Raw genomic sequence first — 57,003 nt, forward strand, 5'->3', positions numbered from 1 at the left:
TATGTCGCAAGCGGTGTGCTGACCAGCATCGGCGCGCTGTTCTTCGCGTCCCGCCTCGGCACCGTCGGCGGCGACATCGGCGTTGGCCTCGAGGTCATCGTGCTGACCGCGACCGTGCTCGGCGGCATCACGCTTGGTGGCGGCAAGGGCTCGGTCGCCAAATCGGCCGTCGGCGTGCTGATCGTGCTCCTGATCACCAATGGTCTCACGACCATGAATGCGCGCGGTGGCGTTAACCGCATGGCGCTGGCTGGCATCCTGCTTGTCGCCGCGATGGTGGACATCCGCTGGCAGAAGAACCGGACCCGCATCATCAGCAAGGTCTATGTCGCGCCGACCTACCACGCGCTGCCGCCCCCGCCGCCGACCGAGATCGGACAAGGCGGGCCGTTCGAGCAGAACGACAAGCTGCGTCACGTCGAGTCGATCGGCCTCGGCCGCATCGAGGCGCCGGAGGACGTCATCCTCGATCGCCACGACAATCTCTATGCCGGCTCACGTCACGGCGACATCATGCGCTTTCTCGCGCCCGACTACCAGAAGATGGAGGTGTTCGCCCATATCGGCGGCCAGCCGCTCGGCATGGCGTTCGACCGGGAGGACAATCTCTACGCCTGCATCGGCGGCATGGGGCTCTATCGCATCAAGCCGGATGGCACGGTGGAGAAGGCGACCGACGAGACCAACCGCAGCCTGCGCTCGGTCAACGACGACAGCCGCCTGCGGCTCGCCGACGATCTCGACATCACCGACGACGGCCTGATCTTCTTCTCCGAGGCGACGGTGCGCTACGAGATGGACGAATGGCCGATCGACGGGCTGGAAGCGCGCGGCAACGGCCGCATCATCTCCTACGACACCAAGACCGGGACGACACGCACCGAGCTGCGCGGCCTCAAATTCCCCAACGGCATCTGCGTCGCCAGCGACGGCCAGTCGATCCTGTTCGCCGAGACGTTTGGCTGCTCGATCAAGCGCTATTGGTTCGCGGGGCCGAAGAAGGGCGCGGTCGAGGTGGTCATGGACAATCTGCCGGGCTACCCCGACAACATCAATCTCGCTTCCGACGGCAATTACTGGCTGGCGCTGGTCGGCATGCGCAGCCCCTCACTCGACCTCGCCTGGAAGATGCCAGGCTTCCGGCGCCGCATGGCCAAGCGCGTGCCGGTCGACGAATGGCTGTTCCCCAACATCAACACCGGCTGCGTGGTCAAGTTCAACGAGCAGGGCAGAATCGTCGAATCGTTCTGGGACCTGCACGGCGAGAACCACCCGATGATCACCTCGATGCGTGAGCATCGCGGCTATCTCTATCTCGGCGGCATCCTGAACAACCGGATCGGCCGCTACAAGCTCGACAACGCCGATCCGACCTTCGTCCAGTATGACAAGCGATGGGGGAAGCTGTCGTGATCGCTGCCGTCAGAGAGTTCGCCAACCGCTTTCTCGGACGCGGCGACGCCACCATCACCGTGCCGTCCTTCGACGGCGCGCTGAAGCCGAACCAGAAGCTCGAAGCTGCCGAGACCTTGCTCACCTGCGAGGCGCCGGAAGATCTCGCCACCGACGGCCACAACCTCTTTCTCGCCGACGGGCGGAGGCTGTTGTCCCTGAACGGCGGTTCGGCCTCGGACGTGCGCAGCTTCGAGCGGCAGATCTCGGCGCTATGCGTTCTTCCCGGCGGCGGTCTTGCCGTCGCGCTCGGCGGGCGCGAGGTGCGGCTCTATCCGAGTCCCACGGCCGTGCAGCCAAGCGTGACGTTTGCCGATGCAGCGTTCAATGCGATCAACGCGCTCGCGCTGGCGGAAGACAACACCCTGATCGCGACAGATGGGTCCGCCAATTGCGGCGTCGACGACTGGGCGCGCGATCTGCTGGAGCTCAACCGGAGCGGCCGCGTCTACCGGCTCGATCCCGCCGGCAAGACCGTCACACGATTGGCCCAGGGGCTCGGTTACGCCTTCGGCGCCTGCGCCCATGGCGAGGGCACGCTGGTCAGCGAGAGCTGGCGTCATCGCCTCGTGCTCTTAGCGCCTGGAGCAGCGCCGCGCGCGGTGCTCGCTCACCTCCCCGTCTATCCGTCGCGGCTATCCAAGGCTTCTGGCGGCGGCTACTGGCTCACCGCCTTCACCGCGCGCACCCAGCTCGTTGAGTTCGTGCTGCGCGAGCCCGGCTACCGGCGCCGCATGATGGCGGAGATCGCCCCGGAATATTGGGTTGCGCCGCGCTTGCGCTCCGGCTTGTCGTTCAAGGAGCCGATGCAGGGCGCCCACATCAAGACCATGGGCGTCATCAAGCCGTGGGCGCCGCCGCGCTCCTATGGCCTCATCATCCGCCTCGATGCCGACGGCCAGCCGCTCTATTCGCTACACAGCCGGGTCGACGGCATCAATCACGGCATCGTCGCGGCCATCGAGATGGGCGACGATCTCATCCTGATCGCCAAGGGACCGGGCCGTGTCCTGAGACTGCCGCTGAGCGGACTTGCCGAGGAGTTTCGCCCATGAGCGACGTCGTGCTCTCGCTGCGCAAGGCGACAAAACTCTATGCCGGCGTCCCCGCCATCGACGGCGTCGATTTCGAGCTCCGTCGCGGCGAGATCCATGCGCTGGTCGGCGAGAACGGCGCCGGCAAGTCGACCCTGACCAAGGTGATGGCGGGCGTGGTGACGCTGACCTCGGGCGCGATGACGATCGACGGCGCCGACGTCGCGCCGAAGACGCCGCTGGAGGCGCGCAATCTCGGCATCGCCATGGTTTTCCAGGAGAATAGCCTGGTGCCGACCATGACGGTGGCGCAGAACCTGTTCCTCGGGCAAGAGAAATTCTACAACCGCCTGCGCGGCATCTACATCGCCGCGCAGCAGTTTCTGCAATCGCTCAATTTCGACGTCACACCGACCGCGACCGTCAGCGGACTTGGCGCGGCCAAGAAGCAGATGGTCGAGATCGCCCGCGCGGTGCTGCACCGCGCCAAGGTCATCATCTTCGACGAGCCGACCGCGTCGCTGACGCCGGAGGAGAAGAAATATTTCTTCGATCTCGTTCGCGACCTCAAGAAGCGTGGCGTCTCGATCGTCTTCATCTCGCATGCGCTCGAGGAGGCGCTGCTGCTGGCCGACCGCATCACGGTGCTGCGCGACGGCAAGCATGTCGTCACCGACGATGCCGCCAAATTCGACCGTGCCGCGATCGTGCAGGCCATGGTGGGGCGCGACCTCTCCAACACGCTCTACGGCGCGCGCAAGAGCAGCGTGCGGCCGGCCGGCGCGCGCGTGCTCACGGTGCAGAACCTGAAGATGGCTCCGATGGTGAAGAACAATTCGCTGTCGGTGTTCGCGGGGCAGATCACCGGCGTGTTCGGCCTCGTCGGCGCCGGCCGCACCGAAACCTTCAAGATCGTCGCCGGTGTGCTGAAGCGCGACTTCTTCCATGGCGGCGAGATCTTGCTGCACGACAAGCCGGTGCGCTACCGGGTGCCGGCGCCGGCGGTCAAGGCCGGCATTGCCTATGTGACCGAAGACCGCAAAGTCGAGGGTTTCTTCGAGACCGCCTCGATCGGGCGCAACATCTATCTCGGCCTGCTGTCGAAATTTCCCAGCGGTCGGATGATGCTGTCGCGGCGGGAAACTGATGCCGTCGGCAAGAGCTGGATCGAGAAGCTCAGGGTTCGCGCCATCGGCGACCACGGCAAGGTGGTCGAGCTCTCCGGCGGCAACCAGCAGAAGGTCGTGATCGCGAAATCGCTGGTGCAGGAGCCCGACCTGATCATCTTCGACGAGCCGACCCGCGGCGTCGATGTCGGCGCCATCGTCGAGATCCACGAGCTGATCAACCGGCTCGCCGACGAGGGCAAGGCGGTCGTCGTCATCTCATCCTACCTGCCCGAGATCATGGCGCTCTCCGACCGGATCCTGGTCTCGCGCCAGGGCAAGGTCGTCGAGGAGTTTTCGGCGCTGGAGGCGACCGAAGAGAAGATCATGTACGCCGCGATCCACTGAAGGAGCACTTACATCTTGTGCCCCTTCTGGCGCAGCGCCTCGATCAGGCGGCGCTTCAGCTCGTCGGCGGCTTTCTGGCTGACGTCCTGGCCGATCTGCGCGCTCGCCTGCACCAGCCCGTCCGACTTCTCCAGAAACTTCTGTCCGGCCGGCAGCGCGTAGAACGCCTCGATCTGGCGCAGCTCGTCCGTCGTGAAGGCGGTCGCGTAGAGGGCGGCAATCTGGTCGATCATCGAGGTGAAGAACGGCGCATAGATGTCGGAGCCCGGCGCCGTCATCGCATCGTAGTCGCGCTCGATCTCCGGCCTGTCCTGCGCGACCACGGGCCGGAGCTTGAGCAGGAGCTGCGGGAGAGTTGCGCGGTATTGGTCGGAGATCTTCAAGGTGACGACGAGCTTGCGCGCCGCGTCCATCGCCTCCGGAGACGGCGCCTCTGCCGATGCGCCGCAGACCAGCAGCAGGAGGACGCCGGCGATCGTCAACAAACGTCTGGACATGGGCCTCTCCACGAAAGGGCGGGCTGCGCGATGATGTCAGTGGCTCGCCGGCAGGACTGTCACGGCCGGCGTCGCCGCAGCGCTCACCGTCGCCGGCTCGGCGTCGTCGACGTCGGTCACCTTCACGAACAGGTTCGGAACCTGCTCGGCGCGATCGAGCAGCCAGGCGGCGCCGATCATGATGAGGATGCCGACGAAGGAGACGGCGAGCTGCTCCCAGACCCCCTTGGTGTATTGCGTCAGGATCCAGTGCGCGGAGAACGACAGGAACACGCCGAGGCAGAAGATCGGCAGCGAATGCTGGCCGCACAGGATGATCGGACGCAGCCATGCCGTGTGCAGCGCCTTCCAATGGCGCGGCAGGAAATGGGTCGTCCAGATCGCCAGCGCCAGGAAATGCGTGAAGCGCAGCATGTCGAGATCGGTCTTGTCGATCGGGTAGATCGCCTTGATCATCCATTTCGGGATCAGGGCCTCGAGCGCGTGGACGTGCCAGGTCATCACGATCAGGAAGGCGAAGATGAGCCAGGCCGCGGCGATCGCCATCGCCGCCTTCGACCACACCAGGTTCGCGAACTTCTCGATCTCGCCGATGCCGCACCAGGCGGCGAACACGAACATCAGCTGCCAGCAGAACGGATTGAAGTACCAGGTCGTGCCGGGCGGATACGAGGCGACGTTCCAGTCGAACCAGCGCGACAGCACGTACAGCACCACGGATGCCGCAAGCGTCAGGTTCGGCCGGCGCACCAGGCACCACACCATGAACGGCGCGGCGAACACCAGCGTGATGTAGAGCGGCAGCACGTCGAGATTGACCGGCTTGTATTTCAACAGGATCGCCTGTCCGATCAGCTCGTCCGGATGCGCCAGGAAATTGAAGACGTTGAACTCGTTCTCGTACATCGGATTGTCGAAGCGGCGCGCGGTGCGCGCGATCTGCGCGGTGAACAGCAGGAACAGCATGATGTGGGCGACATACATTTCCACCGCTCGCCGCCACAGCCGCTTGAGCGCGGCGAGGAACCAGCCGCCCGCCACGATCGGCCCGTAAATCCAGCCGATCAGATAGCCGGAGATGAAGACGAAGAACTCGGCCGCGTCGCTGAAGCCGTAATTGCGTAGCGTCAGCCACGACACCACGTCGTGCGGGATGTGATCGAGGAAGACCATCCACAGCCCGATGCCGCGGAAGAGGTCGAGCCGCAAATCGCGCTCGACCGGAGCCAACAGAGCTGCCTGGTCCCGTATGATCATGGCCCCCGCCTCTTCCGCTGGGCGTCGCGCCCGTCGCGGCGCCGAGAAAATCGGATGCTAAGAAATCTGAATCAAATCGTCACCTAGCCCTGGGGCTAGCGCGCCAACGGTAGCTGACCGTGGCGCCGGCGCAAGGGACTTTGTCATCACAAGAGCCGATCAACCCGCCCGGCCGCCTCCTGCGCCGCACAGGCGGTGGCCGGCAGCCCGTGATGCCGAGCGCGCCAAAGCCCTCCAACAAAAACGTCGAAAACAACCCCATGCACAGTAGCCGTCAAGCCCGAACCGCGACCGCAAGCCCGTTTGACTTGTCGGGCAAAACACCGGCATGATGGTACGATCGCGAGCGTGGACGCGCCAAGCCAATGGTGCGGCGCCGTGCCGGTCGTTCTCCTCCCGTCATGGACCTGTCGCACGAAGATGATCCGCTGCGCGCAACTGCGTGCGCGCGTCGCCCTGTCGAAGCGGCCGCGTTGCTCATGGGGAGGAGCGGCCGATGCCGGTTGGATTGCTGGAGGTTGCAGGCACGATCGATGTCAGCCAGTTCTGGCCGGAGGGCCGCTCGGATGCGGACACCACGAAAGTCGTGGTGAACGTCGCGCCCGACGCGATCCGCTTCCGCAAGAACGACACCGCGCCGTTCCAGCCGACCCACGTGTTCGACAATGCCAAGGTCAAAGGCCGGACCGCGACGGCGCCGATCAAGAACGGCAAGCTCACCATTCGCCTCCAGGGCATCGACGCACCCGAGCTGCACTATATGCCGTCGCCGCTGTCGCCCGCCGAGAAGAAGGGGCTGACCGACGCCAAGCGGCAGGCCTATCACGAGGTCACGCATTCCTACCGGCAGTTCCTCGGCGCGACATCGACCAAGGCGCTGCATGATTTTCTCAGCGCGACCGGCGAAGCCACGCTGGCCTGCCGGGTGTTCACCCATGTCGATGCGCCGAACGAGGTGTTCGACACCTATGGACGGCTGGTCGGCGATATCGAGGTGACGGTCGCGAACCAGACGGTCGACATCAATCACTGGCTGGTCGAGCAAGGTTTTGCCTATCCGACGTTCTACTCCTCGATGAACGAAGACGAGATCAAGGCCTTCCTGGCGCTGACCAAGACCGCACGAACCAAGAAGCTGCCGGTGTGGAAGAACCTCGCCAAGACCATTCCCGCCTTCGACTTCGACCTGCGCGAGCCGAAGAAGGGCGAGACGGACGTGCTCGCAACCGACAAGGGCCCGGTGATCCTGCCAAAGCTCTACCGCCGCACCACCAACTGGTCGGCGCGCAAGAAGGCCAAGGTGACGAGCCAGAATTTCCAGACATTCTTGAGCGAAGGATCTAGCGGCAAGCCCGACACCTGTTACGAGATCGCAGATTTCCTGGCGAACGGCGTCCACTCGGCGACACCGCGCAATTTTGCCGACTTCGTGGTGGGCGGGAAGACGATCAAGTTTCAGCCGGACGGGCTGGTGTTCGGCGAGGCGCCGTCGACGCTGGTCGGGGCGGACGGGAAGCCGATTACGGGGTTTTGAGGGGACCGCGGCCGCCTCAGGCGACGTTACGACTTGCTCGCGAACATCGTGTCCTGAAGCTGCAACATACGCGTCTCCACGCGCGCCACAGAGCCTCCCAGAAGGCAGCCGACCGGCCTGCTGCCGGCGAAGCCGAGGCGCACCCCGATTTCCGACAAGGCCCCCATCGCCCGCCCCTGCATGATGGTGATCCGCTCGCTGTTGCGTTCGACAAGTTCGTTCTTGAGCAGTCCGAACGCGAGCGCCGCTGCGGCGATGCCGGTGGCGGCATCTTCGGGGTAGCCTGACGATTTCGGAAACTGCCGCGCCTCGAAACGCCGCTCGGCCTGATGGTCGACGGCGTAGGGGTAAAGGCCGGTGGACCCGATCCGTCCACAACACGCTTCGATCGGCGCCGAATCCGGCACCAGTTCGTTGAGCTCGCGGACACCCTTGATCGGGACGAGCGTCTTCACCCGTGACGTGACGGCGTTCTGGATCGGCAGGTCAAGCAGATCGCGGCGCGACAGCTTGAGCGTCGACAGAACATCTTCCTCTTCGGCGCGCGAGAGATCGACGACCTTGCCTGCCGGCTGGCTGATTTCGACAGATGGCTCACCCGAGCTGCCACGATCGACATAGCCTGTCACCGCTCCACTGCGCGTCTCGATGCGGACCTGCTCACCGGACAGGCGCCCCTTCATCGCGAGGACCCAAAGCGCGCCGATCGTCGCGTGTCCGCACATCTCCATCTCGTGCCGCGGCACCCAGAACCGGAAGACATAGTCGGAGTCCGGTCCCGACGCCGGCAGAACGAAGCCCGATTCGTGCCCGAAGTGCCGGGCCACCGATTGCATGCCCGCAGCGGGAAGGCTCGAGGCGTCGACGACGATGGGGCAAGGGTTGCCGCCACGCCCCATGTGGGTGAAGACGTTGACTAGGTCGATCTCGGTCATCGAATGGCTCATGTCATGGACGGCGCGACGGCGCTAACGATCACGTTGGTATAGCGACTTCGGCGACATTCACTCAACTGAGTGATGGTTGAAGGGATCGTAATCGGGCCGAGAGCAGGATGCCGCTCGCGGCGGGCGATGGTCTGCTTCAGAAGCCCCATCTGTGAGCGCGCGGCGGGGATTCCGACCCCTCAGATACGAATCCTGCCAGTGGGAGCGTCGTCCTCGAACCCGCATAGGCGGTCGGCACGGTTTTTGCTTTTTCCTGGCTCATCGGGCGGCCGGTCAGCCTGATCGGCAATGGAGCGCAAATGCCCACCAAACCGTTTCACCTCGCCTGGTTCCTTCAGGGATCGAGCGTGCAAGCTTGGGGCGAGGCATGGACCGGGCACATCGGTCAGACCTGGATGGAGCCCGAGTTGTTCCTGAACCTGGCGCGCACGCTCGAGCGTGCCTGCTTTGACTACATCCTGCTCGAAGATTCATCCTATGTCGGCGAGAGCTTCGGCGGCTCGACCGAGATCTACCTCAAGAACGGCATCGCGGTGCCGCGTCAGGATCCGTCGGTGGTGGCGGCGCTGATGACGCAGGTGACATCGCGCATCGGCATCGTACCTACTTTCGGAACATACGCCTATCACCCCTATTTGCTCGCCCGCCTGGTGGCGACGCTCGACCAGGTGTCGGGCGGACGCATCGGATGGAATGCCGTCACTGGAAGCTCGGACTTCGCGGCCATGAACTTCGGCATGCAGGGCATGCCGGATCACGATCTGCGCTACGACATGGCGGACGAATACATGGAGGTCTGCCGCGGGCTGTGGGGCTCGTGGGAGCCAGGCGCGATCGTCGCCGACCGCAAGAGCGGCGTGCTGGTCGATCCCGCCAAGGTCCACGCGGTCAACTACAGCGGCAAGTATTTCAGCACGCGCGGGCCGCTCAACTCCGGACCGCCGCCGCAGGGCCAGCCCGTGATCGCCCAGGCCGGCGGCTCGGCGCGCGGGCGCAAATTCGCGGCCGCCCATGCCGACACGATTGTGGTCCACGCCAAGGGCATCGAGGCCATGCGCGCCTACCGCGAGGACGTGCACAAGAACATGGTCGCGCAAGGCCGCAAGCCTTCCGACTGCAAGGTCCTCTATCTCATCAATCCGATCCTCGGCGAGACCATGGACGAGGCTGAGGAGCGCAAGAAGAAGCGGAGCGCCATCGCGATGGAACGTATCGACGAGCGGCTCGCGCATTTCGGCAAGGTGACCAATATCGACTTCGGCAAGTTCGATCTCGAGAAGCCGCTGCCTGACGAGGTAACCACCAATGGCCACCAGCAGAACCTCGAGCAGTTCCGCAAAACGGCGAACGGGCGCTCGATCCGGGAAACAATGGCGAGCTTCAATGCGGTCGACCTGTCGGTCGAACTCTGCGGTACGCCCGACGTCGTCGCCGCACGCATGGGCGAGGTGATGCAGGAGGTGGGCGGCGACGGATTCCTGTTCTCGATGCCCAACGTCAATCGGCGCACGCTCGCCGAGATCGAGGACGGGCTGGTGCCGGCGTTGCAGGATCGCGGCCTGATGCGCACGGCCTACGAGCACAAGCATTTCCGCGACAATCTTCTGGCGTACTAGTCAACCCGAGCAGGAAGGCAGCAAGCCGTCATGCGCGATCATCGTTCTCCGACCGACATCAGCCGCCGCACCGCAGTCGGCCTATTGGGCGCAGGCCTTGCGGCGCCGTTCATCCGCGCGAGCCATGCCGAGGCGGCATGGCCGGAGCAGACGACGTTTCCCGACATCCTGAAGGGCAGCGGCGAGGTTCGCATCGCCACCTTCGGCGGCACGATGCAGGAGACCCAGCAAAAGGCCTACTTCGAGCCGTTCGAGAAGATCTCGGGCATCAAGGTGCGTGCGTTTCCCGGCACGAACCCGACCAAGATCAAGGCCATGGTCGAAACCGGCAACGTCGAATGGGACATCGCCCAGCTCAGCCGCGGCTCGATCATGAACCTCCAGAGGTCCGGCGATTACTTCGAGAAGATCGACTACTCCCTGGTCGACGATGGGGTCGGCCCCGAGTACCGCTTCGAATACGGCCTCGAAATGCTGGTGTGGGCGCAGGTGATGGCCTATCGGACCGACGCCTACAAGGACGCCGCGCCCACGAGCTGGGCGGACTTCTGGAACACCACGAAGTTTCCCGGCGACCGGGCCATGATGGGCACCAGCGCCGGCGGCTGGCCCGAGCTGGAATTTACCCTGATGGCGGCCGGCGTGCCGGCCGACAAGCTCTATCCCCTCGATATCGAGAAGGCTTTCGCAAGCTACGATGCGATCAAGAAATCGGTCGTCAAATGGTGGGACACCGGTGCTGTGCCGATTCAGCTCCTGACTGACCGCGAAGTCACCATGACATCCGTGTGGAACGGCCGCATGGCGGCGCTGCAGGCGGCAGGCGTTCCGGCGGCCATAAGTTGGAATCAGGGGCTGATGAAGCGTGACGCCTGGGGTATCCCCAAGGGCGCCAAGAACGCCACCAATGCCATGAAGTTCGCGGCCTACTCGACCATGGCCATCCCGCAGGCACGCATCGCCTTCGGAATCCCGTACGGCTCGGTCAACGGCAAGTCGAACGCGTACATCCCGCCCGAACGGCTGGCCGTCCTGCCCAGCGCCCCCGCCATCAAATCGCAGCTCGTGAACTACAACTACGATTGGTGGATCGACAATCGCGACACGGTCGTCAGCCGCTTCAACAAATGGCTGCTGAGCTGATGGCGATGGACGGGGCTGGCCGCGGTGCGTCGGTATCGCTCAACGACCTGAAAAAGAGCTACGATCGCATGACCGCGGTGGCCGGAGTTTCGCTCGACATCCGCTCGGGCGAGTTCCTGACGCTGCTGGGACCGAGCGGGTCAGGCAAGACGACGACCTTGATGATGATCGCCGGCTTCGAGACGCCGACCAGCGGCGACATCGCCATCGACGGCAAGTCGGTCGTGGCGATGCCGCCCTATCGCCGCAACATCGGCATGGTATTCCAGAACTACGCCCTGTTTCCCCATCTCACCGCCGCCGACAATATCGGATTTCCGCTGAAGCAGCGTGGCTTCGGCAAGGCCGAGCGCGCAAAGCTGGTCGGGGAGGCGCTGGAACTCGTGCACTTGCCGGGCCATGGCGAGCGCTACCCGCGCCAACTTTCCGGTGGCCAGCAACAGCGGGTCGCGCTGGCGCGCGCCATCGTGTTCAAGCCGCGCCTTCTGCTGATGGACGAGCCGCTGGGCGCGCTCGACAAGCAGCTCCGCGAAAACCTGCAGCTGGAGATGCGCCGCCTTCATGCCGATCTCGGCATCACCTTTATCTACGTGACGCACGACCAGGAGGAAGCCCTCACCATGTCGGACCGCATCGCCGTCATGAACGCGGGGCTGGTGGCGCAGGTCGGACGACCCGAGGATCTCTACGACCGGCCCGGCAGTCGTTTCGTCGCCGGCTTCCTCGGCGAGTCGAATTTTCTGCCGGCCATCGTACGCGGCATCGAGGACGATGTCGTCGTGGCCGATTGCGAAGGGGCGATCATCCGCGCCCTGTGTCCCGGTCGGCCCGCGACCGGCGACAAGGTCATGCTCACGACGCGTCCGGAGCGTATCCGCTTCGCCGACGGCGGCTGGAATTCGACCGCGTCGCAGAACCGTCTCAGCGTTACCGTGACCGAGGCGGTCTTTGCCGGCGAACGCTGCCGCTACATACTCCAGGCAGGCGGCGGTAGCGCCATGGTGCTGAAGGAGCCGTCGAGTGCGGCGATCCGGCGCCGTGCGGTCGGCGAGCGGGCGGAGATCGCCTGGTCGGTCGCGGATACGATCCTTGTCTGAGGCGATCGAAATCCGTCTCGCCGGACCGGCCGCCACGCGGCAGGCCGGCATGCGGCCATCCGTACCACTGCTGCTGGCGGCGCCGCTGCTGCTCTTTATGCTCGTGTTCTATGCCGTACCGGTGCTATCGATGCTGATGCGCAGCGTCGACGATCCGGTCTGGACGCTGTCGCATTATGCGTCCCTGACAGGCGACACAGTCTTCCTGAAGGTGTTCTCGAACACGCTCTACACCTCATTGATCGTCACTGTGGGGACCCTGGTGCTGGGCTATCCCGTCGCCCTCTCGCTGGTGCGCGCGCCGCGATACGCGCCGGTGATCCTGATCCTGGTGCTGCTGCCGTTCTGGACCAGCGTGTTGGTCCGGAGCTACGCCTGGATGGTGCTGATGGGCCGGCATGGCCTCATCAATGAGGCGCTGCTCACGGTGGGCCTGATCGACCGGCCTTTGCGCATCCTCAATACGCCGCTGGCGACGCAGATAGCGATGATTCACATCCTGCTGCCCTACATGGTTCTGCCGATCGCCAATGCGCTCCGGCAAATCGATCCGTCGTTGGCGCGCGCGGCGTCCGGGCTTGGCGCCACGCCATCGGCGACCTTTCGGCAGATAACCCTGCCGCTCTCGATGCCGGGCGTCGGCGCCGGAGTGCTGCTGGTGTTCGTGCTGGCCCTCGGCTTCTACATCACGCCGGCCATGGTCGGCGGCCCGCGCGAGATCACGCTGTCGATGCTGATCGCCCAACAGGTCGATCAGCTCAACTGGTCCTATGCGGCGACCCTGTCGGCCGTGCTGCTGGCGACGGCGCTCGCCATCATCGCGGCTTTCTATCGGCTGCCTGGCGTCGGCAACGCGTTCCGAACGAGTGCACGATGACAGTCGCCCGCCTGCTGCCGGCGACGGTCGTAAGCTTGATCCTCGTGTTCCTCGCTTTGCCCATCGTCGTCGTGATGGTGGTCTCCTTCTCCTCGGCGACCTACCTTACCTTTCCGCCGCCGGCCTTCGGGTTGCGCTGGTACAGCGTCTATTTTGCCAGCGACGATTGGCTGCGGTCCACCTGGCTCAGCCTCTGGGTCGCGGCGTCGGTGGTCGTGCTGGCGACGTTGCTCGGCACGCTGGCGGCACTTGGCATGGTCCGGCTGCCCAAAGCGCTGCGCGTTCTGGCCTCTGCCCTGATCCTGTCGCCGTTGATCGTGCCGGCGATTGTCGTGGCGATCGGAATCTACTACGCCTTCGCCCGCTATGGCCTGGTCGGCACGCCGGCGGGCCTGATCGTGGCCCATACTTGCCTTGCGGTTCCCTTCGTCGTCACCAGCGTGAGCGCCAGCCTGGCGGGTATCGACCCCCGCCTGGAGCAGGCGGCGCTCAGCCTCGGCGCCACACCCGCCGGCACGTTTTTCCAGGTCACGCTGCCGCTGATCCAACCGGGCATCCTGGTCGGTGCCCTGTTCGCCTTCATCACGTCGTTCGATGAGCTGGTCGTTGCGCTGTTCATATCCGGCTCGGGCGCAGTCACGCTGCCGCGCCGCATGTGGGACGATTTGCTCTATCAGATCGAGCCGACCATTGCGGCGGTCTCAACCCTGACCACCGCGCTGACGGTTGTGTTGATGGGCTGTGCGCATCTGCTGCGAAAGCGCGCACCCGTCTGACCTTGGCGTAAGGCACGCCGAACGTAAGCGATTGAAATCAGTGGCGCCCCCGGAACGAGACGATGCGCCACCAAAAGTCTCTGGCTATAGACAGCCGTCACGCACCGAGGGTCGTCCGGACACCGTAGGGCGTGAGCGTCACGATCGGTGCATCAATCCATGAAAAAGCCCGCCAGAGGCGGGCTAATTCACTGACATCACTATCAAAGCTTGGTTGCGGGGATAGGATTTGAACCTATGACCTTCAGGTTATGAGCCTGACGAGCTACCGGGCTGCTCCACCCCGCGTTAAACCGTTGCGCGCCTTCGTGAAAACGCCGGGGACGGTTGATGGAGGCCGACGCTGTTCGCGTGGCTTGCTTCTCCCGTCCCAAAGGCTTCCTTGGAAGGCAACCCCGGGCAAAGCCCATCGGGTGCGGGCGGTATGTACCAACCCGGACTGCCTTTGGAAAGGGCTGGGGGTACGTTTTTTTCGACTTTGTGACAGCGGATTCCGGCCGATTTGCCACGCACTTGCCAGAAGTTCCACAAAGGGCCAGCTTGCGGCAACAAAACACGGGCCGAAACGCCAGCCCAGGGAGGACCGCCATGAATCTCGCCTTGGACGAATCCCTGACGGGCGGCCCGCTGCGAGCGCTCGAAAATGCCTTCCATGCCATGCTCGCGCGGTCGCGGGCCGAGCCGGCGCCTGACTGCGCCGAACGGCTCGACCGGCTGGCGCGCCTGCGGGCCGTGGTCGCCGACAATGAAGAACGTTTCCGGCAGGCGATCTCGGCCGATTTCGGCCACCGCTCGGCGGTCGAGACCACCATTGCCGAGACCATGCTGGTGTTCTCCGAGATCCGGCATGCGACCAAGCAGCTGAAGAGCTGGATGGCGCAGCAGCGTGTGGCAACCACGTTGCAATTCCTGCCCGCACGCAACCGGTTGATCCCGCAGCCGCTCGGTGTCGTCGGCATCATTGCGCCCTGGAATTATCCGCTCCAGCTGACGCTCGCGTCCGCGATCGGCGCGATCGCCGCCGGCAACCGAATCATCATCAAGCCGAGCGAGCTTGTGCCGCACTTTTCCGCGCTGCTGAGGGAGACGGTTGCGGAAAAATTCGATGCCACCGAGGTGCTCGTCACCGGCGTCGAGGACGAGATCGCAAAAGCCTTCGCACACCTGCCGTTCGATCATCTCGTCTTTACCGGCTCGACGCGCGTGGGGCGGCTGGTCGCGGAGGCCGCGGGGCGCAACCTGACGCCGGTCACGCTGGAACTCGGCGGCAAGTCGCCGGCCATCATCGACGCCTCCGCCGATCTCGAGGAGGCGGCCGAGCGCATCGCCTATGGAAAACTGCTCAATGCCGGGCAGACCTGCATCGCGCCCGACTACGTGCTGGTGCCGGAACATTCCGTGCAGGGCTTTGCCGAAAAGGTGCGCGCGCAGATGCGGCGCATGTTCGGCACCGATCCCGCCAACAGGGATTACACCTCGATCATTTCCGACCGGCATTACGCGCGGCTGGAAGGACTCGTGGCGGATGCCGCAAGCCGCGGCGCCAGGATTTTGCAGCCGGCGAAGGCGGACGATCCCAACTGGAAGGCACATCGCAAATTTCCGCCGACGCTGGTGGTCGGCGCGACCGAAGCGATGGCGGTGATGCAGGAGGAGATTTTTGGGCCCGTGCTGCCGGTGCTGGGCATGCGCGACACGACTGACGCGATCTCTTTCATCAACAAGCGCGACCGGCCGCTGGCGCTCTACTGGTTCGGCAAGGACCGCGCCGCGCGCGACGAGGTGCTGGCGCGCACCGTCTCCGGCGGCGTCACCATCAACGACTGCCTGTTTCATTTCGCACAAACCAATCAGCCGATGGGCGGCGTCGGCGCATCCGGCACCGGCGCCTATCACGGCGAATGGGGGTTTAAGACGTTCAGCAAGCTGAAGCCGGTGTTTTATCGCTCGAAGTTCAACCGGCTTGCCGACCTCTATCCGCCCTATGGCGGCAGAATAGCGCGGCTGGAGAAGATGTTGCGGTTCATGTCGTAAGTCTCAACGCCCGTCATTGCGGAGCGAAGCAATCCAGACTGTCGCCGCGGCGGGATTCTGGATTGCTTCGCTTCGCTCGCAATGACGGGACCAACAAAGAATCTTCGCGGGGGAAACATCAGTGACTGACACATTCGACTTCATCGTCGTGGGCGCGGGCTCGGGCGGCTGCGCGGTGGCGGGGCGGCTGTCGGAGGATGCGGCGACGTCGGTGGCGCTGCTCGATGCCGGCGGACGCAACGACAATTGGCGGATCACCACGCCATTCGGGCTCGCCTTGCCCTACAAGGCGGCCAACTGGGCCTTCGATACCGTGCCGCAGCAGGGATTGAACGGCCGCATCGGCTACCAGCCGCGCGGCAAGGGCCTCGGCGGCTCCTCGGCGATCAACGCCATGGTCTATATCCGCGGCCATCGCGCCGACTACGACCATTGGGCCTCGCTCGGCAATGCCGGCTGGTCCTACGCCGACGTGCTGCCCTATTTCAAGCGCTCGGAGAACAACAGCGATTTCGACGGCGCGTACCACGGCAAGGGCGGCCCGCTCCATGTCAACAGGCTGCGTTCTGACAATCCGATTCATGACGTCTTCCACCAGGCCGCGCGCGAGGCGCAGTTCCGCATCCGCGAGGATTTCAATGAAGAGGACCATGAAGGGCTCGGCAGCTACCAGGTGACGCAGCACAAGGGCGAGCGCTGGAGCGCGGCGCGCGCCTATCTCGAGCCCCACATGGACAAGCGCGCGAATCTGCGCGTCGAAACGGGGGCACAGGCCACGAAGATCCTGTTCGAAGGCGGGCGCGCGGTCGGCATCGACTATATGCAGGGCGGGCAGACAAAGCAGCTGCGCGCCCGCCGCGAGGTGATCCTTGCCGGCGGCGCGTTCCAGTCACCGCAATTGCTGATGCTGTCGGGCATCGGCGACGGCGATGCGCTTGGCGCGCACGGCATCGGCGTCGTGCACCATCTGCCGGGCGTCGGACGCAATCTCCAGGACCATCCGGATTTCGTGTTCGTCTACGCCTCCGACTATCCGCACTTCGTTCACGCGTCGCTCGGTCGGCTGCCGTCCCTGCTCCGCGCGATCCAGCGGTATCGACGCGAGCGACGCGGCCTGATGACCACCAATTTCGCCGAGTGCGGCGGCTTCCTGAAGACCCAGCCCGATCTCGTCGTGCCTGACATCCAGCTCCACTTCGTCATCGCGATGCTCGACGACCACGGCCGCAAGAAGCACAAGGAGGCAGGCTTCTCCTGCCATGTCTGCCTGCTGCGGCCGAAGAGCCGCGGCAGCGTCTGGCTGAAAAGCGCCGACCCGCTCGCCGCTCCCATGATTGATCCGAACTTCTTGGGCGAGACGGAGGATCTCGAGGCGATGGTCGCGGGCTTCAAGACCACGCGACGGCTGATGGAGGCGCCGGCGCTGCGTGCGTTGCAGAAGAAGGACATGTTCACGTCCGAGGTGAGAACGGACGACGACATCCGCGCCATCCTGCGCAATCGCGTCGACACCGTCTATCACCCCGTCGGCACCTGCAAGATGGGCACGGACGCGATGGCGGTGGTCGATCCGGCATTGAAGGTACGCGGCGTGGACGGCTTGCGTGTGGTCGACGCCTCGATCATGCCGACGCTGATCGGCGGCAACACCAATGCGCCGACGATCATGATCGGGGAAAAGGCCGCGGATATGATCCGGGGTGAGTTAACGCATCACTCTCTCCGGTGTCGTCCCGGCGAAAGCCGGGACCCATAGCCTCAGGGAGAAGTTTGGCGAAGATTGGCAGTTGCGCGGTACTGTCACCTGCGCTTCATCGGTAGATCACGCGGTATGGGTCCCGGCCTTCGCCGGGACGACGACTGAGGATGGTTTCTTTACTCACCTCGAATAGGTCTGATAGTCGCGCGGTCCCTGAGCTCTCGGAGCAACAAATACAGACGATTTTAGCGATCTGAAACCGGAACGACCGGTTCGGCGTTCATTCGTTCCAAGGCAGGGTTCGCTCATGAACAGCTTCGATCTTGTGGTTTATATCGCGCTCACCATCGCAATCGGCTTCGGTTTCAAGACCGGCCTGCTGCGCAGCGCGATGACCATCCTCGCTTATCTTCTCGCCGCCCCCATCGCGGTGTCGCTGATGCCGATGATCGCGCCACAGATCGCCGGCGATCCGAATGCGCCGCTCTTCCAGAACTGGATCTGGTTCTTCGGCATCTTTCTGGTGGTCGGCATGTTGCTCGGATATATCGGCCGCTTCGTGCTGGATGACACGATCCGCGAGACCGGCATCGGTGACCGCCTTGGCGGTGCCGCGCTCGGCGCCATCAGGGTCGGCCTAGTCGCGACCACGCTGGTGCTGGTGTTCGACCAGGTGGTGCCGGCCAACCGCCAGCCGCCCTTCCTGGCCGGCTCGCGCCTGCGGCCGCTGTTCTCCGCGGTCGGCCAGATGGGCTTCAAATCGCTGCCGCCGGAAGCGGCTGCCGCCATCGACCGCCTCAAGCAGGAGCGGCGCATCTAGTCTGCATTTGCATCGTCGCGCGGTCGCGCATGCATTTTGATGAGGGCCGGTCCCTTACCAGGGCCGCCGAGGTTGGCTAGAGTGCCGCCCGTCCAAAACCTGCCTGACATTACGGGAGTGAAATTGTGGATCTTGGGATCAAAGGTCGCCGCGCCATCGTCTGCGCATCCAGCAAGGGCTTGGGGCGCGCCTGCGCCTTCTCGCTGGCCGAAGCCGGCGTTGACGTCACGCTGACCGCGCGCGGCGCCGAGGCGCTGAAGAAGACGGCCGACGAAATCCGAAAGGCCTATCCGGGCGTCAAGGTCACCGAGATCGTCGGCGACATCACGACGCCTGCGGGGCGCGAAGCCGTGCTCAAGGCCTGCCCCGAGCCGGACATTCTGATCAACAATGCCGGCGGCCCGCCGCCCGGCGATTTCCGCAACTGGACCCGCGACGACTGGATCAAGGCAATCGACGCCAACATGCTCACGCCGATCGAGCTGATCAAGTCGACGGTGGACGGCATGATGGCGCGCAAGTTCGGCCGCATCGTCAACATCACCTCGGCCGCGGTGAAGGCGCCGATCGACATTCTCGGCCTCTCCAACGGCGCACGCGCCGGCCTCACCGGCTTCATCGCCGGCCTGTCGCGCAAGACCGTGATCAACAATGTCACCATCAACGGCCTGCTGCCGGGTCCGTTCGAGACGGATCGCCTGACCGGCACCGCGAAGGCCGAAGCCGACAAGCGCGGCACCACGCCCGAGCAGATTTTGGCGGAGCGCGCCAAGCTCAATCCGGCCGGCCGCTTCGGCCAGCCCGACGAGTTCGGCTATGCCTGCGCCTTCCTGTGCGGCGCCAAGGCCGGCTTCATCACCGGCCAGAACATCCTGCTCGACGGCGGTGCCTTCCCAGGGACGTTGTGAGGACAGCGTCATGGCCGGGACGAGCCCGGCCATGACGACCTGGTGTAAAATCTTGAGCTCTACGACACCGGCGTGGTCCGCTCGTCGGTCCAGTCGATGCCGAGCTCATCCATGCCGTCGGCGAGCAAATCGCCCAGCATCGGCTCGCCCAGGAGATATTGCACGGTCTCGCGCCGCGGCGCCTTGTACTCGCTGCGCACCTCGACGGCGCGCTCGCGCAGATCGTCCCATTCGTCCACATCGCCGTCGCCGCGGCCGATCCACATCAGCGTGACGAGGTCGAGCTGCTCGTCCTCGTTCAACGCCCGGATGAAGCCGGCAAGCTCGGCTGCGACCGGATCGGATGTCGTGTCCTCGAGCACGTCGATCTCGTCGTCATCGGACGGGTTCGAGCCGGAGTCAGGATCGGACGCCGCTTCCTTGACGTCGAATTCGCGGGCCTTCTCGATGATGAAGGCGACCTTGTCGGCGGAAATCGCAAGCTCTGGCATCAGCTCACCTTTGGATCTCGATGGGTTCCTTCGATAACGTAAAATCACGACAGATGATCCATTGCGCCGTGCAACGGAAAGTGCGCATGTTTCGGCGCCAAAATGAGAACATGGGGATACGCCCGATGCACTGGAAGGTCGGCCGAGTCAAAATCACAAAAGTCGTGGAATTGGAGACGGTCGGCTCGACCCGCTTCATCCTGCCGCTTGCCAGCAACGACGCAATCCGGAAGCTGCCCTGGCTGATCCCACATTTCGCGACTGAAGAAGGCCGGCTGAAAATGTCGATCCATTCGCTATTGGTGGAGACGCCGTCGCGGCGCATCGTCGTCGACACCGGCCTCGGCAACGACAAGCAGGGCCGCAACGTGCCGACCTGGAATAACCGCACCACGCCGTTCCTGGAGACGATGACGGAAGCGGGATTTCCGCCCGACAGCATCGACACCGTGCTGTGCACGCATCTTCACGTCGATCATGTCGGCTGGAATACGAAGCTCGACGGCGGCAAATGGGTGCCGACCTTTCCCAAGGCGCGCTACGTGTTCGGCAGGACCGAGTACGAGCATTGGCGCGATCACTCGACCGAGACGGACAAGCAGGCCGTGTTCGGCGACTCCGTGAAGCCGATCGTCGATGCCGATCGCGCCGAATTGATCCCGAGCGACCACCGGCTCTGTGACGAGATCAGAATGATCCCGACCCCGGGCCACAGCCCAGGCCATATGAGCATCTTGATCCAGTCCGACGGCGAACAGGGCCTGCTCACCGGCGACGTCGCCCACCATCCCTGCCAGATGTCGCATCTCAACTGGTCCTCGACCGCCGATTCCGACCAGGCGCAATCGGCCGCAACACGGGCAGCGCTGTTCGGCCGCTTTGCCGATACGCCGACGCTGGTGATCGGCGGGCATTTCTCGGCCGGGCATATCCGGCGGGAGGGGGATGCGTTCAAGTTTGTGGCGCTGGGGTGACGATACCCCTTATGGTGAGGAGCGCGTCTTCGCGCGTCTCGAACCATGAAGGCCCCACTGTTGCCCGCGGCCATCCTTCGAGACGCCCGCCTTCGGCGGACCCTCAGGATGAGGGGGTGTAATGCGGAAACGCCCGGCAGTGAGCGGTTGAATTTCCCGCCGCCCTGTTCCATGAAGCTATTCAACCGATCGGTCCATCTCCAGGGAGAAACGAAAAATGAAGCTTGTTCGTTATGGCGAAAAGGGTGCGGAAAAGCCCGGCCTGATCGACAAATCCGGCCAGTTGCGCGACCTGTCGGCGCATGTGAAGGACCTCACCGGCGAGGCCTATTCGCCGGATAGTCTGAAGAAGCTCGCCGCCCTCGATCCCGCCTCGCTGCCGGCCGTCTCCGGCAAGCCGCGGTTCGGCGCGCCGGTCACCGGCATCTCGAAATTCGTCGCGATCGGCCTCAACTACAGCGACCACGCCAAGGAAACCGGCGCCGCGATCCCGACCGAGCCGATCATCTTCATGAAGGCCAACACCTCGCTGTCCGGTCCGCACGATGCGGTCGAGAAGCCGCGCGGCTCGACCAAGCTCGACTGGGAGGTCGAGATCGCCGCCATCATCGGCACCCGCGCCAAATACATCTCGGAAGCCGACGCGCTGAACTACGTCGCCGGCTATTGCGTCTGCAACGACGTCTCCGAGCGCAACTTCCAGACCGAGCGCCTGGGGCAGTGGACCAAGGGCAAGTCGCACGATACCTTCGGCCCGGTCGGACCGTGGCTCGCGACCAAGGACGAGATCAAGGACGTGCAGAACCTGGCGATGTGGCTCGACGTCAACGGCCAGCGCCGCCAGACCGGCTCGACCAAGACCATGATCTTCTCGATGGCCAAGTGCATCTCCTATGTCTCGCAGTTCATGACGCTGTTGCCGGGCGACATCATCACCACCGGCACCCCGCCCGGCGTCGGCCTTGGCATGAAGCCGCCGACCTTCCTCAACGTCGGCGACGTCATCACGCTCGGCATCGAAGGCCTCGGCGAGCAGCGCCAGGAGATCGTGGCGGCGTAAGGCCTCCGGTCCTCATCCTGAGGAGCGCGCAACGCGCGCGTCTCGAAGGATGTGCCACAAGCACGCTCACCCGACATCTGCGCCGGGTGACGAGAAAACACCTCCCGTTGTCCATCCTTCGAGACGCGCGCCAAGGGGCGCGCTCCTCAGGATGAGGACCGTCTGTCTGGATAGAGGTTATTTCCCATGAAACTCTCCTTCTCCCAAGCCTCGCCCTTCGCCCGCAAGGTGCGCATCGCCGCGATCGAGCTCGGGCTGATCGACAAGATCGAATTCACGCCGGCGACCGTCGCGCCGGGCACGGCCAACGAGGATTATTCGCGCATCACGCCGCTGAAGAAGCTGCCGGTGCTGATCACCAATGACGGCGACGTGATTTTGGACTCCTACGTCATCGTCGAATATCTCAACGAGATGGCCGGCGGCAACCTGATCCCGGGTTACGGTCCACGGCGCTGGAAGGCCAAGACCAATCACTCGCTGATCAACGGCATGCTCGATTCCATGCTGCTGTGCCGCTACGAGAAGATGGTACGGCCGCAGGGCCTGCAATGGCAGGCCTGGTCGGACGATCACTGGAATCGGGCCTGGACCGGCATGGCGCGCTTCGAGAACATGCCCGATGTGCTGAACGGCCCGTTCGACATTTCGCAGATCGGCCTCGTTTGCGTGCTCGGCTATGCCGACTTCCGCTTCGCCGATTGCGGCTGGCGCAAGGCCTATCCAAAGCTCGACGCCTTTCACCAGAAGATGCTGGAGCGGCCGTCGGTCAAGATTTCGGTGCCACCGGCTGCGTAAAAAGTGGAGTTCTCATGAGCCTGAAATATTCGGTCGGCGATCTCACCATTCATCGCATCATCGAGCAGGAGATCTCGTTCTTTCCTGCGCTGGAGCTGATACCGGGACTGACGCCAGAGGTGCTCACGGAAAACCGCGCCTGGATGAAGCAGGCGAAGGCGCTGGACGATCAGGATGTCCTCATCCTGTGCTTCCAGTCCTATGTCATCAAGACACCGCATCACACCATTCTGGTCGACAGCTGCATTGGCAACGACAAGCCGCGGCCGCAGCGTCCGAACTGGAACATGAAGACCGACGACACCTATTTGCGCGGGCTCAACGCCGCCGGATTCTCGCCCGACGACATCGACTTCGTGATGTGCACGCATCTGCATGTCGATCACGTCGGCTGGAATACGCGGCTGGAGAACGGCCGCTGGGTACCGACCTTCCCCAAGGCGCGCTACGTGTTCGCCGAGCAGGAATTCGACTACTGGACCGAGCAGAACGCGAAGGCTCCCGTTCCGCCCTTCGTCGACAGCGTGCTGCCGGTGGTCGAGGCCAAGCGCCACGAGGTCGTGACCAACGATCACCAGATCGGCGACCACGTCCGCATCCTGCCGACGCCGGGCCACACGCCGGGCCACGTCGCCTTCACCTTCGGCCGCGGCAAGGACGATGCCGTCTTCTCCGGCGACCTCATGCATTCGCCGATCCAGACGCTCTATCCGGAAATGTCGGTGAAGTTCGACGTCGATCCGATCGCCTCTGCGAAGACGCGGCGCAGCTTCCTGGAGCGCTATTGCGACACCGACACGCTGTGCTGCACCGCGCATTTCCCCTCGCCGTCGGTGGGGAAGATCAAGCGCAAGGGCAATGGATTCGTCTGCGCGGCGGTGTAGCGAGATGCCGTAGGGTGGGTTAGCCGAAGGCGTAACCCACCTATTCAGTTTCCGCGGATACAGAAGTGGTGGGTTACGCCGTGCAGATGCGCTTCGCGCGTCTGCGGGGCTAACCCACCCTACGATTCCACCTAGACGGAGACAGCAATGACAACGCTCCCCGACATCCCTCTCCCCGCCGGCATCCGCTCGCGCTATGTCGACGGCATCAACGGCTTGCGCATGCATGTGCTCGAGGCCGGCTTCGAGACCAAGGGTCGCCCCTGCATCCTGCTGCTGCACGGTTTTCCCGAGCTGGCCTTCTCCTGGCGCAAGATCATGCCGGCGCTTGGCTCGGCCGGCTACCACGTGGTCGCGCCGGACCAGCGCGGCTACGGCCGCACCACGGGATGGACTGCCGATTACGACGGCGACCTCGCCCCGTTCCGGCTGTTCAATCTGGTGCGCGACGCGCTCGGGCTTGTCTCGGCATTCGGCTACAAGCAGGTCGATCTGGTCGGACATGATTTCGGCAGCCCGGTCGCATCCTGGTGCGCGCTGGTCCGGCCTGACGTGTTCCGCTCGGTGACGATGATGAGTGCGCCATTCGGCGGACCGCCGCCACTGCCGTTCAACACCGTCGATACGTCGGCGCAGGCTCCGGCCGAAGATCCGGTGCATCGCGAGCTCGCGGCCCTGCCGCGCCCGCGCATCCACTATCAATGGTACTACGCGACGCGCACGGCGAACGCGGACCTGCATCAGGCGCCGCAAGGCGTGCATGATTTCCTGCGCGCCTACTACCATCACAAGAGCGCGGACTGGACCGGCAACAAGCCGTACCCGCTGAAATCATGGTCGGCGGGCGAGCTGGCAAAACTGCCGACCTACTACGTGATGGACCTCGGCGAGACCATGGCGGAGACGGTCGCGAAGGAGATGCCCTCGCCGGCCGCCATCGCCGCCAATCGATGGCTGCCGGACAGCGACCTTGCCTTCTACAGCGCCGAATATGGCCGCACCGGATTCCAGGGGGGCTTGCAATGGTATCGCTGCGGCACGACGGGCGCCTTCAACAACGAGTTGCAGCTGTTCGCGGGCCGCACGATCGACGTGCCCTCCTGCTTCATCTCGGGCAAGCAGGACTGGGGCACCTATCAGCGCCCCGGCGTGTTCGAGGCCATGCAGGCGAGCGCGTGCACCAACATGCTCGGCTGCCATCTCGTCGATGGCGCGGGCCATTGGGTGCAGCAGGAGCAGCCGGCCGAGGTCAGCCGGCTGTTGCTGCAATTTCTCCACCGCACTGCGGTAGATCGGACACATTGAGGCGTTGCCACGATCCAGTCACACGGCGTTAATCCGTGGTTCAGGGAACAGTCGGCAATGTCTGACGTTGCGGGATACCGGACCTGCGTCCGGCGACCATGGAGAACGATGATGGACAAGAAGATCGCCGGACTGCTGGGAGCGGTGGCCACGCTCGGGACCCTCGGCGCGGTCGAAGCCGCGCCGGCGCCGGCCGACGTCTTGCAGGCGAATTCATACGCCGACCTGCTGAAGCCGATTGCGAACGCCAGTGCCCTGCTGCAAGCCATCGACGAAACGGCGCCGCCAAAGGCGGGCGAGAACGTTCAGGTCGCTCAGTACTATCACCACCATCATCATCACCACCACCATCACAGCTTCTATCCTCGCTATCGCTATTATGACGACGCGCCTGTTGTGGTGGTGCCGCGATATCGGCGGTACTATCACCATCATCATCATCACCACCACCATCATCACAGCTTCTATCGGCGCGACTATTGAGGTCGCCGGGACGGTGGAATGAGATGAACAGGACCTCCGGGTCCTGTTTGTTTTTGGTGGCGTCGAAATCGGGAAAAACAGGAAAGGTCACCCGTCGCGTGTGACCGCACTCGTGGCCGGTGCGGAAATCAAGCCAAAGGACTGAGGGACGGCAAGTCCGCGCGGTCATCCGCCCTTGTCATCACGGGCTTTCTCCTTCGCTGCGCGATGCAGGTGCCGGTAAGTGCCATCGAACACCGTATCGGATGACGACGTCCACTCGGTGCCGGCAGCCAGCTTGGGCCGACTGCTGTAGATCCGGCGAGCCTGAAGCTCACGCTCCGCCGCTTCCTCCTCGTCCATGGGCTCAAGCTCGAAATTGGCTTCCTCGGGAATGACGATGATTTGCGCGAAGGGCTCGTTGGGCCGGAAGATGTGGGTTCGTCCCTCGGCCGGCGCCTTGAAGACGCAGAAGAACATCATCGGCCACCAATTGCGGATCAGCGCAGGGACGGCAATCGGCACGGTGTCGGTATGATCCGTATAGAATCGCGGATGCGGCTCCGTGCGAATCGCCATGCCTTTGCGGACCTTGAGATCGAGCAGGATCTGATAGGTGTAGAAGACGTCGCCAAATTTGCGAAACGGCGGCCATTCGGCGCCGCCTTCGGGCGGCTCTCCCCAATCGGCCTCCAGGATCAATCGACCATCCCTGGTCGTCACGTGAAGCTCGAAATCATAGGGATAGAACAGCTCGATGCCGTATTGCGCGCCTTCCGAGAATGGCACGCAATGCCAGACCTGCTCACGCGAACCATTCGCGCGCGGCTCGCGCTTGCCGGCCCATCCGGGGATTTCGAGCTTGGTGCGGCGTGGCGCCAGCCGCGGATCGTTCAGCCGAAACTTGACCTTGTCCATCATTCACCCCGTCTCCCCACACTATGAATTCGAACCTGCATCGCCGGGCGCGGTTCCATGTGCTCATCGACCACTGTGGCAGCGCAAGATTTCGGGCTTTCGCGTGAATTGACCCTGAACGAGTTACAGCCTATATCACTTTAGAATTATTCTAAACTATTGGGACAGGGCGTCGTGAAGACTTTTGCCGATCTGACCGAGCGCGAGGTGCTTGCGGTCGCGATTTCCTCCGAGGAGGAGGACAGCCGCATCTACATGACCTTCGCCGAGGATTTGCGGGAGCGCTACCCGGACACGGCCAAGATTTTCGAGGAGATGGCGGAGGAGGAGCGCGGCCACCGGCATCGCCTGCTCAAGCTCTATGAAGAACGCTTCGGACCGCATCTGCCGCCGATCCGGCGCGAGGACGTCAAAGGCTTTTTGCGCCGGCGTCCGATCTGGCTGACCAAGAACCTGCCGCTCGACACGATCCGGAAGGAGGTCGAGACCATGGAGCTCGAGGCCGAGCGCTTCTACACGCGCGCCGCCGAGCAGGCCCAGGATGTCGGCGTGCGCCGCCTGCTCGGCGATCTCGCTGAAGAGGAGAAGCACCACGAGAACCGTGCGGTCACGCTCACCGACGAGATCTTGAAGCCCGACGTGCGCGCCGAGGAAGACCGCACGCGGCGGCGGATGTTCGTGCTGCAATATGTGCAACCGGGCCTCGCCGGCCTGATGGACGGCTCGGTCTCGACGCTGGCGCCGCTATTCGCGGCGGCCTTCGCCACCCACCAGAACTGGCAGACCTTCCTAGTCGGCCTCGCCGCCTCGATCGGCGCCGGCATCAGCATGGGCTTCGCGGAGGCGCTGTCGGACGACGGATCGCTCACCGGACGCGGCTCGCCCTGGCTGCGCGGCATCACCTGCGGCGCGATGACGACGCTTGGCGGACTCGGCCATACCATGCCCTATCTCGTGCCTGATACATGGCCCAACGCCTTCTGGATCGCGACCGCCATCGCCGGAATCGTCGTGTTCTTCGAACTCTGGGCGATCGCCTTCATCCGCGCACGCTACATGGACACGCCGTTCCTCCAGGCCGTGTTCCAGATCGTGCTCGGCGGCGCCATCGTGCTGGCGGTGGGGATCCTGATCGGGGCGGCTTAGGCGATGGCCATGGAGAAGCATCCGCACACCGCCGCGTGCCTGGCCGGCGCCCTGATCCTGCTGTCGTCGGGCGAGGCCGCGCGCGCCACCGACGAGATCCAGGTCTACAACGCCGGCATCGCCGACATCGGCCAGTTCACGATCCAGCAGCACCTCAACTATGTCGCGCTTGGACAGAAGGACCCGCCCTTCCCCGGCGGCATCCCGTCCAACCACAGTCTCAACGGCACGCCGGAATTCGCCTATGGCATGACCGACTGGTGGGAGCTCGGGCTCTATCTGCCGTTCTCGGTGCAGGACCGGCAATTCCTCTCCGACGCCTTCAAGCTGCGCACGCTGTTCGTCGCGCCGCATGCGGAGCAGCGCAATTTCTTCTATGGCGTGAATTTCGAGCTGAGCTACGAGATGCCAAAATTCGCGCAGACCCGATGGGGCCTGGAGATCCGCCCCATCATCGGCGTGCGCAACTCGCAATACGAGTTCATCGTGAATCCGATCGTCGATATCGGGTTCGGCAACAAGGGCGAGGCCGATTTCGCGCCGGCCGCCCGGCTGGCCCGCAACTTCGGCAACGATTTGTTTGCCGGCTTCGAATATTATGCCGATTTCGGCGAGATCGGGAATTTCAGCAAGCTTTCCGAGCAGCAGCACACGCTGTTTGCCGTCACCGACTTCAAGGCCGGCGCGTTCGACGTGGATTTTGGCGTCGGCTACGGGCTGACACCGGCGTCCGACCGCCTCGTCGTCAAGACCATCATCGGTTATGCCTTTCCCGTGCCCGGGCAGAAAGCGGATGGCAACTCGCGCACGAGCAGCGGGCCGACCAATCCCTTCACCCATGCCGCAACACGCAGCTTCCAGCCCTGACCGGCGCAGGCGCTCAACGCCAGGATCCTGATGACCACTCTTCAATACGGCACGCCCGCCAAGATCTTCCACTGGCTCATCGTCGCGCTGCTCGCCGTGCAATACCCGATCGGCTGGTTCATGCCGGATATCCATCCGGGCATGAGCCCGGGTGCCGGCATGACGTTTCACCTGTCGATTGGAATGATCATCCTGGCGCTGACGGCTCTCCGTCTGCTCTGGCGTCTGACCCACCCAGTCGCGCCTGAGAGCGCTCTGCCTACCTGGCAGCGCTTGTCCTCCGAGGCCGTACACTGGCTGCTCTATGCTTTGGTGCTGGCGACGACGATCACGGGCTGGCTGTTTGCGTCCTTCCGCGGATGGTCTGTTTCATTTTTTTATCTCGTACCGATGCCGATGCTCGCGTCCGGCAACGCCGCCGCCGGCCGGGCCATCGACGGCCTCCACCAGGCGATGGAATGGGCGCTGCTCATCACCATCGGCATTCACATCGCAGCCGCGCTCGCGCATATCTTCGTCTATCGCGACCGCGTGATGCAGCGAATGTTGCCGGGGTAATACCCCGGACAGATCAACCGCGATCAAACGACGGTTGCAGCATCGGATCAAACTGCACATCATCCCTCCAGTGAAGCGCAGGAGCATCTCGTGGCGAAATCGGAATGGAGTTTCAAGAGCGCGGTCGAGTTATCGGCCGCCCTGACCGCGAAAAAAGTCTCCGCGGTCGAACTGACCCAGGACGCCATCAATCGCATTGAACGTCATGACGGCAAGATCAACGCCGTCTGCGTCCGTGATTTCGACCGCGCGCTCGGCACCGCCCGCGATGCGGATGCCGCGATCGCGCGCGGCGAGACCCAGCCGCTGCTCGGCGTTCCCGTGACGATCAAGGAATCCTTCAACATTGCGGGCCTGCCGACGACGTGGGGCTTTGTGCCGCAGAAGGACTTCAAGCCGGCGGAGGATGCGGTGGCCGTGAGCCGCATCAAGCAGGCCGGTGGCGTTATCCTCGGCAAGACCAACGTGCCGGTCGGGCTCGGCGATTGGCAGAGCTACAACGAGATCTACGGCGTCACCAATAATCCCTACGACCTCGGGCGTACGCCGGGCGGCTCGTCGGGCGGCTCCTCGGCGGCCCTCGCTACCGGCTATGGCCCGCTGTCGATCGGCTCCGACATCGGCGGCTCGCTGCGCGTGCCGGCATTTCATTGCGGCATTTTTGCCCACAAGCCGACGATCAATCTCTGCGCGGCGCGCGGGGAGACACCGCCGCCATTTCCGGCCATGCCGCGCGAAGGCGACCTCGCCGTCATCGGCCCGATGGCGCGCACGGCTGCCGATCTCACGCTGTTGCTCGACGTCATGGCCGGGCCCGATCCGTTGGACGCCGGCGTCGCCTACAGGCTCGAACTGCCGACCGCGCGCCATCAGGCGCTGCGAGATTTTCGCGTGCTGGTGATCGACAGCCATCCGCTGCTGCCGACTGATAACGACGTTCGCGGCGCCATCGAAAAGCTTGCAGCCGATCTGTCGAAGGCCGGCGTGAGCGTCGCGCGCGAGAGCGCGCTGCTGCCGGATTTGGCCCGGACGTCGCGGCTCTATGTGCGCATGCTCTTGGCGTTCCTCGGCGCGTTCTCCCCGCCCGAAGAGTTCGCAGGTGCGCAGGCCCGCGCGGGCCAGCTCTCGCCCGACGACCTGAGCTTGGGCGCCGAACAATTGCGCGGCATCACCGCCAGCCATCGCGCCTGGGTGCTCGATGCCGGCGCCCGTGCCGCCTTGCGCGCGCAGTGGCGCGAGCTGTTTCGGACGTTCGATGCGGTGATCTGCCCGATCATGCCGACGCCAGCCTTTCCCCACGATCATTTGCCGGATCAGGACGCGCGGCGCATCAGCATCGACGGCAACGACTATCCCTATTCCGACCAGCTCGCCTGGCCGGGCGCCGCCACCCTGCCAGGCCTGCCGGCGACAGCCATTCCGCTCGGGCTGTCGAACAGCGGCCTGCCGCTCGGCGTGCAGATCGTCGGCCCATACCTGGAGGATCGCACGCCGCTCAGGCTCGCCGAGCTGATCGAACGCGAATTCGGCGGGTTTGTGCCGCCGAAGATGTTTGACGATTAGTCTCGCCTCGTCATTGCACGGGAGGTCCTGTAGCCAGGATGGAGCGAAATCCGGGACAGCGTATCAGCGACAAAGATCCCGGATTGCGCTTCGCTCCATCCGGGCTACGAAGAACGCCCTTGCTCAACTGTCAAACACGATCACGCTGCGCAGCGTCTTGCCGGCCTTCATGTTGGCAAAACCTTCGTTGATCTCGGACAGCTTCAGCTTGGCCGAGATCCAGTCCTCCAGGTGCAGCCGTCCGCGCAGGTAGAAATCGACCAGCCGCGGCATGTCGACGCGAAAATGGTTGGAGCCCATCGACGAGCCCTGGATCCGGCGCTCGCGCAAAAAGTCAAAACCGTGCAGCTCGATCTTCTGGCCGAACGGGATCATGCCGACGATGGTGGCGGTGCCGCCCGAGGTGAGCATGGCAAAGGCCTGTTCGGCGGTTTCCTTGCGGCCGAGCACCTCGAAGGAATGCTGCACACCGCCATTGGTGAGGTCGCGCACCTGCTTCACCACGTCGCCGTCGGCGGGGTTGATGATGTCGGTTGCGCCGAGCTTGGTCGCAAGCTGGAGCTTGGCCGGATTGGTGTCGATGGCGATGATGCGGCCGGCACCGGCGATCTGCGCACCGTTGATCGCGGCCATGCCGACGCCGCCGCAGCCGATCACCGCCACGGTCTCACCCGCCGTCACCTTTGCCGTATTCACCACCGCGCCGTAGCCGGTGATGACGCCGCAGCCGATCAGCGCGGCGAGATCGAGCGGCATCTCCTTGCGGATTTTGACGATGGCGTTCTCGTGCACCAGCATCTGCTCGGCAAAGGACGAAAGATTGAGGAACTGGTTCAGCTTCTCCGGCCTGTTCCACTGCATCCGGTTGGAGGCACCCGGCAGCATCTTCACCGTGGTGTCGGTGCACAGCACGGTGCGGCCGGTGGTGCAATTGTCGCAGGTGCCGCAGAACACCGAGAGGCAGGTGACGACGTGATCGCCCGGCTTCACGTAAGTCACGTCGGAGCCAACCTGCTCGACGATGCCCGCTGATTCATGGCCAAGCACCGCAGGCAGCGGGTGCGGATAGAGGCCTTCCATGAAATGCAGGTCGGAGTGGCAGAGGCCGGCAACCGCAGTGCGGATCAGGACTTCACGCGGGCCGGGCTTCGGCAGGCTGACATCCTCGATGACCAGCGGCTTGTTGACTTCATAGAGGACGGCGGCCTTCATCGAGCTCTCCCTGTCGCTTTTCTTGGTTTGAGCGTGGCGTGCAGCCTACGCTGCCAGAACCAGTTCGCCAACCTCGCTCATGGCGGCATCGCGATCACCGAGCAGAAGTGCTGCGATCTTCGCCTGCGCGACATTTTCCGTCAGCCGGAACGGATCGTTCGGCGACACACGGTGATCGATCACCAGCCGCGACAGCAGCAGCCTTCGCGCATCGCCGCGCATGGCGTGGATGCGATGCGCCTCCCAGGCGAGCGCGACCGCGCTTGCGACGTGATAAAGCAGGCTGGTGGCGCGGCGTGCATCGGCCTCGTTCTCGGACTTGCCGGCAACTTCGCGCGCGAAACCGACGGCGCGATCGGTGAGACCGCGCAAGCGGTCGCGCCAGGCCTGCGGCACCGACGCGCTGTCGTCGAGCCGCGCATGCAGATCGGCCGCGAGCGCGGATTCGGCACCATGGCGGCCGACGGCGCGCCGCAGCGCATCGATCGCGACGATGTTGCCGGTGCCTTCCCAGACCGAGCCGAGATGCGCGTCGCGCAGCAGGCGCGGCGTGGCGAATTCCTCGATATAGCCGATGCCGCCGCGCATCTCGAGCGCATCGCCGCAGACTTTTCGTGCATCGCGCGTGGCGCGGAATTTCAGCGTTGGAGTGAGGATGCGCAGCAGCGCAGCCGCATCCTGGCTGCCGGCCTCGGCGCGGTCGAGCGCGTCCGCCGTGAGAAAACTCATCGACAGCGCCTGCTCGACCGGCAGCATAATCTTCAGCATCTGTCGGCGACCGAGCGGCAGGTCGATGATGCGGTTGCCGAACACCACGCGGTTCTTCGCCACCGTCATGGCGTCATGATAGGCGCGGCGCATCAGCGCGGTGGATTTGACGCCGTTGGAAAGGCGCGATGAATTCACCATCTCGGCCATCTGCACAAAGCCGCGGTCGAGCTTGCCGACGGCATACGCAATCGCGCCCTCGAGCTTGATCTCGCCCGAGGCCATCGAGCGCGTGCCGAGCTTGTCCTTGAGGCGCACGATCCGGTAGTGGTTCTGTGATCCGTCGTCGAGAAAGCGCGGCATCAGGAACAGGCCGACGCCGCGCGTGCCGGGGCCGGCCCCTTCCGGCCGCGCCAGCAACATCACGACTTTCGCATCCGCATTCGAGCAGAACCATTTTTCGCCGGTGAGACGCCAATGGTCGCCCTCCTGCACGGCGCGCGTGGTCAGCGTGCCGACGTCGGAGCCGCCTTCTTTTTCGGTCATGAACTGGCCGCCCTGCGTCAGCTTGTTCATGTCGGTCGAGGTCAGGCCGTCGAGATATTTGGCCTTCAACGCCTCGCTGCCGAAATTCGCAAGCAGCCTGGCGCAACCGTCGGTGACGTTGATGGGGCAGCCCATGCCGAATTCGGTCTGGTTGAACAGGAAGGTGAAGGCGTGTTTTGCCACCACCGGATATTTGTCCGGCCAGCCCATGATGCCCTTGCGGATCGAGAGCGCGTGAATGCCGAACTCGCCGAATGCGGCGTTCTCCAATTCGCGATAGGCCGGATGATACTCGATCCACTGCACGTCGCGGCCGAACTTGTCGCGCTGGTGCAACACCGGAATGTGCCGGTCGGCAAGACGCGCGCACTCGTCGAGATGGCCGCCGGCGAGTTCGCCGAGCCGGTCGAGATGCGGCTCGATGTGGCGGAACAGCGTGTCCGGCAGGTGGATGCGGAGCAGATCGGTCAATGCCGGATCGGCGCGATAGAAGTTCATGCCGGTGGTATCGGGCGCCAGCAGGCCGGATTGCTCGGCCGCGACGTGTTTCGACTGCCCTGTGACCGGCTTGTGCATGATCGTCCTCTTCGCTCCCGTCCGGTGGCAATTCTTAATGCTTGCCGCTTTGGATGATGTCGATCATGCTCCCATCGCGGAGACGGATAAAGCCGCAAATTGTCAGGGAGGCGTGATCGCCGTGACGGGGCAATTCGCTCTGCGGAATTGTGATCGAGCTCCCCTGCGCGCGCGCTGGCTGTTCTCCCGCGCGATACATAGATCAGCGGCTCCTTGTCCCCGAGAGATCGCACCATGGAACATCCAAAGTACAAGATCGCGCTGATCGTCGGCGCCGGCGAAGGCCTGAGCGCCTCGCTGGCGCGGCTGTTGTCCGCCCAGGGCATCCGCGTCGCGCTTGCCGCGCGAAAGATCGAGAAGCTGGGCGCGCTGTGCAGCGAGACCGGCGCCAAGGCTTATGCCTGCAATGCCACGGACCCGGAAGAGGTCGAACGGCTGTTCGGCCTGGTCGAGCGCGAGATCGGAACACCCGACCTCGTCGTCTACAACGCCTCCGGCCGCTCGCGCGGACCGTTCGTCGAGCTGGTCCCGGCCGAGGTGGCGCAGGCGATCGCGGTCAGCGCTTACGGCGGTTTCCTGGTGGCACAGCAGGCCGCAAAGCGCATGCTGCCGAACAAGCACGGCGCAATCCTGTTCACGGGCGCCTCGGCCAGCGTCAAGGGCTATGCCCAGTCCGCGCCGTTTGCGATGGGGAAGTTTGCGCTGCGCGGCCTCGCCCAGAGCATGGCGCGCGAATTGTCGCCGCAGGGCATCCATGTCGCGCATTTCGTCATCGACGGCGGCATCCGCAGCGCAGCGCGCACGGAAGCAGCCGACAAGCCGGATTCGATGCTCGACCCCGATGCGATCGCGGAAAGCTATTGGAACGTGTTGCAGCAGCCGCGCAGCGCCTGGAGCTGGGAGCTGGAGCTGCGACCGTGGGTGGAGAAGTTTTGAGGCGAGACGGCCAATGATCGTCCTTGCGAGGAGCACTTGCGACGAAGCAATCCAGGCTGTCTCTGCGGATGCATTTCTGGATTGCTTCGCTTCGCTCGCAATGACGAAAGAAAGGGAGGAACAATGACCACCGAACTCACCATCGATACCGGCACCAACGAGCTCCTCTGCGTCATCCGCGACCGCGTCGCGGTGATCACGCTGAACCGACCCGAGGCACGCAATTCGCTGTCGGATACGCTGACGCCGGCGCTGCGCACGATGATCCGGACCTGCGGCGAGAGCCCCGACGTCGGTGCGCTGCTGATCACCGGCGCGGGCGAGGCGTTCTGCGCCGGCGGCAACGTCAAGGGCATGGGTGCGCATCGCGACCCGAAGAAGTTAGAGATGTCCTTCGACGACAAGGTCGCCGACCTCCAGGATCGGCAGCGGCGGCTCACCGGTGCGCTGGTGGCGGTGCGCAAGCCGACCATCGCAGCGCTGCCGGGCGCCGCGGCCGGCGCCGGGCTCGCCATCGCCATGGCCTGCGACATCCGCATCGCCGCGCAGTCGGCCTTCGTCACCACCGGCTATGCGCGTGTCGCACTCTCCGGCGATTACGGCATCGCCTGGCTGCTGACGCGGCTGGTCGGCACATCGCGGGCGCGCGAATTGATGTTCACGGGCGAGCGGGTCGACGCCGCGCGCGCCGAAGCGATCGGCCTCGTCAACCGCGTCGTGGCCGATGATAAATTGCAGGCTGAAGCCTTTGCCCTCGCCAAGTCACTCGCCGAAGGTCCGCGCCTTGCGCTGCGCTACATGAAGGACAATCTCGACGAAGCCCTGCAATTTGATTTTGAGACCGCCCGCGACCACGAAGCCGAACGGCTGATCCGCCTGACCACGACCGCCGATCACAAGGAGGCCGTGCAGGCCTTTATCGAGAAGCGCAAGGCGGTATTCATGGGGAAGTAGGCGCCCGCGCAAAATCCACGAACGCTCGCAAGGCCGCCGGCAGTTGCCGGCGACTTGGGTAGTAGAGGAAGAAGCCGGGATAGGCCGGACACCAGTCGGCGAGCACTCTGGTTAGCTTCCGCTTGGCGAGCAGCGCTTCCACCTGCTGTTCGAACACATAGGCAAGCCCAGCTCCGTCGAGGGCCGCATCGACCATCAGATCCTGGTCGTTCATCGTCAGCGCCCCGGTGACGTCGATCTCGACCTCGATGCCGCCGCGCTCAAACTCCCAGTGATAGAGCGCACCTGATGTAAAGCGGTAGCGGATGCAGGGCAGGCCCTTCAAATCGTGCGGGGTGTTCGGCACCTTGTACGCCTTGAAGAAGGCGGGTGAAGCGACGACCGCAAAACGGTGCCGCGGGCCGATCGGCACGGCGATCATGTCGGCGGCGATGGTCTCGCCAAAGCGCACGCCAGCATCGAAGCCGGCGGCAACCATGTCGATCAGGGCATCGTTGATCACGAGCTCGACGCTGACGTCGGGATACGCCCTCAGGAAGCGCGTCACGATCGGCAGCAGCACGAGCTGGGCCGACTGGCGCGCGGCGGTGAAGCGCAGCGTGCCGGCGGGCTTGCCGCGGAAATTGTTGAGGTCCTCGAGCGCATCGTCGATGTCGCGGAAGGCCGGCGTGATACGGGCAAACAGGCGTTCGCCGGCCTCGGTCAGCGCCACGCTGCGGGTGGTGCGGTTGACGAGCCGTAAACCCAGCCGCTCCTCGACATTGCGCAGGGCATGGGAGAGCGCCGATGGCGTGACCCCGAGTTCGGTCGCCGCCGCGCGAAAGCTGCGGTGGCGGGCGATCGCAAGGAAGGTCGCGAGGTCGGACGGATCGATCCGCATTGATGAATTTTTCTCAATAGATCTTGGAATATATAGCGGATTATCTCAGCTATGGCGAGCCGCTACACCTTGCCCATCGGCTCCGGCACATCGGCCGGGCTTCGACAAAGGAAAGGGCAACATCATGCGTGTCTGGTTCATCACAGGAGCATCCCGCGGATTTGGCGCCTTGATCGCCGAGGCAGCGCTGAAGGCCGGCGACGCCGTCGTCGCGACCGCGCGCGACCCGTCGACCGTCACTGCGCGTCTCGGCAGCCACGAGCGGCTGCTGGCGACCCGGCTCGATGTCACCAGCGAGACTGAGGCGCACGAGGCCGCGGGCCAGGCGGTCAAGAAATTCGGACGCATCGACATCCTCGTCAACAATGCCGGCTATGGCCTGTTGGGCGCGATCGAGGAAGCCGGCGGCGCGGAGACGCAAAGGCTGTTCGGCACGAACGTGTTCGGCCTGCTCGGCGTCACCCGCGCGGTGCTGCCGCATATGCGCCGCCAGCGGTCGGGCCACGTCATCAACATCTCGTCGGTCGGCGGTTACACCGGCTATCCCGGCTGGGGCGTCTATGGCGCGACCAAGTTCGCGGTCGAAGGCATCAGCGAGGCGCTGGCCGGCGAAGTGGCGCCGCTGGGCATCAAGGTGACCGTGGTCGAGCCGGGCTTCTTCCGCACCGACTTCCTCGACGAGACCTCGCTGTCGCGCACGGCGCAACAGATCGACGACTATCACGAGAGCGTCGGCAAGACCCGCGCGCTTGCGGCCGAATTCAATCACGGCCAGCGCGGCGATCCGCGCAAGCTGGCACAGGCCTTCCTGAAGCTGGTTGACGCCAAGACCCCGCCGCTGCGGCTGCCGCTCGGCAGCGACACGGTGGAGCGGATCGAAACGAAGAACGCCTTCGTGGCGAAAGAGCTGGCGGAGTGGCGCACGGTCGCGACCTCGACCGACCACGATTGATGCGTGAAGGCAAAAAAATGCCCGACTCCGGATTGCCAGAGCCGGGCCTCGAGTGGTGTCAGGCCGTGGCTGAGGGGCTTACGACCCGACGGGAAAGGGCAGCGAGGCGCCAGCTCGCGCAAGGAATGTCTTTTGGCGCAACGTTGATCTCCTTGTCGAAGCGCACCAGCTTCCAGTCGTCCGGATTGTTGACGAAGGCGAAACCGGATTTGCGCGCGAGCGAGATCATGGTCTGGTTGGAGCGCAGCGTGTCGCCGAAGATGTGCTCGGCACCGAGCGCGGCGGCGCGGCATTCGAGATTCCTGAGCAGCGCCGTGCCGATGCCGTGGCCCTGCCAGCGGTCGTCGATCGAGAGGCCGAACTCCAGCGTCGCATTCTCCTCGTGGAAGGCATAGCGCGCCTCCGCGACGATGGTTTCGAAACCGTCGACCATCATGGTCGCGACGACGGTAAAGCGCTCGCGTGCGCCGACATCGAGGAATTCGTTCAGCAGGCCCTTCGGCAGTTCGCTGACCGCACCGAAGAAACGGTTGTAGCGGGAGCGGGTCGAGAGTGAGCGGAAATAATGCTGGAGCTCGTCGGTGTCGCGCGGCTCGACGAAGCGGACGTTCAGCGCCTCACCCTGACGGGTGCGCAGCGTATCCGAATATTGCTTCAAATCTTCCAGGCGATAGGTGCTCATGACACGAGCCTTCAGGAACGGGCCTTGGGAAACCAGCCGTGCAGAAAGGGGACCGCCGGCGCCCCTGTGATCAGGCGGCGCCGGCCTGGCGGCCAATCAGGCCCGCCAGAAGGGTTTCTCAGCCTCAACGGCGATATCGCTCCAGGACAGGCCGACGTCGTGGAGGTCGCGCGCGGTCCAGTTGGACAGTTCGCGGCGGGTCCGGTAGCGCTCCTGCCAGACGTGGAGCGTCTCGCCGATCTGGTAGACCAGGCTGGGCGCATGATGATTTGTCATTGAATTCTGGGTCAAAGTAGACATTTTCAGCTCCTAGAGCTAAGTTGGAAGCCAATATCTGCTTGACTGCGCGTTTCGACAAACGACAATTTGTACCCTTTCGCATGAAATAACGTCATGCATCCTGCTGCCAGATGACTGCCAGATTGCCCTCCCTGAACGGATTGCGGGCGTTCGAGGCCGCCGCGCGCCATCTCAGCTTCACGCTGGCCGCGGCCGAGCTGAACGTGACCCAGACCGCCATCAGCCATCAGATCCGCCGGCTCGAGGAAGAGCTGGGCATCCGCCTGTTCATCCGGCAGAACCGCGCGCTGGCGTTGACGGCGGAGGCGCGCGACTACCTCCCCGGTGTCCGCGCCGCCTTCAACGACCTCCGGCTCGCCACCGACCGACTCTTGCGCAAGGACGACGACAAGGTGCTGACGGTCTCGACCATCGCCTCGCTCGCCGCAAAATGGCTGCTGCCGCGGCTGACCGATTTCCAGGAAGCGAACCCCGGCATCGACGTCCGTATCACCACTTCGACCAGTCTCGTCGACTTCCAGCGCGACAATGTCGATGCCGCGATTCGCTACGGGCGCGGCCAGTGGCGGGACCTGCGCGCCGACTGGCTGATGGCGGACGAGCTGTTTCCGGTGTGCAGCCCATCGTTGTTGCGCGGCGACGAGCCGCTGCGCACACCTGCGGATCTGAAGGGACACGTGCTCCTCCACACCAACAGCGGCGACGACTGGCGGCTCTGGCTGACAGCGGCAGGTCTGCCGACCGGCATTTCCCAACAGCCCGGCCTCACCTTCGACATGACCTTCATGACCGTCCAGGCGGCGATCGACGGCATGGGGGTGGCAATGGGGCGGACCACCTATGTGCAGGACGACATCGCCAAGGGCCGGCTCGTGGTTCCCTTCAAGATCGCGCTGCCGGCCGATGCCGGGTTCTATCTGGTCTCGCCGCAAGGCCGCCGCGAGGCGCCGAAGCTCGCTGCGTTCCGGCAATGGCTGGTCGCTGCAACGCAGAATAAAGCCTGAAAAATCATCAGCTTCCGCAGCAAAATGAGTTGACTCGCCGCGCCTCGCGCGAGAGGGGTAGTCAGATTGTCACAGCAACAATCTGTCGCCTTGCCGTGAAGTGAATTGCGGTCCGGCCACGTCTTCAGGGGAGTAATGTTCATGGCTGGACCAGCAACCAATCCGCCCGAGATCAAGTCGCGCATCGGCGCGATCCTGCGCGCAACGTCAGGCAATTTCCTCGAGCAGTTCGACTTCTTCCTGTTCGGATTCTACGCCGCCGCGATCGGCAAGGCGTTCTTCCCTTCCAGCAATGAAACCGCGTCGCTGCTCAACACCTTCGGCGTGTTCTGGCTCGGCGCGTTGATGCGCCCCGTCGGCGCGATCGTGCTCGGGGCCTATATCGACCGCATCGGCCGTCGCCAGGGCCTGATCGTCACCCTCGGCATCATGGCCATCGGCACCGTCGTCATCGCGTTCTGCCCGAGCTACGCGACCATCGGCATCGCGGCGCCGATCATCGTGCTGATCGGCCGCCTGCTGCAAGGCTTCTCCGCCGGCGTCGAGCTCGGCGGCGTGTCGGTCTATCTCTCCGAAATCGCCACGCCCGGCAATCGCGGCTTCTACACCTCGTTCCAGTCGTCGAGCCAGCAGGTCGCGATCTTCGTGGCCTCGATCCTCGGCTTCATCCTCTCCGAGGTGATGCCGGCCGACACCGTCGCCGCCTGGGGCTGGCGCATTCCGTTCTTCGTCGGCTGCCTGATCATTCCCTTGATCTTCTTCCTTCGCCGCACGCTGGAGGAGACGCCGGCGTTCCTTGCGATGAAGAAGCATCCGACGGCGAGCGAGGTGTTCGCCTCCGCGCTCGCCAATTGGCGTATCGTCATCCTCGGCATGATGATCGCGATCCTGACCACGACGACATTCTACTTCGTCACCGTCTACACGCCGACCTTCGGCAAGACCGTGCTGAAACTGTCGACGCAGGATGCGCTGCTGGTGACGCTGCTGGTTGCGGTCACGAACTTCATCTGGAATCCGGTCGGCGGCGCGCTGTCCGACCGGATCGGGCGCAAGCCGGTGCTGATCGGCATCGCCAGCCTGGCGCTGGTCACCGCCTATCCGGCACTATCCTGGCTGGTGGCGGCGCCGACCTTCGGCAAGCTGCTCGCGGTCGAGATGATGTTCTCGTTCTATTTCGGCATGTACAGCGGCACCATGCTCGGCGCCCTGGTCGAGATCGTGCCGGCGCATGTCCGCACCACCTGCTTCTCGCTCGCCTTCGCGCTCGCGGCCGCGCTGTTCGGCACCTTCACGCCGTTCGCCTCGACCTTGCTGATCGAACACACCGGCGACAAGGCCTCGCCCGGATTCTGGCTGATGTTCGCAGCTTTCATCGGCATCATCGCAGCCTCGATCGTCTACCGCGGCGGCGGCAAGGCCGTGCCGACCTACGACACGGCGGCGGAGCCGGTGGCGGGGCACTAGCTCGCTGTCATTCCGGGGGCTCTTCTTTAACCTCTCCCCGCTTGCGGGGAGAGGTCGGATTGCTCTTGCGATCCGGGTGAGGGGGGCGAGGGAGCGTACGGTGGGCTCTACAGCTCCACCACCACGTAATCGCTCTCGACCTTTACCGTGACAGTCTCCGCGACATACGGTCCCTTCACCACGGCCGCGCCCGGCTCGACATGGGTCGGGTAGGCCTTCGCGCGGAAACGGCGGGGATCGCAATAGGATTGTCCGGTGCGGATGTCGAACTCCCAGCCGTGCCAGGGACAGCGGATGATCTCGCCGAGTTTCGTGTACTCGATCTCGCCGGGATCGCTGGATTGCGCCAGGCCAATCAGCGGGCCCTCGCACAGCGCCGCGCCCTGATGCGGGCAGCGGTTCATCAGGCCGAAATATTCGCCCTTGATATTGAAGACAGCGATCGGCCGTCCGTCGATCTCCAGAAATTTTCGGGTGCCCGGTGGAAGCTCACCGACCGGGGCGATCACATGACGCGCCATCAACTGATCCCGTACAGCGCCCGCGCATTGCCGAGATAGAACGCCTCGCGGTTGGCCTCGCTGACACCTGCCGGCAGCACGCGCGACGGCTCGTCATAGTCCCAATGCGGATAGTCGGTCGCGAACAAGAGCCGGTCCCAGCCGATCCATTTGATGAGGTCGAACAGATCCTCGCGCCGCTCCGGATCCTCCATCGGCTGCGTGGTCCACCACACCTGTTCGCGGATATATTCCGATGGCGGCCGTTTCACATGCGGCACTTCGCTGCGCAGCCGCTGCCAGACCTTGTCGAGCCGCCAGGCCAGCGACGGCGCCCAGCCGAAACCGGCTTCGATCATCACCATCTTCAGTTTCGGGAAGCGCTCGAACACGCCTTCCAGCACGAGACTCGCCAGCGCCGATTGCTGGCACTGCGAATGCCCCACCATCTCCTCGATGTAATAGGACGGCCAGCCCGACGGCGTGATCGGGTTGCCGCCGAAGCCGAAGGCGTGCACGCCGACCGGCAGGCCCGCCTCTTCCGCGGCCTGATAGATCGGCCAGTAGCGGCGCTGGCCGAGCGGCTCGACATTGCGGCTGAGCAAAAGCACCTGGACAAAGTTCCTGTCACCGGCGCGCTCGCGGATTTCCGCGGCGGCCGCCAGCCCGTCCTCATTGCCGACGACAATGGACGCCTTCAGCCGCTTGTCCTTGGAGGTCCATTTGTCGATCTGCCAGTCGTTGATCGCCGAGCAGAGCGCCGCCGAGAGCTCGTGATTGCGGATGCCCTGACCGGTGTTGAGCGGATTGAGCACGCCCAGCTGCACATTATTGGGATCGAGCAGCTGCTTCTGCATGAAGGAGAGAGAGGAGCCTTGCGGCCCACCTTCCGGCGGATAGGCGTCGCGGCGCGAGGCGTTGGGCTGGGCCTTCGGATAGGGCGGGCCTTCCATCATGCCCTGATAGGCATGGACGCCGTAGACATCGAGATGATGCTGCCAGCGTTTGGCGAGATAGGGATAGAGTTCGGTGCGACTGGCGCGCGCCGGATGGATGTCGCAGTCCGCGATCGCGGCCTTTGTCGTCAGGTGGGAAGCGGCTTCGGTGCCTTCGCGGAACTGGATATTCATCGCCATGCCTCCTTTGGCAGCGGGCTAGATCAGGCGGGGATAGGTCGCATGCGGATTGTCGATCATGATCTTGCGCACGAGATCGGGGGTGAGACCCTCGGGCAGCGCGTCCTGGCCGTCGAACTGCCAGTGCGGATAGTCGGTGGAGAATAGGACCAATTCGTCCGACTGCATATGATCAAACAGGCGAATTAATGTCTCGGGTTCCGGCGGCGCATCAAATGGCTGTAACGAGAAGCGGATGTTGCTGCGCACAATGTCCAGCGGCGCGCGATCGACCCAGGGCGTCTCCATCCGCACCCCGCGCCAGAACTTGTGCAGCCGCCAGAGATAGGGGGAGATCCAGGAGATGCCGGATTCCAGCATCACCATCTTCAGCCGCGGATATTTGGCGAACACGCCCTCGACGATCAGGCTGGTGAGCTGGGTCTGGAAGGCCTGGGCCTGACCGACATAGTCCTCGATGTGATAGGAACCCCAGCCCACAGCCGTCGGTGGATGGTGATAGGCGGAACCGGCGTGGATGCCGACGGGAAGTTCCAGCCGTTCCGCGGCCTGGTAGATCGGCCACAGCGCGCGTTTTCCGAGCGGCGTGTCGCCCATCACCAGCATCAGCACCTGCACGAAGCGCTTGTCCCGTGCGCAGCGTTCGATTTCGGCGACGGCCTTCTCGATGCTCTGGGTCGGGATCACGATCGAGCCGCGTAGCCGCGTATCGCGATCAAGCCATTCCTTCGCCAGCCACTCGTTCAATGCGCGGCAGAAGGCGGCCTGCAAATCTTCTGAAAACACCATCTGCACGCCGTAGAGCGGATTGCAGACGGCATGCGTGAGCTGGAAGGGATCGAGCACATGGCGCTGCATGTCCTCAAGGCTTTCGCCCGGCTTGCCATTCTCGGGACGCCAATCGGGGCGCGCAACGATCGGCGAGTTCTTCGGATAGGATTGCGAGACAAGATCGACCATGCCGCGCGTCGTCACCTGATCGCGCCAGTAGTCGTTCAGATACGGCAGCAGGCTGGTCAGATGCGGCACGGCCGGATGCACGTCGCAATCCACCCCACCGGCGATCAGGGACGCCATGACGTCTCCCTTCTCACGTTTCCTCGTCGTGTCTTGTTCTGCCCGCCATTCAAGCAGGCCTGCCCGTCGCCCGCAACTCGGCCAAGGCCGCTGTCATATGCTAGGAAGGCTGAGCTCGATTGAAGGAATGAGGGGGTTTAGGGATGAAAGAGCTCGTCGGCATTGCGGAACAGATCGCGGTGAAATTGATCGCACGCAAACAGACCATTGCGGTCGCGGAATCTTCGACCGGCGGCCTGATCTCGGCGAGCCTGCTCGCCGTGCCCGGCGCATCGGCCTATTTCCTCGGCGGCGCCGTGGTGTACACCCGCGATGCCAGGCGCGTGCTGATGGATATTTCGGACGAAGGAATGAAAGGCTTCCGTTCGTCCTCCGAGCCCTATGCAAAACTCCTGGCCGAGCAGATGCGAACGCGCTTCAGCTCCGACTGGGGGCCTGTCGGAAACGGGCGCCACCGGCCCAACCGGCAACCGCTACGGCGATGCGGCCGGCCACAGCTGCATGGCTGTCGCGGGGCCGGCAGCAGAAGTGATGACGCTGGAGACGGGCAGCAACGATCGGTTTGGCAATATGCAGGTGTTTGCGGCGACTGCGCTGAAATTGCTGCTGAGGAAGCTATCGGACTAGCCGCGCTCCAATCCCGGTGTCGTGCTGCGAAGCCAGGACGACGGTGGGGCCTACCGCCCCAAATGCCTCACGAAAATCCGCACTACATACCCCTTGAACCGCGGAGCCTCGTCGTAGACGTCCGACGCGATCCGCTCGATGGTCTCGCGCAACGACAAAAACTGCGCCTGGCGCGCGCTGCTCTCGGTGCCCTGCATGCCGGCGAGTTCGTCCATCGCGGCGTCGCTGATCTGGCACTGCACCACCTCGTCTTCGCGCATCATGGTGAAGCGGAAGGCCAGACGTTCGAGGTCATGGCCGATGATCCTGTCGCGCAACAGCGGCATTGAAAACAGTCCGGTCGGCCCCCGCGCCGACAATGCTGAAAATCTCTCCGATTGTCAGCAGCGAAGATCGACCTCGCCCTACTGAAACGCGACCTCGGCAAAGCTCCGTAGCTTGCGCGAGTGCAGCCGCTCGGATTCCTGCTGCTTGAGCCGCTCCAGCGCCTTCAACCCGATCTCGAGATGCTGGCCGACGCGGCGGCGATAGAATTCGCTGGCCATGCCGGCGAGCTTGATTTCGCCGTGCAGCGGCTTGTCGGAGACGCAGAGTAGCGTGCCGTAGGGAACGCGAAAGCGATAGCCGTTGGCGGCGATCGCGGCCGATTCCATGTCGAGCGCAACCGCGCGCGATTGCGACATGCGGCGGATGACCTCTGGCCCCGAAATCTCCCAGTTACGGTTGTCAACGCTCGCGACAGTGCCCGTGCGCATCAGGCGCTTGAGCTCGAAACCTTCGAGGCCCGTGACATCTTCGACGGCCTCCTCGAGCGCGACCTGCATCTCGGCCAGCGCCGGGATCGGCACCCACAGCGGCAGCTCGCGGTCGAGCACATGATCCTCGCGCACATAGCCATGGGCCAGCACGTAATCGCCGAGCCGCTGCGTATTGCGCAGCCCCGCACAATGCCCGAGCATCAGCCAGGCATGCGGCCGCAGCACCGCAACATGGTCGGTGACGTTGCGCGCGTTGGACGGACCAGTGCCGATATTGATCAGGGTGATGCCGCGATAGCCGGGCGCGACCAGATGGAAAGCCGGCATCTGCGGCATGCGCGCGGGCGCGTCCCCGGTCGTTGCTCCGCCGCTGCGCGTGATCACATTGCCGGGCGCGACGAACGCATCGAGCCCGGCCTCGCCGGACTGAAGCCGCTGCTGGCACAGCTGCGCGAAGGCATCGACATAGAACTGGTAGTTGGTGAAAATCACAAAGTTCTGGAAGTGCTCCGGGTCTGTACCGGTGTAGTGGTAGAGCCGGCGCAGCGAATAATCGACGCGGGCGGCCCGAAACAGCGACAACGGCTCGGGCGCGCCGGGCTGAAGCTCGAACGTGCCGTCGGCGATCGAATCGTCCATGGTAGCGAGATCTGGCACATCGAACGCATCGCGCAGCGATCGCGTGGCGAGCGAATTCTCGCTGGTGGTGATGGCGGCCTCGATGTTGATGTCGCGCCGATAGGCGAAATGAATCGGGATCGGCTCGGCCGATTCGCCGATCTCGACGGGCACGCCGTGGTTCTGGATCAACAATCCAATCTGCTCGGTGAGATAGGCGCGGAACAGATCCGGCCGCGTCGCGCTGGTCTCGTGCACGCCGGGGCCTGCGACGAAGCCGTAGGAGAGACGCGAATCCAGCCGCGCATGCGTCGCGGTGGTGACGCGGACGAAGGGGTAATAGGCCCGCACCCGCGTCGTGAGCGCGTCGCCGCCGAGATAGGCCTCGAACTGGTCGCGCAGGAACTTCGTGTTGCGGTCGTAGATCTCTTCGAGGCGGGCGACGGCCGCTGATGCGTCAGTGAAAGATTTGGTAGCGATGGGCGGTGGGCTAAGCATGGTTCGACGCCGTGTTGCTGGAGCTTGAGTCGAACTATAGCAAGAATGAAGATGCGTAGGGTGGGTTAGCGCAGCGTAACCCACCACTTCTGCTTCCGCGGATAGAGAAGTGGTGGGTTACGGCTTCGCCTAACTAACCCACCCTACCGCGCGTCACTTCTCCCGGAAAGCGCGCATGAACTGGTCGTGCAACGGCTTCATCAGGTAGGACAGCATGGTGCGGTCGCCGGTCTGGACGAAGGCTTCCGCAGGCATGCCGGGGATCAGCTTGGAATCGCCGAGCCGGGCGACCTCTTCCGCCGGCATCGAGACGCGGATGGTGTAATAGCTCTGGCCGGTGCGCTGGTCGGTGGTGACGTCGGGCGAGACGCGGGTGACGACACCGTTGAGCTCGGGCGTGGTGCGCTGATTGAAGGCGGAGAGACGCAGCAGCGTCTTCTGGCCGATCTGGAGCTTGTCGATATCGACCGGGTTGACCTTGGCCTCGACCTGGAGATCGTCGGCCTGCGGGACGATCAGCATCAGCGCGTCGCCGGCGGTGACGACGCCGCCGACCGTGTGCACGGTCGATTGCAGCACCATGCCGTCCTGCGGCGCACGGATGTCGACGCGGCGGAGCTGGTCTTCGGCCGCGACCTTGCGCTCGATCATCTCGCCGATCTTGTCGTTGGTCTCGCGCAGATCCTTGGAGACCTCGCTGACCATGTCCTTGTCGACCTGGATGATCTGGAGCTCGGTCTCGGTGATCTTGCCCTTGCCCTGCGCGCGCTGGGCGATGTACTGCGCGCGCTCGCCGTTGAGGCGGGCCGAGTCGCGCTCGAGCGTGGTCAGGCGCGAGATCTGCACCAGGTGCTTGTCGTAGAGATCGCGCACACCGGTGAGCTCCTGCTGCACCAGCGAAATCTCCTTGTCCTTGGCCTTCTCCTGCGCGACGAGCCCCTCGATCTCCTCATTGAGCTGCTGGATACGCTCGCGGAGCTGCGCCTTCTGACCGGCACGGCCGTTGACGCGGACGTCGAACAGCTTGGTTTCGGCGGAGAGCAGCGCCTTGACGTCGGGATCGTCGCCGCGATCGCGCAGCGATTGCGGGAATTCGATCTTGTCGAGACCACGCTGCTCGGCCTGGAGCCGCGCCGCGCGCGCCTGCGCCGCGTCGAGATTCTTGGTGACGATGGCGAGGTTGGCCTTGGTGACGGTGTCGTCGAGCCGGACCACGATATCGCCGGCCTTGACCAAATCGCCGTCGTGAGCGCGCACCTCGCCGACCACGCCGCCGGTCGGGTGCTGCACCTTCTTGACGTTGGACTCGACCACGATCTGACCCGGCGCGATCAGCGCGCCGGAGATCAGCACCGTCGAGGCCCAGCCGCCGAGGCCGACGGCGAGGAACAGCACGATCGAGAGCCCGAGGATCAGGTGAAACCGGATCGACTGCCGCACGGTCTTCTTCGCCCCTCCGCCGATCGTCATCGTGCTCATGCCTTGGCTACTCCGCCTTCACTGACGACCTTGATCGGCGCCGGCGGCGCCACGCGAGGCTGGAGCACCTGGGCGAGCACCTGCTCCTTCGGCCCGAAGGCCTGCATGCGGCCGTCGCGCAGCACCAGGATCTGGTCGACCGCTTCGACGCCGATCGGCCGGTGCGCCACCACGATGACGATGGCGCCGCGCTCGCGGGCGGCACGGATGGCGCGGGTCAGCGCCTCGTCGCCCTCGGTGTCGAGATTAGAGTTGGGCTCATCCAGCACGATCAGGAATGGATTGCCGTAGAGTGCGCGCGCCAGCGCCACGCGCTGCGCCTGACCCGCGGAGAGCGAGGTGCCCTGCTCACCGACCTGGGTGTTGTAGCCCTCGCGCATCTTGATGATCATCTCATGCACGCCGGCTTCCTTGGCCGCGGAGATGATGCCGTCAGATGTCGCCTCGGGATCGAAGCGGCTGATGTTCTGCGCGATGGTGCCGCCGAACAGCTCGACGTCCTGCGGCAGATAGCCGATATAGCGGCCGAGCACGTCGCTCGACCATTGGTCGAGCGCCGCGCCGTCGAGCCGCACCTTGCCGCGGACCGGCTGCCACACACCGACCAGCGCACGAATGAGCGACGATTTGCCGGAGCCGCTCGGGCCGATCACGCCGAGGCCGTTGCCGGCTTCGAGGACAAAAGTGATGTCCTGCACGATCAGGCGCTGGTCGCCGGGCGGCACCATGGCGACGCCTTCGACCGAGAGCTTGCTGGTGGGCGCCTGCAACTGGGTCGGCATCGTCTGCGCCGGCATCTGCTCCAGCAGCTTGCTGAGGCGATGCCAGCTCTGGCGGGCCGCAACGAAGGACTTCCAGTGCGCGATCGCGAGATCGACCGGCGCGAGCGCGCGCGCCGACAGGATCGAGCCGGCGATGATGATGCCGGCGGTGGCTTCCTGGTGAATCACGAGATAGGCGCCGACCGCGAGCACGGCCGATTGCAGCATCATGCGCAGCACCTTCGCGACCGCGCCGAGGCCGCCGGCGACGTCGCTCGCGTGCTGATTGCCGGCAAGGTATTTTTCGTTGGCCTCGCTCCAGCGCTGGTTCAGCCGGCCGGCCATGCCCATCGAAACCAGCACCTCCGCATTGCGGCGGCTGGACTGGGCGAGATCGTTGCGCTGGGCGGCAAGGCCCATCGCATCCTTCGCTGGCTGGCGGGACAGGAATTCGGTGACCAGCGTCAGCCCGACCAGGATGACGGCGCCGACCAGCGCGGTCACGCCGATCATGACGTGGAAGGCGAAGCAGATGGCGAGATAGAGCGGCAGCCAGGGCAGGTCGAAGAACGCGCTCGGGCCCATGCTGCCGAGGAAGGAACGGACATTGTCGAGGTCGCGCAGCGGCTGGAGCCCCTCGTTGCGGTTGCCGACCATGAGCGGCAGACGCACGATGGTGTCGAACACGCGCTTGTTGAGGGCTTCGTCGAGCGCGGTGCCGATCCGTCCCAGGATGCGGCTGCGGATCATATCGAGCACGCCCTGCGCCATATAGAGGCCGCTGGCGAGGACGATCAGGCCGACCAGTGTCGGGATGCTGCGGCTCGGCAGCACCCGGTCGTAGACCTCCAGCATGAAGATCGACCCGGTCAGATAGAGCAGGTTGATCATGCAGCTCATGAAGGCCAGGCCGACGAATGCCGTGCGGCAGGCCCGCAGCGCGTCACCGAGCTCTGAACGGCGAAGGCCGGGAACGGCTGCCATCAGTCTGATCTCTTTCGGGTGAGGGTAAGACCCCAGAATTCAAAGGTAAATTGAGGCGTACTCGCCCCAAATTAACATCGCGTTCCTCGGCCGGCCAACGCAGTCGAATTAATCCAGGCCCCGCCACATCTACCCGGGACGGCCGGATGCGCAAGTCCGGTATTTCACAGTCCTTGCGGCTTATTATAGCAGACGACAGCGCCCCTCCCCAGCCGGGGAGGGGCGAAGAGTTCCGATCAACCGAACCCGGGCACCGCTAGAAGCGGCCACCGCCGCGCACCAGCCGCACCACCAAGAGCAGGATGATGGCGCCGATGGCGGAATAGATGATCTCCGAGACCAGCCCGACGCCGAGATGGATGCCGAGCTTCGGGAACAGGAAACTCGCGACAAACGCGCCGGCGATGCCGATCACGATGTCGCCAATGATCCCGAACCCGGTTCCGCGCACGACCTTGCCGGCGAGCCAGCCGGCAACCAGGCCGACGAACAGGATGATGATGAGGCTTTGGCCAGAAATATACATAAGTGGAAGTCCCTCTCCGTGAACGGGCCCATGGAACGGGAACCGGGATGAATGGGGTCTGAATGGTGTTCCGGTCTTCGCCCGCCGGCGCACGCCGACAAAAAAGTCGAAAACAACCCCATGCACAGTAGAACGGCGGCCTGCCGGTTGTTCCCGGCGAAACCCGACAACCCCGTCTTGGGCCAGATGATTTTCGCGTTTGGGAGCGAGAGTGGCCTACGACGCGGCCACCGCCTCCGCCAGCACGCACCTTGCTGCCCGACCCGGGCCGACCTCCACATTTGGCGGCAGTTGCGCGACGCAAGCCGGCTGAGCCACGGCGCAGCGGGGAGCAAAGGAGCAGTTGCGGGGCTTTTCGGACAGCGACGGCGGGGTGCCGGGGATGGTTTCCAACCGCTGGCCCCGCCTGGCGCCATGGATGGTCGAGGCCAGCAGGCCCTTGGCATAGGGGTGCACGGGCGAGCGGACGATGTCGCGAAGAGTCCCCTGCTCCACGATCTGGCCGGCATACATCACCGCGACGCGGTCGCAGATTTCGATGGCGACGCCGATGTCGTGGGTGACGAAGATGACGGACATGCCGAACTCGCGCTGCAACTCACGCAGCAGCAACAGAATCTGGATCTGCACCGTGGCATCGAGCGCGGTGGTCGGCTCGTCCGCGAGCAGGATTTTCGGCCGGCACGCGAGCGCCAGCGCAATCATCGCGCGCTGGCGCATGCCGCCGGACATTTCGTGCGGATAGGCATCCAGCCGCCGTTTTGCAGACGGGATGCGCACGACCTCGAGCATCTCAAGCGCGCGTGCGCGCCCTTCCGCAAAGCTCTTGCCCTCGTGGCGCACCACGCTTTCGGCGATCTGCGCGCCGATGGTGTAAACCGGATCGAGCGCGAGCGCCGGCTCCTGAAAGATCATCGACACGGTCTGGCCGCGGAACGACGACAGCGCCTCGTCGTTCATCGCGAGCACGTCGCGGCCCATGACGTTGACGGCGCCCGAAATCTGCGTGCGCTTCTTCGGCAACAGCCGCATCAGCGCGCGCAGGGTCACGCTCTTGCCCGAACCGGACTCGCCGAGCAGGCCCAGCACCTCGCTCGTGCCGAGCGAGAGATTGAGATCGTTCACGGCATAGACCGTGCGCTCGCCGGTGAAGCGGATGCTGAGGCCTGAGATGTCGACGAGGTTTGTCATGACGGCAGCTTTGGCACCCGGTCGTGATAGTCCGTGACGCGCTGGAACGCGGCACCGATGGTGAGCAGGGTCGCCTCATCAAAGGAGCGGCCGATCAGCTGCATGCCGATCGGCAGGCCGCTCTTGGTGAAGCCGGAGGGCACGGTGAGCGAGGGCAGGCCCAAAAAGTTCACCGGTCGGGTGAACAGTGTCAGCCGCTGCAACAGCGCCGGCGCGTTCGGTCCGCCGCCGACATCGCTCTCCTCGATCGACGGCGCCGGCACCGGTGACGCGGGAGCAATGATCGCATCGACACCCGCGGTCGCCGCATTGTGCGCGGCAAGCGCAGGGCCGCGCCAGCGCATCGCCTCGAGATAGGTGATGGCGGGAACGGCGAGGCCGTTCTGAAGCCGCATCAACACCTGCGAGCCATAATCCTGGGGGCGCTCGATCATCCAGCGCTTGTGAAAGGCGGCGGCTTCCGCCGCGAGCACGAGCTGGCTTGCCGAGGACAATTGCCGCTGGTCCGGCAGCTCGGCCTTGACGATATCGGCGCCCTCGCGCTTGAGCACCGCGATGGTCTCGTCCAGCACGCGCGCGACTTCGCTGTCGAGATCGTCGACATAGAACGACGCGGGCACACCGATCTTGAGGCCCTTCAGCGAGCCCTTGGTCGCACCGACATAATCGGACAGCGGCTCATGGCTTGCGGTGGAATCCTCAGGGTCGGGACCGGCCATCAGCGCCAGCAGCAGCGCGCAGTCTTCGGCGGTACGCGCGAGCGGGCCGACCGTGTCGAGCGATTGCGACAGCGGCATCGCGCCGGCGCGGCTGACGCGGCTCCAGGTGGTCTTCAAGCCCGTGACGCCGCAGAAATGCGCGGGCATGCGGATCGAGCCGCCGGTGTCGGAGCCGAGCGCCGCATAGGTCAGGCGCGCCGCGACCGACGAACCTGAGCCCGACGACGAGCCGCCGGTGATGTGCGCGACGTTCCAGGGATTGCGCACGGGACCATAGTGAGCGTTGTGGCCGGTCGGGCCATAGGCGAATTCGGCCAGATGCAGCGTGCCGAGCCGGATCTGGCCGGCGTCCTTCAGCCGCTGCAAGGCGGTGGACGTCGTGGTTGGCACGAAATCGCGGCGGATCACCGAGCCGCAGGTCGCGACATGGCCGGCATCGTAATACATGTCCTTGTGCGCCAGCGGCACGCCGTGCAGCGGACCGCGGACCTTACCCTTGGCAAGCTCGGCGTCGGCGGCGTCGGCCGCCTTCAGCGCCGCTTCCGACTCGATCGACATGAAGGCGTTGAGATGCGGCTGCCACTGCGCGATCCGATGCAGCAGCGCGCGCGTGACCTCGTGCGAGGAGACCTGCTTCATCGCGATCGCACGGGCGACCTCGGTGAGCGTCATCAAGGCAGGCTCAGTGCTCATTTCGACACCTTCGCGGTCTGCGCGACCACGTAGGACGCCGGTTCGAGATCGAATGGCAGCGTGCCGGCGATCGCCTCAAAGCCCTCGAAGGCCGGCCCGATCGAATTGGCGATACGCGTCGCGATCTCGTCGTCCACGGGGATGCCGGCGACTTGCGCGATCGGCTTGATCTCTTTTGGTGTTGGTCTTGTCATGCAGTTTCCCCTCTCGGCGCGCGGCTATGGCCCGAACCCGGAATGGCCATGTAGCAGGCGGCTTCGTGGCCCATTCTATCGAGCGCGGTGAGCTTTGGTGTCGCATTTGCGCAGAGCGGCTCCGCAAACGGGCAACGGGTGTGAAAGCGGCAGCCCGACGGCGGATCGATCGGGTTGGGCGGATCGCCGGTGATCGGCGGCTGCTCGGTGCGCTTGTCGGGATCGGACGACGGCATCGCGGCCAGCAGCGCGCGCGTATAGGGATGCGCAGGGCTATCCCAGACCTGATCGACCGGACCGAGCTCGACGACCTCGCCGAGATACATCACCAGCACGCGGTCCGAGATGTAACGCACGACGTTGAGGTCGTGACTGATGAAGAGGTAGGTCAGCCCGAACTCGCGCTTGAGGTCGGCGAGGAGATTGAGCACCTGCGCCTCGACCGACTTGTCGAGCGCCGAGACCGCTTCGTCGAGGATTACCAGCCGCGGTGACAGCGCCAAGGCGCGGGCGATGTTGACGCGCTGGCGCTGGCCGCCGGAAATCTCGTGCGGATAACGGTTGGCAAAATTTTCCGGGCGCAAGCCCACCTTGCCGAGCAGCTCGCGCGCCAGCGCGCGGGCTGTGCCATCCGCCATGCCGTGGACTTTCGGGCCGAAGGCGATGGATTCCTCGATGGTCAGGCGCGGATTGAGCGAGGCGTAGGAGTCCTGGAACACCATCTGCATGCCGCGGCGGAGCTCGCGCAGCGACAGCGACTGGCCGACGGCCATGCCGTCATAGATGATGTCGCCGTCATCGCGCGGCATCAGATGCATCAGCAGGCGCGCGGTGGTGGACTTGCCGCAGCCGGATTCACCGACGATGCCGACCGTCTCGCCCTTGGCGACGGAGAAGGAGACGTTATCGACGGCACGCACGGTGCGTTTGGCGGCGAACAATCCGCCACGCACGGGGAAGTGCTTTGTCAGGCCGTTGACCTGGAGCAGCGGCTGCGCGACGCCGCCGACGTCTTCGATCGGCTCCAGCATGGCAACGGATTGATTTGTTGTCATGGCCGCGGTCTCCCACCTCTCCCCATCGGGGAGAGGTGTGGCACCGACGCCGCGGCTAGTTGTGTCGCTCTCATCTCAGTTCCTGATGTCCATGGCGCTGCGCAGGCCGTCCGAGAGCAGGTTGAAGCAGATCGAGACCGCAAAAATCATCGCGCCGGGCAGTGCGGCGACCCAGGGATTGACGTAGATCGCGGTGCGCAACGTGTTCAGCATCAGGCCCCATTCCGGCTCGGGCGGTTTTGTACCGAGGCCCAAGAACGAGAGACCGGCGGCCAAAATCATCGAGACCGAGATCAGGCTGGTGGCGTAGACGAAGATCGCGCCCAGCACATTGCCGAGGATGTGCACGCGCATGATAGTCAAGGGGCCGGCGCCGGAGGCGCGCGCGGCTTCGACGAAATCCATGTTGCGCACGCCGGTGGTGACGCTCTCGGCGACGCGGCTGATCTGCGGCACGAACACGATGGTCAGTGCCACGATGGAATTGAGGATGCCGGCGCCGAGCGCGCCGGAGATCGCGATTGCGAGCAGCACCGAAGGAAACGCGTAGAACACGTCGACCGTACGCATGATCGCGGTGTTGAGCTTGCCGCCGACATAGCCCGCAACGAGGCCGAGCGAGGTGCCGATGCCGAAGGCGAGGATGACAGGCAAAATGCCGATGACCAGCGACAGCCGGCCGCCGTAGATCAGCCGCGCCAGCATGTCGCGGCCGAGCTCGTCGGTGCCGAGCGGATAGCCGACCGTGCCGATGTGGCGGAGGCGGCGGATCATCGAACCCTTGTAGGGATCCTCGAGGCCGAGCCAGGGCGCGAGGATCGCGGAGACGAAGATCAGCAGCAGCACCAGCGCGCAGGCCATGCTGACCTTGTCGCGCGTGATGCGGCGGCCGACGGTCGCCCAATAGCCGCGCGCCTTGGTGGCGGGTGCGGCCTGGAGCGCGGCGTCGCTGGTCGCTGACAGCGGAAGCTCGCTCATCGCCGCAATTTCCATCGTCGTCCCGGCGAAGGCCGGGACCCATACTCACGAAAGATAGTTTGGCGAAGACCCGTAGTTACCATCTCGTCCCACAACCACGTCCTGGGGTTATGGGTCCCGGCCTTCGCCGGGACGACACTGAATGTGCGGCACCTCATCCCGCTAGCCCCGCTTGATGCGCGGGTCGATCGCGGCTTGCGCGATGTCGACCAGCAGATTGAGAAAGACGAAGAACAGCGCCAGCACCAGGATCGTGCCCTGCAACAGCGGCAAATCACGCTGGAAGATCGCCGAGTTGAGCAGGAAGCCCGAACCCGGCCAGGAGAACACGGTCTCGATCAGGATCGAGCCGCCGAGCATGTAACCGAGCTGGAGCCCCATCACCGCGAGCGCGGTGGGCGCGGCGTTCTTGATGACGTGGCGGAACACGCCGGTCTCGTGCAGGCCCTTGGCGCGCAGCGCTTCGACAAAGTCCTGCGAGAGGATGTCGCCGGTCAACGCACGCACCGTACGGGTGACGATGCCCATCGGGATCACCGATGTCGTGATCGCCGGCAGCACCAGATATTTCATATGCGACCAGTCCCAGGCCCAGGAATTGGAGCCGTTAGGCCCGGCGCCGACCGCGGGCAGCCAGTTCAATTCGACCGAGAAGACGATGACGAGCACCATGCCGAGCCAGTAATGCGGCACCGAGACGCCGGCGATGGCAAAGGAGGTCGCGAGCTTGTCGATCCAGGTCTCGCGGAAATAACCGGCGATCAGGCCGAGCAGGATTCCCATCGTGAAACCGATGATCGCGGCCGCGATCGCGAGCGTCACGGTGTTGCCGACCGCGCGCAAGACTTCGGCCAGCACGGGACGCCCCGTGGCGATGGAATTGCCGAGATCGCCATGCAGCGCGCGCAGCAGCCAAAGCCCGAACTGCACCGGCAGCGGGCGATCAAAACCATAGGCGGCCCGGAGCTGCGCCGCGAGCTCCTGCGAGGCGTCTGCGGGGAGCACCGCGACCAGCGGATCGCCCGGCGTGATGTGCACGAGCAGAAAGCACACCAGCGCCACGCTGATGACGATCGGGACGACATAGACGATGCGTCTGGCGATATAGGCGAGCACTGCTCTTCTTCCTTCCCTCTCCCCTTGTGGGAGAAGGTGGCGCGCAAGCGCCGGATGAGGGGTTGTTTCCGCGGATGATATTGCATCGGCCGAGAGGTCCGCATTCGCGGAGAGAGACCCCTCACCCGGCTTCGCTTGCGCGAAGCCACCCTCTCCCACAAGGGGAGAGGGTGCACTGTTCGTGTGGCGCGAGCTACGGCGTCATCGAGATCGGCGAGAAGTCGATGAACCAGCTCTTCGGCTGGATCACGCCGATGACCTTCGGGCTCATGGCGCGCGGGCCGACGTCGTGGGCGACGTAGAGGAAGGCGGCGTCATCGACGGAGGCCGCGTGCAGCTCGGCGAGCGCGGCGTCGCGCGCGGCGGGATCGAAGGTCTGCCGTGCCTTCTTCACCATCTCGTCGAACTTGGGGTTGTTGATGAAGCCCCAATTGTTCGAGACGGGAGGGGCCATGCTCGATTGCAGGAAGCGCACCAGCGCGAAGTACGGGTCCATCGCCGCATAGGTGACGTTGATGGCGTTGGAGCCGCGGGCCGACGGATCGCTGGCGCCCTTGCGCCAATTGGCACTGAACAGCGTGTTCCATTCGATGACGTCGAGCTGCACGTCGAAATAGCACTCGGCCAGCGCCTGCTGGAGATATTCATTCATCGGCAACGGCAGCATCTGGCCGGAGCCGGACGTCGAGGTCTGGACCTTGACCGTCAGCTTCTTGTTCGGACCGAAGCCGGCCTCCTGCATCAGCTTCTGCGCGGCGGGCTTGTCGTACTTGATCTCGAAGGTCGGCTTGCCGCGCCAGGGGTGGCCGGGTTCGAAGGTGCCGGTCGCTGGCACCATCAGGCCGCCGAGCAATCCGTCCTTGAGGCCTTCGCGATCGATGCAGAGGTTTGCGGCCTTGCGCACACGGATGTCATTCCAGGGTGAGCCTTCGATGCGCGAGAATTGCCACGGCCAGACATGCGGCTGCTCGTTGGCGTAGAGCTTGAAGCCGCGCTGCTTGAGCTCGGGCAGCGCATCCGGCGCCGGCGCCTCGACCCAGTCGACCTGACCGGAGAGCAGCGCCGCGGTGCGGGCGTTCGCCTCCGGCATCGGCAAGAGCACCATCTTGTCGATCTTGGGCACGCGGGCCTTGTTCCAATAATTCGCGTTCTTCACCAGTTCGAGCCGTTCGCGCGGCGTGAAGCTCACCATCTTCCACGGGCCGGTGCCCGAGGCGTCCTTGGCGAACGCAGCCCAGGCGGCCTGCGATTTCGCCTTGGCATCGGCGCCTTCGGCCTTGTCGTAGAAGGCCTGCCACTTCGCCGGGCTCGCCATGAAGAGGTTGGTGAGGTTGATCGGCAGGAAGCTGTCGGGCTCCTTGGTGGTGAGCTCGACCGTCATGTCGTCGATCTTCTTCGCCGACGCCAGCGTCGGCATGCGCGACGCCGTGACGCCGACCTGGCTGGCGTCGAATTGCGGCGCATCCTGCTTCAGCACCTTCTCGACGTTCCACACCACAGCATCGGCGTTGAACGGCGAACCATCATGGAAGGTGACGCCGGGGCGCAACTTGAAGGTCCATTTGGTCTTGTCGGAATCGTCGACCTTCCATTCGGTGGCAAGGCCGGGGATCACGACGCTCGGCTTGTCGGCGGAGGACAGGTC

53 protein-coding genes, 1 tRNA gene and 1 pseudogene (2 of these 55 running past the window's edge) are annotated in these 57,003 nt (G+C 64.5%); 29 read left to right on the top strand and 26 right to left on the bottom strand.

The genetic code is table 11. From position 1 onward, the window contains the following. The 3 genes in view from IC761_RS33440 to IC761_RS33450 are tightly spaced (each overlapping or abutting the next) and all read left to right on the top strand, a layout consistent with a single transcriptional unit that may run on beyond the window. Positions 1-1,413, top strand: partial view of an ABC transporter permease gene (locus IC761_RS33440; protein WP_195800871.1) — the 3' portion only. It extends 711 nt beyond the left edge of the window; the window shows 1,413 of its 2,124 coding nt (coding positions 712-2,124); the start codon falls outside the window, past its left edge; it ends in the stop codon at positions 1,411-1,413. Continuing rightward, positions 1,410-2,507: an SMP-30/gluconolactonase/LRE family protein gene (locus tag IC761_RS33445; RefSeq protein WP_195800872.1), complete on the top strand. Its 1,098-nt coding sequence runs from the start codon at positions 1,410-1,412 to the stop codon at positions 2,505-2,507. The genes IC761_RS33440 and IC761_RS33445 overlap by 4 nt, the downstream gene beginning before the upstream one ends. Continuing rightward, positions 2,504-4,000, top strand: coding sequence for a sugar ABC transporter ATP-binding protein (locus IC761_RS33450; RefSeq protein ID WP_195800873.1), 1,497 nt, complete (start codon positions 2,504-2,506; stop codon positions 3,998-4,000). Before IC761_RS33445 ends, IC761_RS33450 begins: the two co-directional genes overlap by 4 nt. Positions 4,001-4,008: 8 nt before the next feature. Here IC761_RS33450 and IC761_RS33455 read toward each other — a convergent pair whose 3' ends face one another. Beyond that, positions 4,009-4,497: a DUF2059 domain-containing protein gene (locus IC761_RS33455; RefSeq protein ID WP_195800874.1), complete on the bottom strand. Its 489-nt coding sequence runs from the start codon at positions 4,495-4,497 to the stop codon at positions 4,009-4,011. Between the two features lie 36 nt (positions 4,498-4,533). Continuing rightward, positions 4,534-5,754, bottom strand: coding sequence for an OpgC domain-containing protein (locus tag IC761_RS33460; RefSeq protein WP_195800875.1), 1,221 nt, complete (start codon positions 5,752-5,754; stop codon positions 4,534-4,536). Positions 5,755-6,250: 496 nt separating this feature from the next. Here IC761_RS33460 and IC761_RS33465 point away from each other — a divergent pair, with 496 nt between their 5' ends. Continuing rightward, a complete protein-coding gene (locus IC761_RS33465) occupies positions 6,251-7,288 on the top strand; it encodes a thermonuclease family protein (RefSeq protein ID WP_195800876.1) in 1,038 nt (345 codons plus the stop codon). Positions 7,289-7,314: 26 nt separating this feature from the next. On the opposite strand, the gene IC761_RS33470 is transcribed toward IC761_RS33465, so the two are convergent. Then, positions 7,315-8,223, bottom strand: a complete 909-nt coding sequence (locus tag IC761_RS33470; protein ID WP_195800877.1) for a PhzF family phenazine biosynthesis protein — start codon at positions 8,221-8,223, stop codon at positions 7,315-7,317. A gap of 311 nt (positions 8,224-8,534) precedes the next feature. Here IC761_RS33470 and IC761_RS33475 point away from each other — a divergent pair, with 311 nt between their 5' ends. The 5 genes from IC761_RS33475 to IC761_RS33495 are packed head-to-tail and all read left to right on the top strand — an operon-like array spanning position 8,535 to position 13,744. Then, positions 8,535-9,851 (top strand): NtaA/DmoA family FMN-dependent monooxygenase, encoded by a 1,317-nt coding sequence (locus tag IC761_RS33475; protein WP_195800878.1) that lies wholly within the window; start codon positions 8,535-8,537, stop codon positions 9,849-9,851. Between the two features lie 30 nt (positions 9,852-9,881). Beyond that, positions 9,882-10,994, top strand: a complete 1,113-nt coding sequence (locus tag IC761_RS33480) for an ABC transporter substrate-binding protein (protein WP_195800879.1) — start codon at positions 9,882-9,884, stop codon at positions 10,992-10,994. Next, positions 10,979-12,091, top strand: coding sequence for an ABC transporter ATP-binding protein (locus IC761_RS33485; protein ID WP_246791405.1), 1,113 nt, complete (start codon positions 10,979-10,981; stop codon positions 12,089-12,091). The genes IC761_RS33480 and IC761_RS33485 overlap by 16 nt, the downstream gene beginning before the upstream one ends. After that, a complete protein-coding gene (locus IC761_RS33490; protein ID WP_195800880.1) occupies positions 12,084-12,968 on the top strand; it encodes an ABC transporter permease in 885 nt (294 codons plus the stop codon). Before IC761_RS33485 ends, IC761_RS33490 begins: the two co-directional genes overlap by 8 nt. Continuing rightward, on the top strand, positions 12,965-13,744 hold the full coding sequence (locus tag IC761_RS33495; RefSeq protein ID WP_195800881.1) for an ABC transporter permease: 780 nt from the start codon (positions 12,965-12,967) through the stop codon (positions 13,742-13,744). Before IC761_RS33490 ends, IC761_RS33495 begins: the two co-directional genes overlap by 4 nt. Positions 13,745-13,955: 211 nt before the next feature. Here IC761_RS33495 and IC761_RS33500 read toward each other — a convergent pair. Continuing rightward, positions 13,956-14,032: transfer RNA gene (locus IC761_RS33500), tRNA-Met, on the bottom strand. Positions 14,033-14,332: 300 nt separating this feature from the next. On the opposite strand from IC761_RS33500, the gene IC761_RS33505 reads away from it, so the two are divergent. The 4 genes from IC761_RS33505 (at position 14,333) to IC761_RS33520 (ending at position 19,205) form a co-directional block, all read left to right on the top strand. Continuing rightward, positions 14,333-15,778, top strand: a complete 1,446-nt coding sequence (locus IC761_RS33505) for a coniferyl aldehyde dehydrogenase (protein WP_195800882.1) — start codon at positions 14,333-14,335, stop codon at positions 15,776-15,778. Between the two features lie 121 nt (positions 15,779-15,899). After that, positions 15,900-17,534, top strand: a complete 1,635-nt coding sequence (locus tag IC761_RS33510; RefSeq protein WP_195800883.1) for a GMC family oxidoreductase — start codon at positions 15,900-15,902, stop codon at positions 17,532-17,534. 250 nt (positions 17,535-17,784) lie between these two features. Then, entirely contained in the window at positions 17,785-18,297 is a 513-nt protein-coding gene (locus IC761_RS33515; protein ID WP_195800884.1) for a CvpA family protein, read from the top strand. Between the two features lie 125 nt (positions 18,298-18,422). Further along, a complete protein-coding gene (locus IC761_RS33520) occupies positions 18,423-19,205 on the top strand; it encodes an SDR family oxidoreductase (RefSeq protein WP_195800885.1) in 783 nt (260 codons plus the stop codon). A gap of 59 nt (positions 19,206-19,264) precedes the next feature. On the opposite strand, the gene IC761_RS33525 is transcribed toward IC761_RS33520, so the two are convergent. Continuing rightward, positions 19,265-19,696 carry a DUF3775 domain-containing protein gene (locus tag IC761_RS33525; protein WP_195800886.1) on the bottom strand — a complete coding sequence of 144 codons (432 nt, stop codon included), beginning with the start codon at positions 19,694-19,696 and terminating at the stop codon, positions 19,265-19,267. Positions 19,697-19,821: 125 nt separating this feature from the next. Between IC761_RS33525 and IC761_RS33530 the strand changes: the two genes are divergently transcribed. The 6 genes from IC761_RS33530 (at position 19,822) to IC761_RS33555 (ending at position 25,200) form a co-directional block, all read left to right on the top strand. Next, on the top strand, positions 19,822-20,670 hold the full coding sequence (locus IC761_RS33530; RefSeq protein WP_195800887.1) for an MBL fold metallo-hydrolase: 849 nt from the start codon (positions 19,822-19,824) through the stop codon (positions 20,668-20,670). Positions 20,671-20,887: 217 nt separating this feature from the next. Further along, positions 20,888-21,730 (top strand): fumarylacetoacetate hydrolase family protein, encoded by an 843-nt coding sequence (locus tag IC761_RS33535; protein ID WP_195800888.1) that lies wholly within the window; start codon positions 20,888-20,890, stop codon positions 21,728-21,730. Between the two features lie 186 nt (positions 21,731-21,916). Beyond that, positions 21,917-22,528, top strand: a complete 612-nt coding sequence (locus IC761_RS33540; RefSeq protein WP_195800889.1) for a glutathione S-transferase family protein — start codon at positions 21,917-21,919, stop codon at positions 22,526-22,528. Between the two features lie 14 nt (positions 22,529-22,542). After that, on the top strand, positions 22,543-23,412 hold the full coding sequence (locus tag IC761_RS33545) for an MBL fold metallo-hydrolase (RefSeq protein WP_195800890.1): 870 nt from the start codon (positions 22,543-22,545) through the stop codon (positions 23,410-23,412). Between the two features lie 147 nt (positions 23,413-23,559). Then, positions 23,560-24,717: an alpha/beta hydrolase gene (locus IC761_RS33550; protein ID WP_195800891.1), complete on the top strand. Its 1,158-nt coding sequence runs from the start codon at positions 23,560-23,562 to the stop codon at positions 24,715-24,717. 111 nt (positions 24,718-24,828) lie between these two features. After that, a complete protein-coding gene (locus IC761_RS33555) occupies positions 24,829-25,200 on the top strand; it encodes a hypothetical protein (protein ID WP_195800892.1) in 372 nt (123 codons plus the stop codon). 165 nt (positions 25,201-25,365) lie between these two features. Here IC761_RS33555 and IC761_RS33560 read toward each other — a convergent pair whose 3' ends face one another. Beyond that, positions 25,366-26,097 (bottom strand): hypothetical protein, encoded by a 732-nt coding sequence (locus IC761_RS33560; RefSeq protein ID WP_195804859.1) that lies wholly within the window; start codon positions 26,095-26,097, stop codon positions 25,366-25,368. A 174-nt stretch (positions 26,098-26,271) separates the two neighbouring features. Here IC761_RS33560 and mbfA point away from each other — a divergent pair, with 174 nt between their 5' ends. The 4 genes from mbfA (at position 26,272) to IC761_RS33580 (ending at position 30,231) form a co-directional block, all read left to right on the top strand. Beyond that, complete coding sequence (gene mbfA, locus IC761_RS33565; protein ID WP_195800893.1) at positions 26,272-27,243, top strand: iron exporter MbfA; 972 nt, start codon at positions 26,272-26,274, stop codon at positions 27,241-27,243. Between the two features lie 9 nt (positions 27,244-27,252). Then, complete coding sequence (locus IC761_RS33570; protein WP_246791406.1) at positions 27,253-28,110, top strand: hypothetical protein; 858 nt, start codon at positions 27,253-27,255, stop codon at positions 28,108-28,110. A gap of 27 nt (positions 28,111-28,137) precedes the next feature. Beyond that, positions 28,138-28,668 (top strand): cytochrome b, encoded by a 531-nt coding sequence (locus IC761_RS33575; protein ID WP_195804860.1) that lies wholly within the window; start codon positions 28,138-28,140, stop codon positions 28,666-28,668. Positions 28,669-28,758: 90 nt separating this feature from the next. Continuing rightward, complete coding sequence (locus IC761_RS33580) at positions 28,759-30,231, top strand: amidase (protein ID WP_195800894.1); 1,473 nt, start codon at positions 28,759-28,761, stop codon at positions 30,229-30,231. 123 nt (positions 30,232-30,354) lie between these two features. Here IC761_RS33580 and IC761_RS33585 read toward each other — a convergent pair whose 3' ends face one another. Both IC761_RS33585 and IC761_RS33590 read right to left on the bottom strand, forming a co-directional pair. Continuing rightward, positions 30,355-31,443, bottom strand: coding sequence for a Zn-dependent alcohol dehydrogenase (locus IC761_RS33585; protein ID WP_195800895.1), 1,089 nt, complete (start codon positions 31,441-31,443; stop codon positions 30,355-30,357). Positions 31,444-31,488: 45 nt separating this feature from the next. Next, positions 31,489-33,273 (bottom strand): acyl-CoA dehydrogenase family protein, encoded by a 1,785-nt coding sequence (locus IC761_RS33590; protein ID WP_195800896.1) that lies wholly within the window; start codon positions 33,271-33,273, stop codon positions 31,489-31,491. 234 nt (positions 33,274-33,507) lie between these two features. Between IC761_RS33590 and IC761_RS33595 the strand changes: the two genes are divergently transcribed. Further along, entirely contained in the window at positions 33,508-34,209 is a 702-nt protein-coding gene (locus IC761_RS33595; protein WP_195800897.1) for an SDR family NAD(P)-dependent oxidoreductase, read from the top strand. Positions 34,210-34,332: 123 nt separating this feature from the next. Next, positions 34,333-35,163, top strand: a complete 831-nt coding sequence (locus tag IC761_RS33600; RefSeq protein ID WP_195800898.1) for an enoyl-CoA hydratase — start codon at positions 34,333-34,335, stop codon at positions 35,161-35,163. On the opposite strand, the gene IC761_RS33605 is transcribed toward IC761_RS33600, so the two are convergent. Continuing rightward, positions 35,150-36,043 (bottom strand): LysR family transcriptional regulator, encoded by an 894-nt coding sequence (locus IC761_RS33605; RefSeq protein ID WP_195800899.1) that lies wholly within the window; start codon positions 36,041-36,043, stop codon positions 35,150-35,152. The genes IC761_RS33600 and IC761_RS33605 overlap by 14 nt on opposite strands. Before the next feature lie 124 nt (positions 36,044-36,167). Here IC761_RS33605 and IC761_RS33610 point away from each other — a divergent pair, with 124 nt between their 5' ends. Further along, on the top strand, positions 36,168-36,995 hold the full coding sequence (locus IC761_RS33610) for an oxidoreductase (RefSeq protein WP_195800900.1): 828 nt from the start codon (positions 36,168-36,170) through the stop codon (positions 36,993-36,995). 58 nt (positions 36,996-37,053) lie between these two features. Here IC761_RS33610 and IC761_RS33615 read toward each other — a convergent pair whose 3' ends face one another. Together IC761_RS33615 and IC761_RS33620 are read right to left on the bottom strand one after the other, a co-directional pair. Next, the gene (locus tag IC761_RS33615; protein ID WP_195800901.1) at positions 37,054-37,677 is read right to left on the bottom strand and encodes a GNAT family N-acetyltransferase; all 624 of its coding nucleotides are present in this window, start codon (positions 37,675-37,677) and stop codon (positions 37,054-37,056) included. Between the two features lie 96 nt (positions 37,678-37,773). After that, the gene (locus IC761_RS33620; protein ID WP_195800902.1) at positions 37,774-37,977 is read right to left on the bottom strand and encodes a DUF1127 domain-containing protein; all 204 of its coding nucleotides are present in this window, start codon (positions 37,975-37,977) and stop codon (positions 37,774-37,776) included. 110 nt (positions 37,978-38,087) lie between these two features. On the opposite strand from IC761_RS33620, the gene IC761_RS33625 reads away from it, so the two are divergent. Beyond that, on the top strand, positions 38,088-38,981 hold the full coding sequence (locus IC761_RS33625; RefSeq protein ID WP_195800903.1) for a transcriptional regulator GcvA: 894 nt from the start codon (positions 38,088-38,090) through the stop codon (positions 38,979-38,981). A 141-nt stretch (positions 38,982-39,122) separates the two neighbouring features. Further along, positions 39,123-40,448, top strand: coding sequence for an MFS transporter (locus IC761_RS33630; protein WP_195800904.1), 1,326 nt, complete (start codon positions 39,123-39,125; stop codon positions 40,446-40,448). A 107-nt stretch (positions 40,449-40,555) separates the two neighbouring features. On the opposite strand, the gene IC761_RS33635 is transcribed toward IC761_RS33630, so the two are convergent. The 3 genes from IC761_RS33635 to IC761_RS33645 are packed head-to-tail and all read right to left on the bottom strand — an operon-like array spanning position 40,556 to position 43,161. Next, a complete protein-coding gene (locus tag IC761_RS33635) occupies positions 40,556-40,969 on the bottom strand; it encodes a Rieske (2Fe-2S) protein (RefSeq protein ID WP_195800905.1) in 414 nt (137 codons plus the stop codon). Then, positions 40,969-42,078 (bottom strand): amidohydrolase family protein, encoded by a 1,110-nt coding sequence (locus tag IC761_RS33640; RefSeq protein ID WP_195800906.1) that lies wholly within the window; start codon positions 42,076-42,078, stop codon positions 40,969-40,971. Before IC761_RS33640 ends, IC761_RS33635 begins: the two co-directional genes overlap by 1 nt. Before the next feature lie 24 nt (positions 42,079-42,102). After that, entirely contained in the window at positions 42,103-43,161 is a 1,059-nt protein-coding gene (locus IC761_RS33645; RefSeq protein ID WP_195800907.1) for an amidohydrolase family protein, read from the bottom strand. A gap of 143 nt (positions 43,162-43,304) precedes the next feature. On the opposite strand from IC761_RS33645, the pseudogene IC761_RS33650 reads away from it, so the two are divergent. Beyond that, positions 43,305-43,788 (top strand): annotated as a pseudogene (locus IC761_RS33650) (CinA family protein). A gap of 50 nt (positions 43,789-43,838) precedes the next feature. Here IC761_RS33650 and IC761_RS33655 read toward each other — a convergent pair. The 12 genes from IC761_RS33655 to IC761_RS33710 form a co-directional block, all read right to left on the bottom strand. Beyond that, the gene (locus IC761_RS33655; RefSeq protein ID WP_195800908.1) at positions 43,839-44,114 is read right to left on the bottom strand and encodes a DUF1488 family protein; all 276 of its coding nucleotides are present in this window, start codon (positions 44,112-44,114) and stop codon (positions 43,839-43,841) included. A 78-nt stretch (positions 44,115-44,192) separates the two neighbouring features. Continuing rightward, positions 44,193-45,662, bottom strand: a complete 1,470-nt coding sequence (locus IC761_RS33660) for an AMP nucleosidase (RefSeq protein ID WP_195800909.1) — start codon at positions 45,660-45,662, stop codon at positions 44,193-44,195. 153 nt (positions 45,663-45,815) lie between these two features. Then, positions 45,816-47,141: an HlyD family type I secretion periplasmic adaptor subunit gene (locus IC761_RS33665; RefSeq protein ID WP_195800910.1), complete on the bottom strand. Its 1,326-nt coding sequence runs from the start codon at positions 47,139-47,141 to the stop codon at positions 45,816-45,818. Next, positions 47,138-48,886: a type I secretion system permease/ATPase gene (locus IC761_RS33670; protein ID WP_195800911.1), complete on the bottom strand. Its 1,749-nt coding sequence runs from the start codon at positions 48,884-48,886 to the stop codon at positions 47,138-47,140. The genes IC761_RS33665 and IC761_RS33670 overlap by 4 nt, the downstream gene beginning before the upstream one ends. Before the next feature lie 256 nt (positions 48,887-49,142). Continuing rightward, positions 49,143-49,412, bottom strand: a complete 270-nt coding sequence (locus IC761_RS33675; protein ID WP_195800912.1) for a GlsB/YeaQ/YmgE family stress response membrane protein — start codon at positions 49,410-49,412, stop codon at positions 49,143-49,145. 216 nt (positions 49,413-49,628) lie between these two features. Beyond that, the gene (locus tag IC761_RS33680; protein WP_195800913.1) at positions 49,629-50,603 is read right to left on the bottom strand and encodes an ABC transporter ATP-binding protein; all 975 of its coding nucleotides are present in this window, start codon (positions 50,601-50,603) and stop codon (positions 49,629-49,631) included. After that, positions 50,600-52,015 (bottom strand): amidase, encoded by a 1,416-nt coding sequence (locus tag IC761_RS33685; RefSeq protein ID WP_195800914.1) that lies wholly within the window; start codon positions 52,013-52,015, stop codon positions 50,600-50,602. The genes IC761_RS33680 and IC761_RS33685 overlap by 4 nt, the downstream gene beginning before the upstream one ends. Beyond that, positions 52,012-52,209, bottom strand: coding sequence for a hypothetical protein (locus IC761_RS33690; protein WP_195800915.1), 198 nt, complete (start codon positions 52,207-52,209; stop codon positions 52,012-52,014). Before IC761_RS33690 ends, IC761_RS33685 begins: the two co-directional genes overlap by 4 nt. Continuing rightward, complete coding sequence (locus IC761_RS33695) at positions 52,206-53,264, bottom strand: ABC transporter ATP-binding protein (RefSeq protein ID WP_195800916.1); 1,059 nt, start codon at positions 53,262-53,264, stop codon at positions 52,206-52,208. Before IC761_RS33695 ends, IC761_RS33690 begins: the two co-directional genes overlap by 4 nt. Before the next feature lie 75 nt (positions 53,265-53,339). Then, positions 53,340-54,242 carry an ABC transporter permease gene (locus tag IC761_RS33700; RefSeq protein WP_195800917.1) on the bottom strand — a complete coding sequence of 301 codons (903 nt, stop codon included), beginning with the start codon at positions 54,240-54,242 and terminating at the stop codon, positions 53,340-53,342. A 162-nt stretch (positions 54,243-54,404) separates the two neighbouring features. After that, a complete protein-coding gene (locus IC761_RS33705) occupies positions 54,405-55,358 on the bottom strand; it encodes an ABC transporter permease (RefSeq protein ID WP_195800918.1) in 954 nt (317 codons plus the stop codon). A gap of 193 nt (positions 55,359-55,551) precedes the next feature. Then, positions 55,552-57,003: the 3' portion of an ABC transporter substrate-binding protein gene (locus tag IC761_RS33710; RefSeq protein WP_195800919.1), read on the bottom strand. 210 nt of this gene lie beyond the right edge of the window; 1,452 of the gene's 1,662 nt are visible here — the last part of the coding sequence; the start codon falls outside the window, past its right edge; its stop codon occupies positions 55,552-55,554.

Source organism: Bradyrhizobium commune (assembly GCF_015624505.1).
Classification (GTDB): Bacteria; Pseudomonadota; Alphaproteobacteria; order Rhizobiales; family Xanthobacteraceae; genus Bradyrhizobium; species Bradyrhizobium commune.

Excerpts from the sequence above, each read along its gene's own strand:
- IC761_RS33485 (WP_246791405.1), top strand. The coding sequence starts at position 10,979 with ATGGCTGCTGAGCTGATGGCGATGGACGGGGCTGGCCGCGGTGCGTCG.
- IC761_RS33540 (WP_195800889.1), top strand. The coding sequence starts at position 21,917 with ATGAAACTCTCCTTCTCCCAAGCCTCGCCCTTCGCCCGCAAGGTGCGC.
- IC761_RS33645 (WP_195800907.1), bottom strand. The coding sequence starts at position 43,161 with ATGGCGTCCCTGATCGCCGGTGGGGTGGATTGCGACGTGCATCCGGCC.
- IC761_RS33660 (WP_195800909.1), bottom strand. The coding sequence starts at position 45,662 with ATGCTTAGCCCACCGCCCATCGCTACCAAATCTTTCACTGACGCATCA.
- IC761_RS33455 (WP_195800874.1), bottom strand. The coding sequence starts at position 4,497 with ATGTCCAGACGTTTGTTGACGATCGCCGGCGTCCTCCTGCTGCTGGTC.
- IC761_RS33535 (WP_195800888.1), top strand. The coding sequence starts at position 20,888 with ATGAAGCTTGTTCGTTATGGCGAAAAGGGTGCGGAAAAGCCCGGCCTG.
- IC761_RS33450 (WP_195800873.1), top strand. The coding sequence starts at position 2,504 with ATGAGCGACGTCGTGCTCTCGCTGCGCAAGGCGACAAAACTCTATGCC.
- IC761_RS33665 (WP_195800910.1), bottom strand. The coding sequence starts at position 47,141 with ATGAGCACGATGACGATCGGCGGAGGGGCGAAGAAGACCGTGCGGCAG.
- IC761_RS33585 (WP_195800895.1), bottom strand. The coding sequence starts at position 31,443 with ATGAAGGCCGCCGTCCTCTATGAAGTCAACAAGCCGCTGGTCATCGAG.
- IC761_RS33515 (WP_195800884.1), top strand. The coding sequence starts at position 17,785 with ATGAACAGCTTCGATCTTGTGGTTTATATCGCGCTCACCATCGCAATC.
- IC761_RS33610 (WP_195800900.1), top strand. The coding sequence starts at position 36,168 with ATGCGTGTCTGGTTCATCACAGGAGCATCCCGCGGATTTGGCGCCTTG.
- IC761_RS33615 (WP_195800901.1), bottom strand. The coding sequence starts at position 37,677 with ATGAGCACCTATCGCCTGGAAGATTTGAAGCAATATTCGGATACGCTG.
- IC761_RS33480 (WP_195800879.1), top strand. The coding sequence starts at position 9,882 with ATGCGCGATCATCGTTCTCCGACCGACATCAGCCGCCGCACCGCAGTC.
- IC761_RS33670 (WP_195800911.1), bottom strand. The coding sequence starts at position 48,886 with ATGGCAGCCGTTCCCGGCCTTCGCCGTTCAGAGCTCGGTGACGCGCTG.
- IC761_RS33680 (WP_195800913.1), bottom strand. The coding sequence starts at position 50,603 with ATGACAAACCTCGTCGACATCTCAGGCCTCAGCATCCGCTTCACCGGC.
- IC761_RS33675 (WP_195800912.1), bottom strand. The coding sequence starts at position 49,412 with ATGTATATTTCTGGCCAAAGCCTCATCATCATCCTGTTCGTCGGCCTG.
- IC761_RS33475 (WP_195800878.1), top strand. The coding sequence starts at position 8,535 with ATGCCCACCAAACCGTTTCACCTCGCCTGGTTCCTTCAGGGATCGAGC.
- IC761_RS33695 (WP_195800916.1), bottom strand. The coding sequence starts at position 53,264 with ATGACAACAAATCAATCCGTTGCCATGCTGGAGCCGATCGAAGACGTC.
- IC761_RS33600 (WP_195800898.1), top strand. The coding sequence starts at position 34,333 with ATGACCACCGAACTCACCATCGATACCGGCACCAACGAGCTCCTCTGC.
- IC761_RS33530 (WP_195800887.1), top strand. The coding sequence starts at position 19,822 with ATGCACTGGAAGGTCGGCCGAGTCAAAATCACAAAAGTCGTGGAATTG.
- IC761_RS33590 (WP_195800896.1), bottom strand. The coding sequence starts at position 33,273 with ATGCACAAGCCGGTCACAGGGCAGTCGAAACACGTCGCGGCCGAGCAA.
- IC761_RS33640 (WP_195800906.1), bottom strand. The coding sequence starts at position 42,078 with ATGAATATCCAGTTCCGCGAAGGCACCGAAGCCGCTTCCCACCTGACG.
- IC761_RS33635 (WP_195800905.1), bottom strand. The coding sequence starts at position 40,969 with ATGGCGCGTCATGTGATCGCCCCGGTCGGTGAGCTTCCACCGGGCACC.
- IC761_RS33655 (WP_195800908.1), bottom strand. The coding sequence starts at position 44,114 with ATGCCGCTGTTGCGCGACAGGATCATCGGCCATGACCTCGAACGTCTG.
- IC761_RS33560 (WP_195804859.1), bottom strand. The coding sequence starts at position 26,097 with ATGGACAAGGTCAAGTTTCGGCTGAACGATCCGCGGCTGGCGCCACGC.
- IC761_RS33555 (WP_195800892.1), top strand. The coding sequence starts at position 24,829 with ATGGACAAGAAGATCGCCGGACTGCTGGGAGCGGTGGCCACGCTCGGG.
- IC761_RS33465 (WP_195800876.1), top strand. The coding sequence starts at position 6,251 with ATGCCGGTTGGATTGCTGGAGGTTGCAGGCACGATCGATGTCAGCCAG.
- IC761_RS33460 (WP_195800875.1), bottom strand. The coding sequence starts at position 5,754 with ATGATCATACGGGACCAGGCAGCTCTGTTGGCTCCGGTCGAGCGCGAT.
- IC761_RS33685 (WP_195800914.1), bottom strand. The coding sequence starts at position 52,015 with ATGAGCACTGAGCCTGCCTTGATGACGCTCACCGAGGTCGCCCGTGCG.
- IC761_RS33620 (WP_195800902.1), bottom strand. The coding sequence starts at position 37,977 with ATGTCTACTTTGACCCAGAATTCAATGACAAATCATCATGCGCCCAGC.
- IC761_RS33595 (WP_195800897.1), top strand. The coding sequence starts at position 33,508 with ATGGAACATCCAAAGTACAAGATCGCGCTGATCGTCGGCGCCGGCGAA.
- IC761_RS33605 (WP_195800899.1), bottom strand. The coding sequence starts at position 36,043 with ATGCGGATCGATCCGTCCGACCTCGCGACCTTCCTTGCGATCGCCCGC.
- IC761_RS33570 (WP_246791406.1), top strand. The coding sequence starts at position 27,253 with ATGGAGAAGCATCCGCACACCGCCGCGTGCCTGGCCGGCGCCCTGATC.
- IC761_RS33505 (WP_195800882.1), top strand. The coding sequence starts at position 14,333 with ATGAATCTCGCCTTGGACGAATCCCTGACGGGCGGCCCGCTGCGAGCG.
- IC761_RS33625 (WP_195800903.1), top strand. The coding sequence starts at position 38,088 with ATGACTGCCAGATTGCCCTCCCTGAACGGATTGCGGGCGTTCGAGGCC.
- IC761_RS33495 (WP_195800881.1), top strand. The coding sequence starts at position 12,965 with ATGACAGTCGCCCGCCTGCTGCCGGCGACGGTCGTAAGCTTGATCCTC.
- IC761_RS33630 (WP_195800904.1), top strand. The coding sequence starts at position 39,123 with ATGGCTGGACCAGCAACCAATCCGCCCGAGATCAAGTCGCGCATCGGC.
- IC761_RS33700 (WP_195800917.1), bottom strand. The coding sequence starts at position 54,242 with ATGAGCGAGCTTCCGCTGTCAGCGACCAGCGACGCCGCGCTCCAGGCC.
- IC761_RS33525 (WP_195800886.1), bottom strand. The coding sequence starts at position 19,696 with ATGCCAGAGCTTGCGATTTCCGCCGACAAGGTCGCCTTCATCATCGAG.
- IC761_RS33545 (WP_195800890.1), top strand. The coding sequence starts at position 22,543 with ATGAGCCTGAAATATTCGGTCGGCGATCTCACCATTCATCGCATCATC.
- IC761_RS33690 (WP_195800915.1), bottom strand. The coding sequence starts at position 52,209 with ATGACAAGACCAACACCAAAAGAGATCAAGCCGATCGCGCAAGTCGCC.
- IC761_RS33470 (WP_195800877.1), bottom strand. The coding sequence starts at position 8,223 with ATGACCGAGATCGACCTAGTCAACGTCTTCACCCACATGGGGCGTGGC.
- IC761_RS33550 (WP_195800891.1), top strand. The coding sequence starts at position 23,560 with ATGACAACGCTCCCCGACATCCCTCTCCCCGCCGGCATCCGCTCGCGC.